This is a genomic window from Cognatiluteimonas weifangensis (genome assembly GCF_003416885.1).
Taxonomy (GTDB): Bacteria; Pseudomonadota; Gammaproteobacteria; order Xanthomonadales; family Xanthomonadaceae; genus Cognatiluteimonas; species Cognatiluteimonas weifangensis.
Window position 1 is genome coordinate 69,402 of record NZ_QVPD01000007.1, and the last position, 56,098, is coordinate 125,499.

53 protein-coding genes, 1 tRNA gene, 1 pseudogene and 1 riboswitch (2 of these 56 only partly in view) are annotated in these 56,098 nt (G+C 70.7%); of the genes and pseudogenes, 25 read left to right on the forward strand and 30 right to left on the reverse strand.

Going from position 1 to position 56,098, the window contains the following annotated elements; genetic code table 11:
- On the reverse strand, nt 1-465 hold the 5' portion of the coding sequence (locus D0Y53_RS08175) for a copper chaperone PCu(A)C (protein ID WP_233511713.1). The gene continues 3 nt to the left of window position 1, outside the view; only the first 465 of its 468 coding nucleotides appear in the window; it begins with the start codon at nt 463-465; its stop codon lies beyond the left edge, outside the window.
- Nucleotides 466-503: 38 nt separating this feature from the next.
- On the opposite strand from D0Y53_RS08175, the gene D0Y53_RS08180 reads away from it, so the two are divergent.
- A complete protein-coding gene (locus tag D0Y53_RS08180; RefSeq protein ID WP_147319043.1) occupies nt 504-2,069 on the forward strand; it encodes a DUF4139 domain-containing protein in 1,566 nt (521 codons plus the stop codon).
- A complete protein-coding gene (locus tag D0Y53_RS08185; RefSeq protein ID WP_117202736.1) occupies nt 2,066-2,827 on the forward strand; it encodes an enoyl-CoA hydratase/isomerase family protein in 762 nt (253 codons plus the stop codon). The genes D0Y53_RS08180 and D0Y53_RS08185 overlap by 4 nt, the downstream gene beginning before the upstream one ends.
- A 186-nt stretch (nt 2,828-3,013) precedes the next feature.
- Here D0Y53_RS08185 and D0Y53_RS08190 read toward each other — a convergent pair whose 3' ends face one another.
- The 3 genes and pseudogenes from D0Y53_RS08190 to D0Y53_RS08205 all read right to left on the reverse strand — a co-directional run bounded on the left by D0Y53_RS08190 (nt 3,014) and on the right by D0Y53_RS08205 (nt 5,446).
- Nucleotides 3,014-3,865 carry a sulfurtransferase gene (locus D0Y53_RS08190; protein WP_117202737.1) on the reverse strand — a complete coding sequence of 284 codons (852 nt, stop codon included), beginning with the start codon at nt 3,863-3,865 and terminating at the stop codon, nt 3,014-3,016.
- Nucleotides 3,862-4,679, reverse strand: a pseudogene (locus D0Y53_RS08195) (NUDIX hydrolase). Before D0Y53_RS08195 ends, D0Y53_RS08190 begins: the two are co-directional and overlap by 4 nt.
- Nucleotides 4,680-4,759: 80 nt before the next feature.
- Nucleotides 4,760-5,446 carry an FKBP-type peptidyl-prolyl cis-trans isomerase N-terminal domain-containing protein gene (locus D0Y53_RS08205; protein ID WP_117202740.1) on the reverse strand — a complete coding sequence of 229 codons (687 nt, stop codon included), beginning with the start codon at nt 5,444-5,446 and terminating at the stop codon, nt 4,760-4,762.
- 209 nt (nt 5,447-5,655) lie between these two features.
- On the opposite strand from D0Y53_RS08205, the gene D0Y53_RS08210 reads away from it, so the two are divergent.
- The 4 genes from D0Y53_RS08210 to D0Y53_RS08225 all read left to right on the forward strand — a co-directional run bounded on the left by D0Y53_RS08210 (nt 5,656) and on the right by D0Y53_RS08225 (nt 8,780).
- Nucleotides 5,656-6,438 carry an enoyl-CoA hydratase-related protein gene (locus D0Y53_RS08210; RefSeq protein WP_117202741.1) on the forward strand — a complete coding sequence of 261 codons (783 nt, stop codon included), beginning with the start codon at nt 5,656-5,658 and terminating at the stop codon, nt 6,436-6,438.
- Nucleotides 6,439-6,514: 76 nt separating this feature from the next.
- Nucleotides 6,515-6,850 carry a hypothetical protein gene (locus tag D0Y53_RS08215; protein ID WP_117202742.1) on the forward strand — a complete coding sequence of 112 codons (336 nt, stop codon included), beginning with the start codon at nt 6,515-6,517 and terminating at the stop codon, nt 6,848-6,850.
- Entirely contained in the window at nt 6,847-7,524 is a 678-nt protein-coding gene (gene nth / locus D0Y53_RS08220; RefSeq protein WP_386724231.1) for an endonuclease III, read from the forward strand. The genes D0Y53_RS08215 and nth overlap by 4 nt, the downstream gene beginning before the upstream one ends.
- Before the next feature lie 104 nt (nt 7,525-7,628).
- Nucleotides 7,629-8,780: an OprO/OprP family phosphate-selective porin gene (locus D0Y53_RS08225; protein ID WP_117202743.1), complete on the forward strand. Its 1,152-nt coding sequence runs from the start codon at nt 7,629-7,631 to the stop codon at nt 8,778-8,780.
- Between the two features lie 70 nt (nt 8,781-8,850).
- Here the strand turns inward: D0Y53_RS08225 and D0Y53_RS08230 are convergent, their stop codons facing one another.
- The gene (locus D0Y53_RS08230; protein ID WP_117202744.1) at nt 8,851-9,423 is read right to left on the reverse strand and encodes an NADPH-dependent FMN reductase; all 573 of its coding nucleotides are present in this window, start codon (nt 9,421-9,423) and stop codon (nt 8,851-8,853) included.
- A gap of 234 nt (nt 9,424-9,657) precedes the next feature.
- Between D0Y53_RS08230 and pstS (D0Y53_RS08235) the strand changes: the two genes are divergently transcribed.
- From pstS (D0Y53_RS08235) to rnt, 8 genes are all read left to right on the forward strand, one after another.
- Entirely contained in the window at nt 9,658-10,626 is a 969-nt protein-coding gene (pstS, locus tag D0Y53_RS08235; protein ID WP_233511718.1) for a phosphate ABC transporter substrate-binding protein PstS, read from the forward strand.
- Nucleotides 10,627-11,058: 432 nt separating this feature from the next.
- On the forward strand, nt 11,059-13,206 hold the full coding sequence (locus tag D0Y53_RS08240) for a M36 family metallopeptidase (protein WP_158550622.1): 2,148 nt from the start codon (nt 11,059-11,061) through the stop codon (nt 13,204-13,206).
- A 243-nt stretch (nt 13,207-13,449) separates the two neighbouring features.
- Nucleotides 13,450-14,544, forward strand: a complete 1,095-nt coding sequence (gene pstS, locus D0Y53_RS08245; RefSeq protein ID WP_117202808.1) for a phosphate ABC transporter substrate-binding protein PstS — start codon at nt 13,450-13,452, stop codon at nt 14,542-14,544.
- Between the two features lie 148 nt (nt 14,545-14,692).
- Nucleotides 14,693-15,664 (forward strand): phosphate ABC transporter permease subunit PstC, encoded by a 972-nt coding sequence (pstC, locus tag D0Y53_RS08250; protein WP_117202747.1) that lies wholly within the window; start codon nt 14,693-14,695, stop codon nt 15,662-15,664.
- 1 nt (nt 15,665) lies between these two features.
- Nucleotides 15,666-16,517, forward strand: coding sequence for a phosphate ABC transporter permease PstA (gene pstA, locus D0Y53_RS08255; RefSeq protein WP_117202748.1), 852 nt, complete (start codon nt 15,666-15,668; stop codon nt 16,515-16,517).
- A 49-nt stretch (nt 16,518-16,566) separates the two neighbouring features.
- Nucleotides 16,567-17,379, forward strand: coding sequence for a phosphate ABC transporter ATP-binding protein PstB (pstB, locus tag D0Y53_RS08260; protein WP_117202749.1), 813 nt, complete (start codon nt 16,567-16,569; stop codon nt 17,377-17,379).
- Between the two features lie 55 nt (nt 17,380-17,434).
- Nucleotides 17,435-18,139, forward strand: a complete 705-nt coding sequence (gene phoU, locus D0Y53_RS08265; RefSeq protein ID WP_117202750.1) for a phosphate signaling complex protein PhoU — start codon at nt 17,435-17,437, stop codon at nt 18,137-18,139.
- A gap of 185 nt (nt 18,140-18,324) precedes the next feature.
- Nucleotides 18,325-19,029 carry a ribonuclease T gene (rnt, locus tag D0Y53_RS08270; protein ID WP_117202751.1) on the forward strand — a complete coding sequence of 235 codons (705 nt, stop codon included), beginning with the start codon at nt 18,325-18,327 and terminating at the stop codon, nt 19,027-19,029.
- Between the two features lie 39 nt (nt 19,030-19,068).
- Here rnt and D0Y53_RS08275 read toward each other — a convergent pair whose 3' ends face one another.
- The 11 genes from D0Y53_RS08275 to D0Y53_RS08325 all read right to left on the reverse strand — a co-directional run bounded on the left by D0Y53_RS08275 (nt 19,069) and on the right by D0Y53_RS08325 (nt 28,617).
- Nucleotides 19,069-19,329 carry a CBU_0592 family membrane protein gene (locus D0Y53_RS08275; protein WP_117202752.1) on the reverse strand — a complete coding sequence of 87 codons (261 nt, stop codon included), beginning with the start codon at nt 19,327-19,329 and terminating at the stop codon, nt 19,069-19,071.
- A gap of 40 nt (nt 19,330-19,369) precedes the next feature.
- A complete protein-coding gene (rlmB, locus tag D0Y53_RS08280; protein WP_117202753.1) occupies nt 19,370-20,128 on the reverse strand; it encodes a 23S rRNA (guanosine(2251)-2'-O)-methyltransferase RlmB in 759 nt (252 codons plus the stop codon).
- 200 nt (nt 20,129-20,328) lie between these two features.
- A complete protein-coding gene (rnr, locus tag D0Y53_RS08285; protein ID WP_117202754.1) occupies nt 20,329-22,758 on the reverse strand; it encodes a ribonuclease R in 2,430 nt (809 codons plus the stop codon).
- A 407-nt stretch (nt 22,759-23,165) separates the two neighbouring features.
- On the reverse strand, nt 23,166-23,372 hold the full coding sequence (locus D0Y53_RS12695; RefSeq protein ID WP_147319044.1) for a hypothetical protein: 207 nt from the start codon (nt 23,370-23,372) through the stop codon (nt 23,166-23,168).
- 311 nt (nt 23,373-23,683) lie between these two features.
- A tRNA-Leu gene (locus D0Y53_RS08295) sits at nt 23,684-23,770 on the reverse strand.
- Nucleotides 23,771-23,889: 119 nt separating this feature from the next.
- Complete coding sequence (locus tag D0Y53_RS08300) at nt 23,890-24,564, reverse strand: DNA-3-methyladenine glycosylase family protein (RefSeq protein ID WP_117202756.1); 675 nt, start codon at nt 24,562-24,564, stop codon at nt 23,890-23,892.
- A gap of 7 nt (nt 24,565-24,571) precedes the next feature.
- Nucleotides 24,572-24,937 carry a DUF423 domain-containing protein gene (locus tag D0Y53_RS08305; RefSeq protein ID WP_117202757.1) on the reverse strand — a complete coding sequence of 122 codons (366 nt, stop codon included), beginning with the start codon at nt 24,935-24,937 and terminating at the stop codon, nt 24,572-24,574.
- A gap of 97 nt (nt 24,938-25,034) precedes the next feature.
- Entirely contained in the window at nt 25,035-26,150 is a 1,116-nt protein-coding gene (locus D0Y53_RS08310; protein WP_117202758.1) for a polyketide cyclase, read from the reverse strand.
- 391 nt (nt 26,151-26,541) lie between these two features.
- Complete coding sequence (locus tag D0Y53_RS13265; RefSeq protein ID WP_117202759.1) at nt 26,542-26,685, reverse strand: transcriptional regulator; 144 nt, start codon at nt 26,683-26,685, stop codon at nt 26,542-26,544.
- An 8-nt stretch (nt 26,686-26,693) separates the two neighbouring features.
- Nucleotides 26,694-27,335 (reverse strand): response regulator, encoded by a 642-nt coding sequence (locus D0Y53_RS08320; protein WP_117202760.1) that lies wholly within the window; start codon nt 27,333-27,335, stop codon nt 26,694-26,696.
- A 46-nt stretch (nt 27,336-27,381) separates the two neighbouring features.
- Nucleotides 27,382-28,617, reverse strand: coding sequence for a sensor histidine kinase (locus D0Y53_RS08325; protein WP_117202761.1), 1,236 nt, complete (start codon nt 28,615-28,617; stop codon nt 27,382-27,384).
- Between the two features lie 172 nt (nt 28,618-28,789).
- Between D0Y53_RS08325 and D0Y53_RS08330 the strand changes: the two genes are divergently transcribed.
- The 10 genes from D0Y53_RS08330 (at nt 28,790) to D0Y53_RS08375 (ending at nt 37,358) form a co-directional block, all read left to right on the forward strand.
- Nucleotides 28,790-29,398, forward strand: a complete 609-nt coding sequence (locus D0Y53_RS08330; RefSeq protein ID WP_117202762.1) for a GNAT family N-acetyltransferase — start codon at nt 28,790-28,792, stop codon at nt 29,396-29,398.
- A gap of 1 nt (nt 29,399) precedes the next feature.
- On the forward strand, nt 29,400-30,185 hold the full coding sequence (minC, locus tag D0Y53_RS08335; protein WP_117202763.1) for a septum site-determining protein MinC: 786 nt from the start codon (nt 29,400-29,402) through the stop codon (nt 30,183-30,185).
- Between the two features lie 46 nt (nt 30,186-30,231).
- Nucleotides 30,232-31,041: a septum site-determining protein MinD gene (gene minD, locus D0Y53_RS08340; protein ID WP_117202764.1), complete on the forward strand. Its 810-nt coding sequence runs from the start codon at nt 30,232-30,234 to the stop codon at nt 31,039-31,041.
- Between the two features lie 3 nt (nt 31,042-31,044).
- Complete coding sequence (gene minE, locus D0Y53_RS08345) at nt 31,045-31,308, forward strand: cell division topological specificity factor MinE (RefSeq protein WP_117202765.1); 264 nt, start codon at nt 31,045-31,047, stop codon at nt 31,306-31,308.
- A gap of 88 nt (nt 31,309-31,396) precedes the next feature.
- On the forward strand, nt 31,397-31,930 hold the full coding sequence (locus D0Y53_RS08350; protein WP_117202766.1) for a hypothetical protein: 534 nt from the start codon (nt 31,397-31,399) through the stop codon (nt 31,928-31,930).
- A gap of 88 nt (nt 31,931-32,018) precedes the next feature.
- The gene (locus tag D0Y53_RS08355) at nt 32,019-34,049 is read left to right on the forward strand and encodes a M2 family metallopeptidase (RefSeq protein ID WP_117202767.1); all 2,031 of its coding nucleotides are present in this window, start codon (nt 32,019-32,021) and stop codon (nt 34,047-34,049) included.
- A 144-nt stretch (nt 34,050-34,193) separates the two neighbouring features.
- Nucleotides 34,194-34,496 carry a carboxypeptidase-like regulatory domain-containing protein gene (locus tag D0Y53_RS08360; protein WP_117202768.1) on the forward strand — a complete coding sequence of 101 codons (303 nt, stop codon included), beginning with the start codon at nt 34,194-34,196 and terminating at the stop codon, nt 34,494-34,496.
- Between the two features lie 125 nt (nt 34,497-34,621).
- Nucleotides 34,622-34,927, forward strand: coding sequence for a carboxypeptidase-like regulatory domain-containing protein (locus D0Y53_RS08365; RefSeq protein ID WP_158550623.1), 306 nt, complete (start codon nt 34,622-34,624; stop codon nt 34,925-34,927).
- A gap of 83 nt (nt 34,928-35,010) precedes the next feature.
- Complete coding sequence (locus D0Y53_RS08370; protein WP_117202770.1) at nt 35,011-36,078, forward strand: aromatic ring-hydroxylating oxygenase subunit alpha; 1,068 nt, start codon at nt 35,011-35,013, stop codon at nt 36,076-36,078.
- A gap of 8 nt (nt 36,079-36,086) precedes the next feature.
- A complete protein-coding gene (locus D0Y53_RS08375) occupies nt 36,087-37,358 on the forward strand; it encodes an amino acid permease (RefSeq protein ID WP_117202771.1) in 1,272 nt (423 codons plus the stop codon).
- A gap of 90 nt (nt 37,359-37,448) precedes the next feature.
- Here D0Y53_RS08375 and D0Y53_RS08380 read toward each other — a convergent pair whose 3' ends face one another.
- Nucleotides 37,449-38,702: a multidrug effflux MFS transporter gene (locus D0Y53_RS08380; RefSeq protein WP_117202772.1), complete on the reverse strand. Its 1,254-nt coding sequence runs from the start codon at nt 38,700-38,702 to the stop codon at nt 37,449-37,451.
- Nucleotides 38,702-39,154, reverse strand: a complete 453-nt coding sequence (locus D0Y53_RS08385; protein ID WP_117202773.1) for a VOC family protein — start codon at nt 39,152-39,154, stop codon at nt 38,702-38,704. Before D0Y53_RS08385 ends, D0Y53_RS08380 begins: the two co-directional genes overlap by 1 nt.
- A gap of 299 nt (nt 39,155-39,453) precedes the next feature.
- A riboswitch (glycine riboswitch) is annotated at nt 39,454-39,588 on the forward strand.
- Between the two features lie 57 nt (nt 39,589-39,645).
- Between D0Y53_RS08385 and gcvP the strand changes: the two genes are divergently transcribed.
- Entirely contained in the window at nt 39,646-42,573 is a 2,928-nt protein-coding gene (gene gcvP, locus D0Y53_RS08390; RefSeq protein ID WP_117202774.1) for an aminomethyl-transferring glycine dehydrogenase, read from the forward strand.
- Nucleotides 42,574-42,792: 219 nt separating this feature from the next.
- Here the strand turns inward: gcvP and D0Y53_RS08395 are convergent, their stop codons facing one another.
- The 12 genes from D0Y53_RS08395 to D0Y53_RS08450 form a co-directional block, all read right to left on the reverse strand.
- Entirely contained in the window at nt 42,793-43,254 is a 462-nt protein-coding gene (locus D0Y53_RS08395) for a glycine zipper domain-containing protein (protein WP_117202775.1), read from the reverse strand.
- 624 nt (nt 43,255-43,878) lie between these two features.
- Nucleotides 43,879-44,424 (reverse strand): DUF4136 domain-containing protein, encoded by a 546-nt coding sequence (locus D0Y53_RS08400; protein ID WP_117202776.1) that lies wholly within the window; start codon nt 44,422-44,424, stop codon nt 43,879-43,881.
- An 83-nt stretch (nt 44,425-44,507) separates the two neighbouring features.
- A complete protein-coding gene (locus tag D0Y53_RS08405) occupies nt 44,508-45,041 on the reverse strand; it encodes a lipocalin family protein (RefSeq protein WP_117202777.1) in 534 nt (177 codons plus the stop codon).
- A gap of 298 nt (nt 45,042-45,339) precedes the next feature.
- Nucleotides 45,340-46,632: an adenylosuccinate synthase gene (locus tag D0Y53_RS08410; RefSeq protein ID WP_117202778.1), complete on the reverse strand. Its 1,293-nt coding sequence runs from the start codon at nt 46,630-46,632 to the stop codon at nt 45,340-45,342.
- Between the two features lie 309 nt (nt 46,633-46,941).
- Nucleotides 46,942-47,130: a DUF2065 domain-containing protein gene (locus D0Y53_RS08415; protein ID WP_117202779.1), complete on the reverse strand. Its 189-nt coding sequence runs from the start codon at nt 47,128-47,130 to the stop codon at nt 46,942-46,944.
- A gap of 16 nt (nt 47,131-47,146) precedes the next feature.
- On the reverse strand, nt 47,147-48,010 hold the full coding sequence (gene hflC, locus D0Y53_RS08420; RefSeq protein WP_117202780.1) for a protease modulator HflC: 864 nt from the start codon (nt 48,008-48,010) through the stop codon (nt 47,147-47,149).
- Entirely contained in the window at nt 48,007-49,101 is a 1,095-nt protein-coding gene (hflK, locus tag D0Y53_RS08425; RefSeq protein WP_117202781.1) for an FtsH protease activity modulator HflK, read from the reverse strand. Before hflK ends, hflC begins: the two co-directional genes overlap by 4 nt.
- A gap of 54 nt (nt 49,102-49,155) precedes the next feature.
- Nucleotides 49,156-50,502 (reverse strand): ribosome rescue GTPase HflX, encoded by a 1,347-nt coding sequence (gene hflX, locus D0Y53_RS08430; protein ID WP_117202782.1) that lies wholly within the window; start codon nt 50,500-50,502, stop codon nt 49,156-49,158.
- A gap of 278 nt (nt 50,503-50,780) precedes the next feature.
- Nucleotides 50,781-51,068: an RNA chaperone Hfq gene (gene hfq, locus D0Y53_RS08435; protein ID WP_117202783.1), complete on the reverse strand. Its 288-nt coding sequence runs from the start codon at nt 51,066-51,068 to the stop codon at nt 50,781-50,783.
- A 282-nt stretch (nt 51,069-51,350) separates the two neighbouring features.
- Complete coding sequence (gene miaA / locus D0Y53_RS08440; RefSeq protein ID WP_117202784.1) at nt 51,351-52,319, reverse strand: tRNA (adenosine(37)-N6)-dimethylallyltransferase MiaA; 969 nt, start codon at nt 52,317-52,319, stop codon at nt 51,351-51,353.
- Nucleotides 52,319-53,809, reverse strand: a complete 1,491-nt coding sequence (gene putP, locus D0Y53_RS08445; protein ID WP_117202785.1) for a sodium/proline symporter PutP — start codon at nt 53,807-53,809, stop codon at nt 52,319-52,321. Before putP ends, miaA begins: the two co-directional genes overlap by 1 nt.
- A 64-nt stretch (nt 53,810-53,873) precedes the next feature.
- Nucleotides 53,874-56,098, reverse strand: the 3' portion of a protein-coding gene (locus D0Y53_RS08450; protein WP_117202786.1) for a TonB-dependent receptor. 247 nt of this gene lie beyond the right edge of the window; 2,225 of the gene's 2,472 nt are visible here — the last part of the coding sequence; its start codon lies off the right edge, out of view; it ends in the stop codon at nt 53,874-53,876.

The following is a 56,098-nucleotide window of genomic DNA, read 5'->3' on the forward strand; positions in this document are numbered from 1 at the left end:
CTCTGCCGCCGTTTCCCCGCGCAGCTCGAATTCGCCCCGCAGCGTCCGCCCGTCCTGCAGCCTGAACTCGACCGCGACCTTGCTGCCCGACCGCAGCGGTGCGCGCGGCTGCATCAGCATCAGGTGCAGGCCGCCGCGCTCGAGCACGGCCGCGCTGCGGGGGGCGATGCGCAGCGCCGGCACCGCGCGCATGCGGCTGATCCCGTCCACGAGCCGGGTCTCGTGCAGCGAGGCGTCGGCGAACGCGGGACTGGTCACCGACACGATCGTCGCCGGCGTCGCGCAGGCGTTGTCGATGCGGCCGTAGCCGGCCAGCATCGGCATCGTCGCCGACGCCATCGGGCCCGGCGGCATCCGCACCCAGCCCTCGCGCACCTGCGGCGTGCACTCGCCGGCACAGGCCGCCAGCGACGCCAGGGCCAGGCCCAGGGCCAACCACGGCAGCGCGGCGCGAGTCATGTTCATCGGCCTATGATAGCGACAAGCCATTGCCGGAGCTGTCGATGCCATCGCCCCTGACAACGCGCCCCTTGCCGCTGGCGCTGCTGGCGTGCGCACTCGCCGCCTGTTCGCCCTCGCCTGCGCCCGACGCCGCGGCACCGGCCGCCGCGCCCGCCAGGCCCGCGCCGGCGGCGGGCAATCAGGCCGACAGTACCGACGCCAACGCCACCCGCCTGACCGTCTACAGCGGCGACTACGAGACCCTCGCCGCGCGCGGCGGCGCGCCGGCGGCCGACATGCCCGGCTACGCCCTGGTCGACAGCACCCTGCACTACGGCCTCAAGGCCGGCGCCAACACCATCACCCTCGGCCACCTGCCGCGCGCGCTCGACATCGCCGCGGTATCGCTGCGCGCGGCCGATGCCGGCGTCGCGATCCAGGGCCAGCGCTATCTGGCCGCGCCCGCCAACGCCGCCGCGGTGATCGCGGTCGCGCTCGGGCAGCGGGTCGCGGTCGAGCACACCTCCGGCGGCGCCAAACAGAGCGACAGCGGCGTCCTGGTCGCGGCCGGCAACGGCCTCACCCTCGCCCTGGCCGACGGCCGCACCAAGGTCATCCGCGAGTACGACAGCTTCAGCCTGCTCGATGCCGAGCGGCAGCCGGCGGCCGAACCGACGCTGCGCTGGCAGGTGCAGGCGCAGCGCGCCGGCGACGCCCGCTTTACCCTGTCCTACCCCACCGGCGGCCTGGCCTGGCGCGCCGAATACCTCGCGGTGTTGGCACCCGGCAGCGAATGCCGGCTGTCGCTGGATGGCGCCGCGCTGGTCGCCAACCGCTCCGGCATCGGCTTCCCGGATGCGGCGCTGACGCTGGTGGCGGGCGTGCCCAACCGCGTGCGCGGGGAATCGCCGGTGATGTTCGAGACCGCCGCGGATGCCCGCACGATGGCAGCCCCGCCGCTACCGCAACCGCGCACTTCCGGCGAATACCACGCCTACCCGATCCCGGCCCGCACCACCCTGGCCGATGGCGCCATCGAGCGCGTGCCGCTGTTCGCGCGGCTGCCGGCGGTGGCCTGCGCACGCGCCTACGAGACCGCGCCGCGCACGAACGTTTGGCAACCGCCGCAGCCGCTGCTGGATCCCGGCTACAACGACGAGACCGGCCCGCAACCGGTGCAGGCGACCGTTTCCTTCGCCAACACCAAGGCCGCCGGCCTCGGCCGCCCGCTGCCGGCCGGGCGCGTGCGCGTGTTCGACGGCGCCGATTTCCTCGGAGAATCGCAACTGGCGCACACGCCCGAGGGCGCCGACATCCACCTGGAAGTCGGCAGCGCCTTCGACCTGACCGCCACGCGCGCGCGCCGGGCCTTCAATGTCGATCGCGCCGGCCGCAGCATGACCGAAGCCTTCGCCGTCACCGTGGGCAACGCCAGGCAAACCGACGCCACCGTCACCGTGGTCGAACCGCTGCCGCGCTGGAGCGACTGGGACATCGTCGCCAGCAGCGTGCCGGCGAAACGGCGCGACGCGCAGCGCGTCGAGTTCGCGCTGCCGGTCGCGGCCGGCGGCAAAACCGTGCTGACCTACACCGTGCGCTACCGCTGGCCGCAAGGAGTGACGCCATGACCGGGCTGGTGCAGACCATCGATCACGGCGCGGTGCGCGAACTGCGGCTGGCGCGACCGCCGGTCAATGCCCTGGACCCGCAGCTGTGCGCCGACCTGGTCGCGGCGGTCGCCGCGGCGGTGGACGCCGGCGCCCAGGGCCTGGTGCTGGCGGGCGGGCCGAAGGTGTTCTCGGCCGGGCTCGATGTCCCCTATCTGGTGGCGCTGGGCGACGACCGCGCGGCGTTGCGCGCGGCCTGGGAAGGCTTTTTCGAGGCGGCGCGCGCGCTCGCGCAGGCGCCGGTACCGGTGGTGGCCGCGATCGACGGCCACGCACCGGCCGGCGGTTGCGTGCTGGCGCTGTGCTGCGATTACCGGGTGATGGCGAGTGGGCCGTTCGCCATCGGCCTCAACGAGACCCGGGTCGGGCTGGTGGCGCCCGAGGGCATCCAGCACCTGCTGCGGCGCGTGGTCGGCCCGTACCGCGCCGAACGCCTGCTGGTCGCGGGCGAGCTGGTCGAGGCCGAGCGTGCGCTGGCGCTGGGCCTGGTCGACGAACTGGTCGAGGTCGAACACGTCGCCACCCGCGCCCGCATCTGGCTGGAGCAACTGCTGGCGCTGCCGCGGCAACCGATGCTGGTGACGCGGCAGATCGCGCGCACCGACCTGGTCGCGGCGCTGACGCCCGAGCGCATCCAGCTCGACCGCTTCGTCGACGCCTGGTTCGGGCCCGACGCGCAAGCCGCGCTGCGCGCGCTGGTGGCGAAACTCGGCAAGTGAGGCCCGCCGCCCGGCGGCGGGTCGCATCCCGGAACCGACGACCGCAGGGCCGGCCTCGGCCGCGAGCTTTTGGGGGCGCAGGCGCCGATGCCACCGCGGCTGACGCCGCTCCTGCAAACCACCGGCCGCGCCGACAAGTTATCGGCGGCCGCCCCTGACCACCGGCCGCTCCCGCGGGCAATGCACTCAGGCCGCGCCGGTCGCGACCGGGCGCGTGGGGTCGGCGATCCAGCCGCTCCACGATCCGGTGAACAGCTTCGCGCCCTTGAACCCGGCGCGCTCCATCGCCAGCAGGTGATGGCAGGCGGTGACGCCGCTGCCACACATCACCATCGTCTGCGTCGGCGCGTGCGCGCCGAGCAGGGCACGGAATTCCTCCGCCAGCTGGATCGGCGTCTTGAAACGGCCGTCGACCAGGTTGTCGGCGTAGGGCCGGTTGCGCGCACCGGGCACGTGCCCGGCGATGCGGTCCAGATGCTCGTTCTCGCCGCGGAAGCGGTCGGCCGCGCGCGCGTCGATCAGCAGCTCGCCCGCAGCCAGCCGTGCCTGCACCTGGCCGGCATCGAGCAGGCGACCGGCATCGAATTGCGCGACGTAGCGCGCCGCCGGCGGCGCAGGCATGCGGCTGTCCACCGGCAGCCCGCGGCCGGTCCAGCGCGCCCAGCCGCCGTCGAGCACCGCCACTTTCTCGTGGCCCAGGGCGCGCAGCATGAACCACGCACGCGCAGCGAGGGCGCCGTCGCCGTCGTCGTAGACGATGACCTGGTGCTGCGGGGTGATCCCCCAGACGCCGAGCCGGGCGGTGAAGTCGGCCGCCTCCGGCCACGGATGCCGGCCCTGGTCGCGCTTGCGATGGTCGGACAGGTCGCGGTCCAGGTGCGCGTAGACGGCGCCGGGCAGATGCGACTGTTGGTAGGCCAGCTCGCCGGCTCCGGGGTTGGCCAGCGAGAAGCGGCAATCGATGATCGCCAGGTCCGCGCGCCCGAGCGCGATCGACAGGGTCTCGGCCTGCACCAGCGTGGTCCATCCGGCCATCATGCGTTCTCCAGTCGTTGTCGCAGGTTGTACAGGATCGAAGCGGTCGCGCCCCAGATCCGCCGCTGCGGATTGTCCCTGTTGACGAATTCCAGCACCGTGCGCGGCCGTCCGTGCCAGTCCAGGCGCACGCTGCGCAGGTTGTCCGCTGCCATCAGGTAATCCAGCGGCACCTCGAATACCTCGGCCACCTCCCGCGCATCCGGGTGCGCGACGTAGTCCGGGGCGACGACCGCGACCAGCGGCAGCACCCGGAAACCGGTGATGGTGGCCAGCGGATCCAGCCAGCCCAGCGGCGCCAGTTGCGACTGCGCCAGGCCGACCTCCTCGCCGGTCTCGCGGATCGCAGCGGCGCCGGCGTCGGCATCGCAAGGCTCGATCCGCCCGCCGGGAAAGCTGACCTGCCCGGCATGATGGCGCAACGCGTCGGTGCGCCGGGTCAGCAGGACCTGCGTGCCCTGCCCGCGCGGCACCAGGCCGACCAGCACCGCGGCCGCGACCGGTGCGGTCGCAGGCAGCAGGTCGGCTACCTCGTCCAGGTTCCAGGCCGTCCGCTGCGGAATGGCGGCCAGCGGATGCAGGGCCGCCTGTATCTGTCGCAACCCCGGCGGCAGGATGATCACGAGCCCTCGAGGGAAGTCGCGGCGGCCGCGCGTGCCGGCAGCTCCTGCAGCAGGCGCAGCCGCTGTTCGTCGCCCATCCGCGACCAGGCCGCGATCTCGGCGGCGCTGCGGCGGCAACCCTCGCACAGGCCGTCCGCACCCAGGCGGCAGAGGCCGATGCAGGGGCTGAGGACGGCGCTGAAGCTGGAAGTCATCCCGGGCACGGCAAGACAATAAAAAACCCGGCCATTGTAGCGGCCGGGTTCTGGACGTGCCGGAAGGCGGCTGCCGCGGCTTACTTCACGCCGAGCAGCTTGACCTCGAACACCACCGCCACGTTCGGCGGGAACGGGCTGCGCGGATCGGCGCCGAAAGCCTTGTCCGGCGGCAATGCCACTTCCCACTTGGAACCGGCCGGCATCTGCATCAGCACCTCGCGGATCGCTGGCATCTCGATCTCGCTGAGCTTGGTCGACTCCATCTTCTGCGCCGGTTGCGCCGGAGTCGGGTGCTGGCCCCAGGGATACGGGCCGCCGACTTCCAGTTCGACGCTGCTGCCCAGAGTGGGCTTGGCGCCGTTGCCGACCTCGATGACGCGGTACTGCACGCCATTGGCCAGGGTCTTGACCCCGGCCTTGGCCTTGTTCTGGGCCAGGAAGCTGTCGCTGCGGGTCTTGTTCTCGGCCGCGGCCTTGTCGTAGGCGGCCTTGGCCTTGGCCTGCATGCGCTTTTGCATGTCCTGGTAGGCGCTGCGCATCTGATCCACCGGCACCGCCGGGTCCTTCTTCGCGTAGCCGTCGGCCAGCGCCTTGGTCATGGTGTTGAGATCCAGCGCCTCGCCGCTCTCGATCGCCTCGCGGCCGAGCTGGTACCCCAGGGCGTAGCTGAGCTTGCCCTTGGCGGAGGTCGTGTCCTGCGCAATGGCCAGGCCAGAGCTCAGGGTCAGGGCCGCCAGGGTGGCGGTGAGCAAACGCAACTTCATTCGGTGGGGCCTCCGGTTGGAGCTTGAGGATCTGGGATGGCGCCAGGGCCGGCCGCGGACGATGGAAGAACCGCCCGCCGAACCGGACACGGTGACGCGTTAGGATAACGGCCGCCGGCCTTAACCGCCACTGACGACTCCCGTCCGACCCGCGCCGAGCCGCAGAGTTCCGCGCGCTCGGCCACTCCACGGACCCTTGCGAGCCCCCCATGACCGAACCCCTCCTGCTGAGCAACGACCACGGCGCGGTGCGCGTGCTGACCGTCAACCGTCCCGACAAGCTGAACGCATTGAACGCCGCCACGCTGGATGCGCTGCATGCCGCCTTCGCCGCCGCCGCGGCCGAACCGGCGGTGCGCGTGCTGGTGCTCACCGGTGCCGGTCCCAAGGCCTTCGTCGCCGGCGCCGACATCGCCGAGATGAACCCCCTGACCCCGGTGCAGGGCCGCGACTTCGCGCTGCGCGGGCAACGCATGATGCGCACGGTCGAGACCCTGCCCAAGCCGGTGATCGCGATGGTCAACGGCTATGCCCTGGGCGGCGGTCTGGAGCTGGCCCTGTGCTGCCACCTGCGGATCGCCGCGGACACGGCCAGGGTCGGACAACCGGAAGTCGGACTCGGCCTGATTCCGGGCTTCGGCGGCAGCCAGCGGCTGCTGCGCCTGGCCGGGCGCGCGGCGACCCTGGAGCTGTGCCTGACCGGCGCGCCGGTCGACGCGGCACGCGCGCTGCAGCTGGGCATCGTCAACCGCGTGGTACCGGCCGCCGAACTCGAAGAGCAGACCATGGCGCTGGCGCAGCAACTGGCGAACGCCGCGCCGCTGGCGCTGCGCGGGGTGCTGGATTGCGTCAACTACGGCGGCGAATGCGGGATCGAGGAAGGCCTGGCGTACGAGGCGACGCAGTTCGGGCTGATGTTCGCCACCGACGACATGCGCGAGGGCACCACCGCGTTCCTCGAACGACGCAAACCCACCTTCGTCGGCCGCTGAGTTGGCGGACGCCGATGCCAGCCTGCCTTGCCCGGGTTGCGGCTGCCGTGCCGTAGCCGGCGCGCGTGCGCACGCGTTGCAGGCTGCGCTGCGCCGCGACGACTTCGACGCGGCGATCGAGCTGGGCCTGCTGGATGCCGGCATCGATTGCGCCGGCTGCAACGCCGCGTGCCGCGATGCCTTGCGCGCCGCGCGTCTGGCGCGCACGCGCGCACTGGCTGCGCGCGAACGCTTCCGCGCCCGCGAAGCCCGACTGGCCCGGCGGCAACGCGAGCGCCGCGAACGCCGCAGGCCGGCCGCGGGCGATGCCGGCGAGCGCGCCGCCACCACGCCGACCGCCGCGCTGCCACCAGCCGCGGCCGCGGCGCTGGCCCGCGCCCTGGCCCGGGCCGGTCGGCGCGGCCAGCGGTGAGCGCCACGCCGACGCGCCGGCGCCACGCCAGCAAGCTGCGGCCGAAGGAGATCGAGGAACTGTTCGCGCGCCTCGCCGAACTCGACCCCGCGCCCACCACGGAGCTCGTCTACGCCACGCCGTTCGAACTGCTGGTTGCGGTGATCCTGTCGGCGCAGGCCACCGACGTCGGCGTCAACAAGGCCACGCGGCGGCTGTTCCCGGTGGCCAACACCCCGCAGCGGATCCTCGCCCTCGGCGAGGACGGCCTGAAGCGCTACATCTCCAGCATCGGCCTGTACAACGCCAAGGCCGCGAACGTGATCGCGATGTGCCGGCAACTGCTGGAACTGCACGACGGCGAGGTGCCGCGCACCCGCGAAGCGCTGGAGGCGTTGCCCGGTGTCGGCCGCAAGACCGCCAACGTGGTGCTCAACACCGCCTTCGGCGAACCGACCATCGCCGTGGACACCCACATCTTCCGCGTCGCCAACCGCACCGGACTGGCGCCGGGCAGGACCGTGCGCGCGGTCGAGGATGGCCTGCTCAGGGTCGTGCCGGAGCGCTACCGGCGCGACGCCCATCACTGGCTGATCCTGCACGGTCGCTACACCTGCAAGGCGCGCCGACCCGAGTGCTGGCGCTGCCCGATCCGCGACCTGTGCCGCTGGCCGGACAAGACCGTCGAGCCCTGACTGTCGTCATCGCGAAACTGCGGCGCCACAAGACAGGCTTGTCACAATAACGAAAGATTCACGCTCTACGCTGCCCGCCGTCCTCCAACGCCCCAGGCATTTCCATGAAACCCTCCCCGAATCTCCTTTCCCTCGCGCTGCTGGCCGCCCTCGCCGCCCCGGCCGCCCACGCCGAAATCGCGATCGACAACATCGCCGGCTCCGACGTCAGCTTCGAAGGCCTGTTGCAGACCGACGCCTACTGGTACGACAGCGACTTCGCCAACCTCGACGGCGATGCCGGCGACGGCCTGGATGCCGACTTCGGCCTGCGTCGCGCCGAGCTCGGGCTCAAGGGCAAGGGCCCGGGCAACTTCGAATGGGCGCTGGCTTACGACGCCTCCGGCGACGGCAAGTTCCTCGACGTCTTCGCCAAGTACAAGCTCGGCGGCAACAGCAGCCGCTTCATCCAGGTCGGCCAGTTCAAGCAGCCCAACAGCCTGGAGGAACTGTCCTCGACCAAGAACAACGACTTCATCTCCAAGGCGATGGCGACCAACACCTTCGCCGTGTCGCGGCGGCTGGGCGTCGGCGCCGGTTACGGCGACGGCAACTGGGGCGTCACCGGCAGCGTGTTCGGCCGCGAACTGACCCGCAACCGCGCCCACGGCAGCGGCTACGGCGTGCGCGGGTTCTGGGCGCCGATCAACGCCAAGGGCAACGTCCTGCACCTGGGTCTGTCGTACGCGGATTACGACACCGACGCCGACACCCTGCGCTATCGCGCGCGTCCGGACGCGGACATGGCGGCCCGTCTGATCGACACCGGCAGCCTGCTCGATACCGACCGCGTCGGCACGCTGGGCGTGGAAGGCCTGTGGATCCACGGCCCGGTCAAGCTGCAGGCCGAATACATGTCGTCCAAGGTGTCCCGCTACGGCACCGGGTCGCAGGACTTCACCGGCACCAGCGGCTACGTCAGCGGCGTGTGGAACGTGACCGGGGAGACCTGGGGCTACAAGGCCGGCACCCCGAGCACCTCGCTGCCGGCCAACCCCGCGGCGGGCATGTGGCAGCTGGGCCTGCGCTACGACACCATGGACCTGGACGATGCCGGCGTGTCCGGCGGCAAGATGGACACCCTTACCGCCGGCGTGAACTGGTACTGGCGCTCCAACTTCAAGTTCATGCTGAACTACGTGAAGGTCGACAGCGATCGCCGCGGCGTCAGCGACGATCCGGGGATCCTCGAAGCGCGCGCGCAGTTCTTCTGGTAAGCCCGCTCGCGCGAAGCGGACACGACGGGCGCGGCGAGAGTCGCGCCCGTCGCATTTTGCCGGAGCCTATTCAATCCTCCCGCGGCAGCACGGTCAACACCCGCTGCACGAACAGGTGCAGCTCGTCCATGTACTTGCGCAGGAACTCCTCGGTCGACGGGTTGGTCACGGTGCCGTCCTCCTCGATCAGTCCCGGCGTGAACTGGATGTAGGCCTCCACGGTATTCATCAGCGGCGAGTTGCAGAAGCACAGCACGCTGCGCAGATCCTGCTGCGCGACCGCCGTCCCGATCGCGCCCGGCGAGGTGCCGATCACCCCCGACGGCTTGCGCGCGAAGGAATTCTGCCCCCACGGCCGGCTGGCCCAGTCGATGGCGTTTTTCAGGCCGCCGGGGATGGAGCGGTTGTATTCCGGGGTGACGAACAGGATCCCGTCGACCGCGGCGATCGCCTGCTTGAAGTCGCGCGCCACCGGCGGATAGTCCGCGTCGTAGTCGTAGCTGTAGAGCGGCAGGTCGCGGATCGGGATCTCGACCATCTCCAGTTGCTTCGGCGCCAGGCGCACCAGCGCCTTGGCCAGCAGGCGGTTGATCGAGCCCTTGGCAAGACTGCCGACGAAATATCCGATCTTGTAGGTGGTCATGGGGGTTCCTGCACCTTGGGAGCGGGCGGCAGCATGGGCCGCGGGGAGTGATCGGGCGATGAAGCGCGGCCGCCGCGGACCGGTGTGCGGCGGCACCGTCATCGTCCTGCCATCGGGCCGACATGCCGCGGTCATCGCCGCACGTTGCAATGCCCGCATCCCACCCCGGAGTCCACCGTGTCCAAGCGCTTTTCGTTCCGCACCGCAACCCTCGCCTTCGCCCTCGCGTTCGGCCTGGCCGCCAATGCCCAGGCCGCCGACGTCACCGGCGCCGGGGCCTCTTTCATCTATCCGGTCATGTCGAAGTGGTCGGCCGACTACGCCAAGGCCACCGGCAAGCAGGTCAACTACCAGTCGATCGGCTCCGGCGGCGGCATCGCGCAGATCAAGGCCGGCACCGTGGACTTCGGCTCCTCCGATGCGCCGCTGAAGCCGGAAGAGCTGGCGCAGGCCGGGCTGGCGCAATTCCCCTCGGTGATCGGCGGCGTGGTGCCGGTGCTCAACGTCCCCGGCGTGCCCTCCGGCGCGCTCAAGCTCGACGGCCCGCTGCTGGCCGACATCTTCCTCGGCAAGATCAAGCTGTGGAACGACCCGCGCATCGTCGCCCTGAACGGCGGGGTCCAGCTGCCGGCGAAGAAGATCACCGTGGTCCACCGCTCCGACGGTTCCGGCACCACGTTCAATTTCGTCAACTACCTGTCCAAGGTCAGCAGCGACTGGAAGGCCAAGGTCGGCGAAGGCACCTCGGTCAAGTGGCCCACCGGCATCGGCGGCAAGGGCAACGAGGGCGTGGCTGCCTACGTCAAGCAGATCAACGGCGGCATCGGCTACGTCGAGTTGTCCTACGCGCTGCAGAACAAGATGACCTACGCGCGCCTGAAGAACGCCGCCGGCAACTACGTGCTGCCGTCCGACGCGACCTTCTCCGCGGCTGCCGCCAGTGCCGACTGGACCAGCACCCGGGACTTCCATCTGGTGATGACCAATGCGCCGGGCGCGGACGCCTGGCCGATCACCGCCACCAACTTCATCCTGATGTACAAGCAGCCGAAGAACGCGGCCAGCGCCAGGCAGGCCCGGGAGTTCTTCCAGTGGGTGTACGCCAACGGCGACGCCCAGGCCAGGACCCTGGACTACGTGCCGCTGCCCGACGCGCTGGTGCAGCAGATCGAAGCGTACTGGGCGCAGAACATGCCGTACTGAGCCAGCCAGTTCCCCCGTGATGGAAGCCATTGCGCGGGCCTTCGGGTCCGCGCTTTTTTTGCGTCCGCAGCACGACCGGCCGAGCCTGCCGGGCATCCGCAAGATGAATGCGCGGCGAACCCATGCTTGCCCCGCGGAGCCCGGCCAGGACGCACGCGGCCATCACATCGCCTTACGGCAGGTGAACACACCTTCTCCGACGCCCGACCCGGAGCTGCAGTCCGGCACGCCTTCCATGGGGAAGGCTGAGCGCGGCGCGAACCGCTAGCCCGACCCGTTCCGGAGCCTCTCCAGCGGGGAAGATTCCAGTCGTGAGAAGGGATGACAGGCGATGGCCAGAAACCCGCGACCGGCGTCCGCGGATGCTGCGGCAAGCGCACCCCCTGTGCCCAGGGCATCCCGCGAACCCATCCGCCTGAGGAAACCGAAGTCATGATGAATCGAACCCGGACCCTGACCGTGGGCGTCTTGGCCGCAAGCCTGGCGTTGGCGATGTCCGCCGCCAGCGCCGCCAACGCGCTTTCCCCGAACCAGCTGGCTACCCATGTCGCGCGCGCCCAGGCGGGACGCCCGCTGACCTCGCCGTCCCAGGCAGCCCCCGGCACGGTGATCGCCGGCTACCTGCGTGTCCGCGGCAAGAGTGATCGCACCCTGCGTTCCCTGCTGTTGGTCTCGCGGCAAACCGACTGGCGCAGGGATCGTGCGCATGTGCGCATGACCCAGCAGGTCGCCGGGTTGCCGGTGTACGACACCTATGTCAAGGCCACGTTCGATCGCAGGGGCGCACTGGTCAGCCTGATCGAGAACCTCGCGCCGGTACCCGCCACGGGCGTGGCGCGCGCCGCGATCGACGAGCGCAGGGCGCTTGCCGCCGCCTTCCGCAGCTTGAAGCTCGCGGGCACCGTGCCGGAAGTCGCCGGGCGCCACGGCAATCTCACCACGTTCGCCAAGGGCCAGCGCTTCCTCGAAGAGCCGCGGGTGACCCGGGTCGCGGTGCCGATGAGCGATGGCACGATGTCGACCGGCTTCCTGGTGCAGACCTGGCAGCGCGCCGGCAATCTGCTGCATGAAACGCTGGTCGACGGCGGCGGGCGCGTGGTCGAAGTCGTGCGCCGCACCAACAGCGACTCCTACAACGTGTTCGCCGTCGATCCCGACAAGACCCCGCAGGCCGTCGTTTCCGGCGTGCCGGACTGGCTGTTCCCCGGCAACCACCGTTCGATCGACATCGCCGGCAACAGCGTCCATGCCTACCTCGATGCCGTCAACGACAGCGTGCCCGACTCCGGCGGCACCACCGTCGGCGACGGCAACTTCCTCGCGGTGTTCGACGCCGGCATCCAGCCATCGGAGCCGGTCAACCGCGCGGTGGCGGTGCAGAACCTGTTCTTCCTCAACAACGTCATCCACGACACCCTTTACGCCTACGGCTTCGACGAGGCCGCCGGCAACTTCCAGGAGGACAACTTCGGCCTCGGCGCCCGCGGCAGCGATTCGGTCAACGCCGAGGCGCAGGACGGCGGCGGCACCGACAACGCCAACTTCGCCACTCCGCGCGACGGCCAGAACCCGCGCATGCAGATGTACCTGTGGTCGTCGCCGTCCCCCGACCATGAAGTCGTGGTCAACGCTCCGGAGGGCATCGCCCCGATGCCCGCGCGCCGTGCCCAGTTCGGTGCCGCGCTCGACGCCACGGGCCTGACCGGCGACGCGGTGCTGGTCGACGACGCCGTAGCCGGCGGTACCGCCAGCGACGGCTGCGAACCGATCGTCAACGACGTCTCCGGCAAGATCGCGATCATCGACCGCGGCTTTTGCACATTCGCGATCAAGGTCAAGAACGCGCAAAACGCGGGCGCGGTGGGCGTGATCGTCGCCAACAACGCCGGCGCCCCGATCGTGATGGGCGGCGACGATGCCACCATCACCATCCCGGCGCTGATGGTCGGGCAGTCCGATGGCGCTACCCTGAAGGGGCTGGCCGGCGTCAACGCGACCATGCGCCTGCTCGATCCGCCGCCAATCATGCGCGACGGCGACGTTGATTCGGACATCGTCTGGCACGAATACGGCCACGGCCTGACCTGGCGGATGATCGGCCGGATGGATGGGCCGATGTCCGGCGCCATCGGCGAAGGCATGAGCGACGTGCTGTCGGTCGTCGTCAACAACGACGATGTCGTGGGCGAATACTCCTTCGGCATTCCGGCAGGCATCCGTTCGGAACCCTACGCCAACTACTCGCGCACCTATGCCGACGTCACCGGCACCGAAGTGCATTTCGACGGCGAACTGTATGGCGCGATCGGCTGGCGCCTGTGGCAGAACTTCCAGAACGCGGGCCAGGATCGCAACACCATGCTGGGATACGTGGTGGACGGCATGAACTACACCCGCGCACATCCGACTTTCGAAGACATGCGCGACGGCATCCTCGCCGCCACCGCAGGCAGCGGTTTCGAATGCCAGGTCTGGGATGCGTTCGCCCACTACGGCGTCGGCGTCGGTGCCAAAGGGGCGGTGCGCGGCTCCAAGATCGTCATCACCGAGTCGTTCGTGAAGCCGGCCGGGTGCCAATGAGACCCGGCTTTCCGGCAGCAACGAGGGGGCGCATCGGCGCCCCCTTTTTTTCGCGCGCGGCGATCGCGTGGATTCCCGGGGACGGCACGGCATTACCCGCGCCAGGGAAGCGCGCTCTCTGCACCGCAGGGCGCCTGAACGGGATCGCCCAACCGGCACGGATGTCATCTGGATGTAACAAAAACATCATTTCATGGCGGGGTCCGCCGACCTGACCGGCCTACGCCCGCCATGGAGTTGTGCATGAAATCGCCGATCCGCCTTGCCGTCCTCTCGCTCGCCGTTGTCCTGGCCGTCGCCGCCTGCAAGCCGGCCGCCGACGGCAACACGACCCCCGCCGCCACCGACGCCACGCCGGCGCCCGCCGCCAGCCAGACCGGCGATCGGGTCGCCGCGGAGATCACGGGAGCCGGCGCCACCTTCATCTATCCGCTGCTGTCGAAGTGGTCGGACGACTATCACAAGGCCACCGGCCACAAGATCAACTACCAGTCGATCGGCTCGGGCGGCGGCATCGCCCAGATCAAGGCCGGCACCGTCGATTTCGGCTCCAGCGACAAGCCCCTGCCCAGCGACGAGCTCGCCGCGGCCGGGCTCGGCCAGTTCCCCTCGGCGATCGGCGGCGTGGTGCCGGTGGTCAACGTGGCGGGTGTCGCGCCCGGCGCGCTCCGCCTGACCGGCCCCCTGATCGCCGACATCTTCCTCGGCAAGGTCGCCACCTGGAACGATCCCGCCATCGCCGCGCTCAACCCCGGTGTTGCGCTGCCGTCCTCGAAGATCAACGTCGTGCACCGCTCCGACGGCTCCGGCACCACCTTCAACTTCGTCAACTACCTGTCCAAGGTCAGCCCGGCATGGAAGTCCACGGTCGGCGAAGGCACCTCGGTGCAGTGGCCGGGCGGCATCGGCGGCAAGGGCAACGAGGGCGTGGCCGCGTACGTGAAGCAGATCAAGGGGTCGATCGGCTACGTCGAGCTGGCCTACGCCTCGCAGAACGGCATGGCGCACGTGCAGATGCGCAACGCCGCCGGCCACTGGGTGCAGCCGGGCGCGGCGAGTTTCCAGGCCGCGGCCGCGACCGCCGACTGGGCCAACGCGCGCGACTTCAGCCTGGTGATCACCGATGCGCCCGGCGCCGACGCCTGGCCGATCGCCGCCACCAACTTCATCCTGATGTACAAGCAGCCCAAGGACGCCAGGCGTTCGGCCGACGCGCTCGCCTTCTTCAAGTGGGCGCTGGAGAACGGCCAGCCGCAGGCGCAGGCACTCGATTACGTGCCGCTGCCGCCGGCACTGGTGCAGCAGGTCGAGGCCTACTGGGCGGCCGAGTTCAAGTGACGCATCGGCCCGCTCGCGCGCAGCGCGGGCGGCTTTGTCGATGCGGCATCCCCGCGCAAGCGGGGATCCAGCGACCTCCTGTCGAATCGGCACCACAAAAGACACTCGATTCCCGCCCGCGCAGGCATGACAAGCGCAACCGGACCCGATGAACACCACCACCCTTCCCGCCGCAGCCGCCGACATCCGCAACCGGCGCGACGCCATCGCCGACCGCAGTTTCCGCTGGCTGGTCACCGGCGCCGGCGTGCTCGTGCTGGTTTCGCTGGCTGCCGCGGCGCTGTCGATGCTGTGGGGCGGGCGCGAGGCGTTCGCCAGGTTCGGGCTCGGCTTCCTCTGGTCGGACGCGTGGGATCCGGTCAACCAGGTCTTCGGCGCGCTGGTGCCGATCTACGGCACCGTCGTCACCGCCGTCATCGCCATGGCGATCGCGGTGCCGGTGAGCTTCGGCATCGCCATGTTCCTGACCGAGATCGCACCGAAGTGGCTGCGCGGCGCGGTCGGCGCGGCGATCGAGCTGCTGGCCGGCATCCCCTCGATCATCTACGGCATGTGGGGCCTGTTCGTGCTGGTGCCGGTGCTGGCCGAGCACGTGTATCCGTGGGTGGACGCGCACCTGGGCCAGTGGCCGCTGATCGGCGCGTTGTTCTCCGGCCCGCCGCTGGGCCTGGGCATGGGCACCGCCGGGCTGGTGCTGGCGATCATGGTGATTCCGTTCATCGCCTCGGTGATGCGCGAGGTGTTCCTGACCGTGCCCGGCCGGCTGAAGGAATCGGCCTATGCGCTGGGCTCCACCCGCTGGGAGGTGGTCTGGGACGTGGTGCTGCCGTACACGCGCTCGGCGGTGATCGGCGGCATCTTCCTCGGCCTGGGCCGCGCGCTCGGCGAGACCATGGCGGTGACCTTCGTGCTCGGCAATGCGCACGAGCTGACCGCCTCGCTGCTGATGCCGGGCAACTCGATCGCCGCGACCATCGCCAACGAGTTCGCCGAGGCCGATTCGGAGATGTACCGCTCTTCGCTGATCGCGCTCGGCTTCGTGCTGTTCCTGGTGACGTTCGTGGTGCTGTCGCTGGCGCGGCTGATGCTGCGGCGCCTGGCCAGGCGGGAGGGCCGCTGAGATGCGCATCCCGCTGTACGCGCTCCGCCGGACCCGCAACCTGGTGGCGCAGGCGCTGGCGATCCTGGCCACGGTGTTCGGGCTGTTCTGGCTGGTGTGGATCCTGTGGACCACCTTCAGCAACGGGCTGGCCGCGATCACCCCGGCGCTGTTCACGCAGATGACGCCGCCGCCGGGCGAGAGCGGCGGCCTGCTCAACGCGTTCTTCGGCAGCGCGCTGATGAGCCTGCTCGGCATCGCCATCGGCGCGCCGATCGGGGTGCTGGCCGGCACCTTCCTGGCCGAGTACGCCCGCGGCAGCCGCCTCGGCGAGACCGTGCGCTTCGTCAACGACATCCTGCTGTCTGCCCCCTCGATCGTGCTCGGCCTGTTCGTCTACACCCTGGTGGTGGCGCAGATGGGCCACTTCTCGGCGCTGGCCGGCGCGATCGCGCTGGCCTTCATCGTACTGCCGGTGGTGGTGCGCACCACCGACGAAATGCTGCAACTGGTGCCCGTGCAGATGCGCGAGGCGGCGCTGTCGCTGGGCGTGCCGCAGTGGAAGGTGACGGCGCAGGTGCTGTACCGCTCGGCGCTGCCGGGCATCGTCACCGGCATCCTGCTCGCCCTGGCCCGCATCTCCGGCGAGACCGCGCCGCTGCTGTTCACCGCGCTCAACAACCAGTACTGGACCACCGACGTGCTGGCGCCGATGGCCAACGTGCCGGTGGTGATCTTCCAGTACGCGATGAGCCCGTACGCAAGCTGGCACGCGCTGGCCTGGGCCGGCGCCTTCATCCTGACCCTGTTCGTGCTGCTGATCAGCCTGGCCGCGCGCGCGATCGTGTCCCGCAACCGGATCGACCATGACTGACGTCCTCGCCCGCACTCATCCCATCCACACTCCGTCCCGGACACCGGCCATGCAGGACGCCCGCCTCGATCCCGTCGCCTCGCCCGCCCGCGGACCGGCCCCGGCCGCTGCGCCGAAGCTGGCCGCGCGCGGCCTGGACTTCTGGTACGGCGACTTCCGCGCGGTCAAGGGCGTCGACCTCGACATCCCGGAGCGGCGCGTCACCGCGTTGATCGGGCCTTCCGGCTGCGGCAAGTCCACCCTGCTGCGGGTGTTCAACCGCATCTACGCGCTGTATCCGAAACAGCGCGCCAGCGGTACGGTCCTGCTCGACGGCGAGGACATCCTCGGCCCGAAGTACCCGATCAACCGCCTGCGCAGCAAGGTCGGGATGGTGTTCCAGAAGCCGGTGCCGTTCCCGATGACGATTTTCGAGAACGTCGCCTACGGCATCCGCCACCACGAGCGCCTGTCGAAGGCGGAGATGGCGATGCGGGTGGAGGCCGCCTTGCGCCAGGCCGCGCTGTGGGACGAGGTCAAGGACAAGCTCAGGCACAACGCGCTGGGGCTGTCCGGCGGCCAGCAGCAGCGCCTGTGCATCGCCCGCGCGGTGGCGCTGCGCCCGGAAGTGCTGCTGCTCGACGAGCCGACCTCGGCGCTGGATCCGATCTCCACCAGCCGCATCGAGCAACTGGTGGAGGAGCTCAAGCGCGACTACACCATCCTGATCGTGACCCACAACATGCAGCAGGCCGCACGCGTGTCCGACTACACCGCCTTCATGTACCTGGGCGATCTGATCGAGCACGACACCACCGAGACCATCTTCTCCAACCCCTCGAAGCGGCAGACCGAGGATTACATCACCGGGCGATTCGGATGACGAATCGCGGACTTCCGCGACCGCTCCGGAGCGCAAGCATCCACGGGACATCGGCATGAACACCCAACCCCACGGACACATCGTCAGAAGCCTCGACGAAGAGCAGCGCCGGCTGACCGCCGAACTGCTGCGCATGGGCGAGATGGCCGCCGCGCAGCTGGAGGCCGCGCTGGACGTGGTCGAACGCCGCGACGACAAGGCCGCCGAACGCGTGATCGGCAACGACGAGGCGCTGGACGCGCTCGAGCGCGAAATCAGCCAGGACGTGATGAAGCTGGCGCTGCGCGGCCCGCTGGCGCGCGACCTGCGCGAAATCCTCGCCGCGCTGCGGATCGCCGCCGACATCGAGCGCATCGGCGACTACGCCGCCAACGTCGCCAAGCGCTCGCTGGCGCTGAACCTGTCGCCGCCGCTGCCGCTCACCCGCGGCCTGTCCGCGCTGGGCGCGCTGGCGGTGCGGCAGTTGCGCGACGTGTTCGCCGCCTACCGCGACAGCGACGCCGCCGCCGCGCAGCGCGTGCGCGCCGGCGACGCCGAACTGGATGCGCAGTACACCGGCCTGTTCCGCGAGCTGCTGACCTACATGATGGAGGACGCGCGCAGCATCACCCCTTGCACGCACCTGCTGTTCATGGCCAAGAACATCGAGCGCATCGGCGACCACGCCACCAACATCGCCGAGAACGTCTGGTTCCTGGTGCACGGCGAGGACGACCTGCCGCCGCGCGACAAGCGCGACGAGACCAATACCGCGACCTGACCCCGCGCCTGCGGGGCGCCCCCGCGGCCACGGCGCCGACCGCAACTCGCGCCCCTCCCGGCACGGCCGCAGGCGCCGGTCGCGGCCGACGGCACGCTGCCCGCAGGCAGATGGTTGCGCGCGCATCGCGTCGCGGGAACGACACGACGCCTGGCGTCCGGGCGCCCCTCTGCTACGCTTGCGCGATGACCGAGCAGGACAGTCCCGCCGCCGCGGCACCGGCGCCCTTCAAGCGCATGGCCGAGCGCTTCCGCGGCTATCTGCCGGTGGTGGTGGACGTGGAGACCGGCGGCTTCGACTGCGCCAGGCACGCGCTGCTGGAGCTGGCCGCCATCCCGATCGAGCTCGACGCGCAGGGCCGCTTCGTCCCCGGCGAGGTCGCCTGCGCGCACCTGCAGCCGGCGCCCGGGCTGGAGATCGATCCGAAATCGCTGGAAGTCACCGGCATCATCCTCGACCACCCGTTCCGCATGGCCAAGCCGGAAAAGGAGGCGCTGGACCACGTGTTCGCGGCGGTGCGCGCGGCGGTGCGCCGGCACGCCTGCCAGCGCGCGATCCTGGTCGGGCACAACGCCCACTTCGACCTCGGCTTCCTCAACGCCGCGGTGGCGCGGGTGCAGCACAAGCGCAACCCGTTCCACCCCTTCAGCGTGTTCGACACGGTCACCCTGGGCGGCGTCGCCTACGGGCAGACGGTGCTGGCGCGCGCGGTGCAGGCCGCGGGCTTTGGCTGGAACAGCGACGAGGCGCACTCGGCGGTGTACGACGCCGAACGCACCGCGGAGCTGTTCTGCAGGATCGCCAACACCTGGGGCGGATGGACGCGCGCGGCCGACGCGGCGACGCCGGCCGCAACCGCCGGGACCGGTCCGTCGCCGCCGCCGACGTGATGCCGTGCCGGCAGCGGCGCCCGCAGCGCCTTGCCGCCGCTAGCCCGATGTCGCGCGCCGCGTCCTGAACGAGCGCACGATGCCGTAGCCGCTGATCAGCATCCACGCCAGCTCCAGCAGGAACACCGCCACGTTGAAGCTGCCCAGCAGCGACAGCAGCACGCCGCCGGCGCCGAACAGGTTGAGCAACTGATAGACGATGCCGGTGCCGGACAGGCGCCCGGCCTGCAGCAGCAGAAACGCCCCGAGCACCATCAGCGTGCCGGCAATGCCGATCCAGTCGTACCACTCCAGGCCCATCGCATTCCCCTCGTCAAGGAAGGTCCGAACAACTCGACGCTTATCCGGCTGCGGCCGCTCGACGCTGGCGCACGGCCTCGAACAGGGCGACGCCGGCGGCGACCGACACGTTGAGGCTTTCGGTGTCGCCCGGCATCGGGATCTTCGCCAGCCGGTCGCAATGCTCGCGGGTCAGGCGGCGCAGGCCGTCGGCCTCGCCGCCCAGCACCAGCGCCACGTTGCCAGTCAGGTCGAGCGCGTACAGCGAAGCCTCGGCGTCGCCGGCCAGGCCGTAGATCCACATCCCGAGCTGCTGCAGCTCGCGCAGGCAGCGCGCCAGGTTGGTGGCGCGGATCACCGGGATGCGGTCGGCGGCGCCGGCCGACGTCTTGCGCACGGTGGCGTTGACCGTCGCCGCCTTGTCCCGGGGGATGACCACCGCAGTGACCCCGGCCGCGGCCGCGCTGCGCAGGCAGGCGCCGAGGTTGTGCGGGTCCTGCACGCCGTCGAGCACCAGCACCAGGGCGCGGCCTTGCGCGGCCTCGATCAAGGCCGGCAGCTCGTGCTCGTCCCAGGTCTTGGCCGCGGCGTAACGCGCCACCGCGCCCTGATGCCGCAGGCCGCCGGCGACGCCGTCCAGTGCCTGCTGCGCGACCCGGCGCACGTCGATGCCCAGGCGCCGCGCATGGCCCTCGATCTCGACGATCCGCGGGTTTTTCGCCCCGGCCTCCAGCAGCACCTCGCGCACGTTGTCGGCGTCGTGCTCGATCGCCGAGGCGACTGCGTTGATGCCGGCGATCCACTGGCTGTCCTTGCTCATGCGGGTATTTTGCCCTAGTCGCCTGCCGCGGCCGTGGCGGGACACCGCGCCGTCGTCCTGTCCCCGGCAAGGGGACCGCTTTGCGCAGCGAGGCAGGGCGATGGGTGCGTGCCCGCTCGCCGCAGCAACGCTCCTCATCCGCCCTGCGGTACCCCTCGACAAGCCCGGGCCGGCGTCGCTCCCGGCAGCAGAAGGAAACCTCAGGATCCGGCCCTGGCCCGCTTCGCCGGCTTGCCGCGCGACGGCGGCACGGGCTCGCGCGCCGCGGGACCGTCGCCCTCCACCAGCCGGAAATCGATCTTGCGCTCCTCCAGGCTGGCCTTGAGCACCACGATCCGGGCGCGGTCGCCAAGCCGGTACTCGCGGCCGCGGCGTTCGCCGGTGAGGGTCTTGCGGATCGGATCGAAGTGGTAGTAGTCGTGCGGCAGCTGGGTGACGTGCACCAGGCCGTTGACCTTGGAATCGTCCAGTTCCACGAACAGGCCGAAACTGGTGACGCCGCTGATGATGCCGTCGAATTCGCCGCCCACGTGCTGTTCCATCCAGGCCGCGCGGTAGCGCTCGTCGACCTCGCGCTGGGCCTCGTCGGCGCGGCGCGAGCGCTCGGAGCACTGCAGCGAGAGGGCCGCCATCTGGTGCGGCGTGTAGGCGTACTGCTCGGGCCTGCGGCCGGTGAGCGCGTGCTTGATCGCGCGGTGCACCAGCAGGTCCGGATAGCGGCGGATCGGCGAGGTAAAGTGCGCGTAGGCCTCCAGCGCCAGGCCGAAATGGCCGATATTGTCCGGCGCGTACACCGCCAGCGACTGGCTGCGCAGGATCACCGACTCCAGCAGCGCCGCGTCCGGGCGTTCGCGGATCCGCTCCAGCAGCGCGCGGAAATCGCGCGGCCGCACCTTGCCCCACGGCGGCAGCCGCAGCTTGAACTCCTTGAGGAACTCCTCCAGGTCTGCGTACTTGGCTTCCGGTGGCTTGTCGTGGTCGCGGTACGGCGCCGGCACGTCCGCCGCCAGCAGGAACTCGGCGGCCTGCACGTTGGCCGCGATCATGCATTCCTCGATCAGCTTGTGCGCATCGTTGCGCTGGAGCATGCCGGCCTGGGTGACCTCGCCTTTCAGGTCGAGCGCGAAGCGCACCTCGACGCTCTCGAACTCGATCGCGCCACGCCGCGCCCGCGCCTTGTCGAGGATCCGGTACAGCTGGTGCAGGCGCTGCACCTGCGGCAGCAGCGGCCCGATCTTCGCCAGCGCGGCGGCGCGCTCGTCCTCGGGGATGCCGTCGCCGACCGCGTTCCAGACCTCGGTGTAGGTCAGGCGCGCGTGCGAGTTCATCACCGCCTCGTAGAATTTCGCCTCGCCCACGCTGCCGTCGCGGCGCACCTGCATGTCGCAGACGAAGCACAGCCGGTCGACCTGCGGATTGAGCGAGCAGATGCCGTTGGACAGCGTCTCCGGCAGCATCGGCACCACGAAGCCCGGGAAGTACACCGAGGTCGCGCGCAGCTGCGCCTCCTCGTCCAGCGGCGAACCGGGGCGGACGTAGTGGGAGACGTCGGCGATGGCGACGATCAGGCGGAACCCGTCGCGATTGGGTTCGCACCAGACCGCGTCGTCGAAATCCCTGGCGTCCTCGCCGTCGATGGTGAGCAGCGGCGTCGTGCGCAGGTCCACGCGTGCGGCGGCGCTGGCGGCATCGACCTGCAGCGGCACCGCGGTGGCCTGCGCCATGGCTTCGGGGGAGAACCGGTGCGGGATGTCGTGGCCGTGGATCGCGGCCTCCACCGCCAGCGATGCGGTCAGCCGGTCGCCGAGCACCGCCAGCACGCGGCCGATCGGCGGGCGCCGCGCGTCCGGCGCCTGCACGATCTCGGCCACCACCAGTTGCCCCGGCTGCGCGTCCAGGCGTGCATCCGGCGGCACCAGCAGGTTGCGCTGGATGCGGCGGTCGTCGGGCTCGACGTAGCTGATCCCGGCCTCGAGGATGAAGCGCCCGATCAGGCGCGTGAGCCGGTGCTCCAGCACCTCGACGATCACGCCTTCGCGGCGGCCGCGGCGGTCCATCCCGGTGACGCTGGCCAGCACGCGGTCGCCGTGCAGCACCTTGCGCATCTCGTAGGGCGGCAGGAACAGGTCGTCGCCCTCGCCGCTCTCCGGGCGCAGGAAGCCGAAGCCGTCGGGATTGGCGATCACGGTGCCGGCGATCAGGTCGGCGCGTTCGGCCGGGACGAAGCCGCCGCGGCGGTTCTGCAGCAACTGGCCGTCGCGCAGCATCGCCCCCAGGCGCTTGTTGAGGGCGTCGAAGCGCTCGGGCGCGGTCAGCGCCAGCCGCGAGGCCAGCGCCTGCGCATCCATCGGACCGTCGTGCGCCGCCAGCACCTGCAGGATCATTTCGCGGCTGGCGATGGGCTGCTCGTAGCGCTGCGCCTCGCGCGCGGCGTGGGGATCGTGCGTCGGTGCGCCCGCGTCGCGGCCGCGTGCCGGCGGGGGTTCGGGCATCCAGCCCGGACGCGTCGGCTTGCCCTGCTTGCCGGGGCGCCCGCGCGGGCCTGTGCGCTCCGCGCTGCCGTGGTCCTTGCCGCCGCTGCGTCCGGATGCCTTGCCGCGACCGCTGCCGCGCCTGGGGGGTTTGTCCATGGCCGCGATGGTACACCGCGCCTGTCGACGGGCCGTGGCGCAAAGCTGTCCACCTGCGCGAGACGACCTGCGCGCAGTCGGCAGCGACGGCGGCTGTCGAGACACCCGCGTCGTGCGCTGCACCGACCGCTGTGCGCAGGCAACGCGCCCCGGCACCGTCCACCACAGTGGCAGCGCATCTTCCGGGTGCCGCGGGACACCGGCTCGGGTGCGTGGCGGTCACCCCGCGGCCACAAAAAACCCCGCCGGAGCGGGGGTCTGTCATCCGTGGAATCCAGCGAAAACTCTGGAGCCCTGTGATGGTGCCGGGAGAGGACTCGAACTGAATCCTATGGACCGCATCGCCCCTAGATTTTCGATCATCGGATATCAGCGATACCCCCCGATATACCCCCGACTAGGCCCGCCTAGTGCAGGATGAGCTTCACCAGTATTCCTGCAGGGAACTCGCGCTCTGCCAGCAGAAAGCCATCAAGCCCCGCAGGCCGTCCACCACGGACGATGCCGGAATGCGGAAGGTACTGTTCCCCGCCGGCTTCAAGCGGAGCGGAAAGACTCGCGACCTGGACGAGCGTCCCGTCGAGCGTCCCGCCGACAAGCATTGCGCGTTGCATAGCGTTCTCCAGTGATAGGGCACCCCGATCATGGACCGCTGTGTGGACGCTTCAAGCGCATTTGTCGCGAGGGGGTCGACGGGGGCTGAAGACTCAGCCCCTGCCGTTCCGCCGCGCCACCTAGCGAGCTGTGCAAGACCCGTCGCGGTCGGAACACACCGAGCCCATTCGCGATCGCTAGGCCCCACGTCCGGCCGAATGCAAGCGAACGGATGCGGACGGTAGCGCACTGAAAACAACAAAAAACCCCGCGCTAGGCGGGGTTTCGTGTCCATCATCCGGACGTTTGCGAACGTCAGCGGATACTCAGATGGTGCCCGGGAGAGGACTCGAACCTCCACGGAGTTGCCCCCGCTAGCACCTGAAGCTAGTGCGTCTACCAATTCCGCCACCCGGGCGGGTGGGCGCGTATGGTGCGTTGCGGCGTGGACGTTGTCAACGGCACGTCGCGTCGCCGTCGCCACCATGCACCGCCGAGACCGTCGCCCGGCACCGAACCGCCGCGGTCGCGCGCGACTCAGTCCTGGGAACGCCGGGTCGGCGCCCGGGCGGCATTGCCGGCGTCCGCGATCCGCCACAGGTACAGGCTGGCGTAGGTGCGGTACGGGCCCCAGCACTCGCCGCGCACCGCCAGCGCCTTCGGTGCCGGCAGCGTCTCGGTCCGGTCCACCACCTGCGCGCCCTTGCGGATGCCCAGGTCGTCGGCGGGCAGCACGTCGGGACGTCCGAGGCGGAACATCAGCATCATCTCCACGGTCCAGCGGCCGATGCCGCGGATCGGCACCAGCGCCGCGACGATGGCGTCGTTGTCCATGGTCGCCATCCGCCGCAGGTCGGGAATCTCGCCGCGCGCCTCGCGCAACGCCAGGTCGCGCAGCGCCAGCAGCTTGTTGCCGGAGACGCCGCAGGCGCGGATGGTGGCGTCGTCGCAGCGCGCGAGCGTGTCGCAATGGAAGCGGTCGCTGCCGATCGCGGCCTCCACCCGGCCGACGATCGTGGCCGCGGCCTTGCCGCTGAGCTGCTGGTAGAGGATCGCGCGCGCCAGCGCATCGACCGGGTCGAACGACTTGCGCCAGCGCGGATCGGCCGGGATCGGGCCGAGCTTCCGCATCCACGCGCCGAGCTTGCGGTCGCGCCGCGCCAGGTGCGCGAACGCCGCATCGGTGTCGAATCCGCGCGCGTGCCGGGGCATGGCCGCCTCAGCGCCGGAACTGCTGGAACGCGTGCAGCAGCCAGCCGGCGATCATCAGGCCGCCGCCGTAGGGCACCAGGGTGGTCGGGGCGCCGATCGCGTGCGCCGCCAGCAGTCCGCCGGAGAACAGCAGCACGCCCAGCAGCAACAGGCCCAGCGCCACCTGCGCCAGCCAGCGCACCGCCAGCGGCGCCAGGGCGGCCAGGGCCACGCCGTGGGCGAAGGCGAACAGCGCGGCCTGCTGCAGCGGCGCCTGCGCCGCGCCGGTGGCCGCATGGCTGGCGTAGGCCGCCAACGCCACGCCGGCCGCGGCCAGGATCGCGCCGACGGCAGCGATCAGCTTGCGTCGCCGGGCCTGCAGTTCTGCATCCATCGGTCGGTCTCCTCGGAAGATCGTCCCGCACAAACACGAACGCCGCGCAGGGCGCGGCGTCGGTGCGCAAGCGGGCCGGCGGGGCGGCCCGCGGCGCTTACTTCAGCATCCAGTAGACCTGGTACTGGCCATCGGCGGTGAACGCCTGGTCGATGCCGTTCTTGTAGACCTCGTGCGGCAGGCCGACGGACTCCTCGCCCTGGGTCAGGGCCCAGGCGCGCAGCGCGTTGCGCACGGTCTCCAGCTCGGCCATGTAGCCGGTGTAGGACGCGGTCGCGGCGCGGCCGGCCTCGGTGCGCACGTACTTCACCGGGCCCTGCAGCTTGAGGCCGGTGAGCGGAGCGCCGGCGGCGGGCGCCGGTGCGGCGGCCGTGCCCGACTCCTCGCCCGCGGCGGCGGCGCCGGCGCGGCGTACCGGCTGGGCGACGTCGAAGGTGTAGTTCTCGCGGCCCAGTTCGGTGGAGATGATGCGCATCGGGCCGGCGGCGACCAGGCCACTGGCGTCCATGGTGCGCCTGATCCACTCCATGTCGGCCTTCATCGCGTCCTTGATCTTCTGGTTGTTGCGCTCGATCGAGCCGGCGCTGACCACCAGCAGGTCCTCGGCCGGGACTTCGACCACCTTCAGGTCCGCAAGCTTGCTGCCCTGCACGCGGTAATCGGTGTTGGGCACCTGCGCCAGCATGTTGGTCAGGCGCTGCAGGCCCATTTCCATGTCGTCGCCGACGTGGCGGCTGACGTACAGGCCGGCGTAGCGGCCGAGCAGATCCCAGCCGTAGTCGACGTCGTAGCTCTGGGTGATCTCGACGTTGCGGCCGCTGCGCCCGGTCGGCTTCAGGCTGAAGGTGCTGCGCTTGTTGTGGCCGCGCTGCGGGTTGACGATCGCGTAGGTCACGCTGGCGTTGGGCTCGGTGGCGACGATCTCCCAGCTGCCCTGGCCCAGCTGCGGGTTGCTGGAGTCGTAATCCAGGCGCGCGCCGACGCCGGACGCGGGGCCCGACAGCTGCAGCTGCATGCGCGGGTCGCGCAGCACCAGCGGATTCCAGTCTTCGAAGCGACGCAGGCTGTTGAGCGTGTCGTACACGATCGTCATCTTGCGGTTGGTCTCGACCTTCTCGTCGATATGGCGGCTGGACGGCAGCACCAGCCCCACGACCAGGAACAGCGCGGTGACGATCGCCAGGGAAATCAGGATCTCGATCAAACGGGTCATTACAGGGTTCTCCAGAGCCGGCCCGGCCCGGCCCGGTAGCCGGGGGCACAGACCGGCAATCGTAGCAAGAAGCCGCACCCCGGGAATACTTGCCGGTGACGGACGGCCCGCGCACCGCGGCTGCGATGGCGTCGCCAGCGCGCGATTCCTTGACCCGGTTCACAGCCCTCGCCCGGTGCCGGCGGCGAGGATCGCGCGCGGCGGCATGGTCGCGGCTGCCGGGGACCGGGCGGCCCCATGCCCGGTGCGCCGGACCTTGCGTCAGCGGCGAAAATCCCCGCGACGCCGCGCACGCGGTCAGCCGCCAACCCGCCCGGGCCGGCCGCCCCACGACCGGCGCGTGCGGCCGCCAACGCCCGCCGCGCTGCGGCGGGCGGGGGCATCGTGTCGGTCAGACCAGTTGCAGTTCGAAGGCCTTGAGCACCGCGCGGGTGCGGTCGCGCACCCCGAGCTTGGACAGGGTGAGCGGCCGCTGCTTGCGCGCCACCGGCGCGCGCGGCCGCGAACGCCCGCCGCGCTGCGGCGGGCGGGGCATCCTGTCGGTCAGACCAGTTGCAGTTCGAAGGCCTTGAGCACCGCGCGGGTGCGGTCGCGCACCCCGAGCTTGGACAGGATGTTGGAGACGTGATTCTTGATCGTGCCCTCGGCCACGCCCAGCGAATTGGCGATCTCCTTGTTGGAGAACCCGGACGCCATCAGTCGCAGGATTTCGGTCTCGCGATCGGTCAACGGATCGGGCCGGTCGAGGCTGACGAACTCGTTGCGCATGTGCTCCAGCCCCGACAGCAGCCGTTGGGTCACCGCCGGCTGCACCAGCGAGCCGCCGGCGGCCACGGTCTGGATCGCGCCGACCAGCTGTTCCAGCGAGACGTCCTTGAGCAGGTAGCCCTTGGCCCCGGCCTTGAGCCCGGCCAGCACCAGCTGGTCGTCGTCGAAGGTGGTCAGGATGATGGTCGGCGGCAGCGCGTCGATCCGCGCCAACGCCTGCAGCGCCTCCAGCCCGGACATCGCCGGCATGCGCATGTCCATCAGCACCACGTCCGGCTTGACCTGCGGGATCAGCTCGACCGCCTGCTTGCCGTCGGCGGCCTCGGCCACCACCTCCATGCCCTCGGCCAGCGCCAGCAGCGAGCGGATGCCCTGGCGCACCAGGGTTTGATCGTCGACCAGACAGATGCGGATCATGGCGGATTCTCCAGCAAGGGCGTTGTGCGGGGATTTGCCGACGGGGTCATGGCGCGGTCGCGGCGGTTTCCGGCGGATCGACGGCGTCGCACCCGGGAAGCAGGCCGCCACCGGCCAGCGGCAGGCGGACGTCGAGCCCGAAGCCGTGCCCGGGCCGGGTCTGGATGTCGACCCGGCCGCCGAACGCGGCCAGCCGTTCGCGCATCCCGCGCAGGCCGTTGCCGGCGACCGGCGCCGCGGCGCCGCGGCCGTCGTCGCGCGCCTGCAGCCGCACCTGGCCGCCATCGTAGCGGTAATGCAGGCGCAGTTCGCCCGCCTGCGCGTGGCGCACGGCGTTGGTGATGATCTCCTGGGTGCAGCGCAGCAGCACGTGCGCACGCTCCGGGTCCTCCAGCCGGAACGGCTGCGGCATCCGCATGTCGATCCGCAGCCCGGCGACGTTGTCGGCCAGCGGCAGCAGGGTCGCCGCCATGTCGATGGCGTCGTTGCTGCGCAGGCGGCTGACCGCCTCGCGCACGTCGCTGAGCAGCAGCCGCGCCAGGGTATGGGCCTGGTTGACGTGTTCCTGCGCCTTGCCCTGGACCAGGTGGCCGGCGACTTCCAGGTTCAGGCTGAGCGCGGTGAGGTGGTGGCCGAGCAGGTCGTGCAGCTCGCGGGAGATGCGCGTGCGTTCGTTGATCCGTGCGCTCTCGGCCAGCAGCGCGCGGGTGGCGCGCAGTTCGGCGTTGAGCCGGCGCTGGTCCTCGCGCGCCTGCGCCTGCTGCCGCGCCACCAGGCTGGTGACGAAGACGAAGCCGGAGAAGCCGGCGTACAGCAGCGACTGCATCAGCGCCTCGACCCAGGACATGTCGAGCCAGCGCACGTACACCGGCACCACCAGGAACTCGCTGAGCACCAGCCAGGCCACGCCCAGCGGCAGCGGCAGCAGCCACGGCAGCACGCAGGCGGCGACCATCAGCAGGATGCTGCCCAAGCCGCTGGCGCTGTAGTAGCTGATCGCCACCGCACTGGCGGTCAGCACCAGCAGCAGCAGGTAGTCGAAGGCGCCGACCCGGCGGCCGCCCAGCGCCCGGGTTAGCCAGCCGTAGCACAGGCCGAAGGCGGCATACGCGGCCCACGCATGCCAGCCGATGCGGGCGACCGCGACCGCCTCCCCGTCCAGGCCGGCGGCCGCCTGGTCGGCCGGCAGCAGCGCCAGCAGCAGCAACGGCATGCCGATCACCGCCCAGGTGAACAGGCCGGCGTAGCGCAGCAGACGGCTATGGTTCAGGTGCGCGAACATGCGGCATCTTAGGCGCAATATGGCACCTGCGCAGTCCCACGAAAGTCATGCCGCGCAGCCCGCGCGGCCACCCCGGCACGCCCGGCCATGCGATAATCCGCGCTGGCGCAGCCTTGGGGCGTCGCTGCCGCCGGGGCCTCCTTTGCAGACCGTTTCCACGCCGGAGTCAGGAATGTCGATCGTCATCCGCGACGTGCGCGAGCACGAGCTGGATTCCGTCCTTGCCCTCAACAACGCCGCCGGCCCCGCCATCCTGCCGCTCGACGCGGCCCGTCTCCGCCGTTTCCACGCCGATGCCGAGTATTTCCGCATCGCCGAGCGCGACGGCACGCTCGCCGGGTTCCTGGTCGGCTTCGGCTCGCGCGCCCGGCACGACAGCGTCAACTTCCGCTGGTTCGCCGAGCGCTACCCGGATTTCTTCTACATCGACCGCATCGTGGTCGCCAGCCGTCGCCGCGGCGGCGGCGTGGGCCGGGCGTTCTACGCCGACGTGCAGAGCTACGCCGAGTTGCGTTACCCGCAGCTGGCCTGCGAGGTGTTCCTGGACGACGGCAACGACCCGGCGCTGCTATTCCACGGCAGCTTCGGCTTCCGCGAAGTCGGCCAGCACGTGATGCCGGGCGTCGACGGCGGCCCCGGGCACCGCGCCGCAATGCTGATGAAGGAACTCTGCAGCTACCCCTGGGTGCGCGATACCTACCGCGGACACCTGCCCGAGGTCCCGTGGATCGTCGCGCCGCGCACCGCCGCCGCGCCCGTCCAGCGCGCCACGGGTACCTGACGTGGCGGCCGCTCGGACCGACTACGAACCCGCCGGCGAGCTCAAGATCGGCCAGGTCGGCATCGCCAACCTGCGCGTGCGCACGCTCGACGTCGACCGGCTCGCCGCGGAAATGCGCGAGCGCGTGGCGCGCGCGCCGAAGCTGTTCGCGCGCGCCGCGGTGGTGGTGGATTTCGGCGGCCTGGCGGCCACACCCGACCGTGGCGCCGCGCAGGCCCTGATCGACGCCCTGCGCGCGGCCGGCGTGCTGCCGGTGGCGCTGGCTTACGGCACCAGCGACAACGACGCGCTGGCGCAGCAGCTCGGCCTGCCGCTGCTGGCCAAGTTCCGCGCCCAGTACGAGCGCGCCGACACCGGCGCCGCCGCGGCTGCACCTGCGCCCGCGCCCGCGCCGGCGCCCGCCAAGGCCAGCGCGCCCAAGCCGGCCGCCGTCCCGCCCCCGGCGCGCCCCGCCGGCGAGCCCGGGCTGGTGCAGACCGCACCGGTGCGCTCCGGGCAGCAGGTGTACGCCGAAAACCGCGACCTCACCGTGCTGACCGCGGTCGGCGCCGGTGCCGAGGTCATCGCCGACGGCTCGATCCACATCTACGGCGCGCTGCGCGGCCGCGCCCTGGCCGGCGCGCAGGGCCACGAAAAGGCACGTATCTTCTGCCGGGAGTTCCACGCCGAGCTGGTCGCCGTCGCCGGCCACTACAAGGTGCTGGACGACATCCCGAAAGAGCTGCGCGGCAAGCCCGTGCAGATCTGGCTGGAGCAGCAGGAACTCAAGCTCGCCGCGCTCGACTGAGCCGGCGGCACCCCCTCAAGGCTGGGTCACCCCAAGGAGAAGTGTTTTGGCCGAGATCATCGTAGTCACGTCCGGCAAGGGCGGCGTCGGCAAGACCACCACCAGCGCGTCGCTCGCCTGCGGCCTCGCGCGCCACGGCAAGCGCGTGGCCGTGATCGACTTCGACGTCGGCTTGCGCAACCTCGACCTGATCATGGGCTGCGAGCGCCGCGTGGTGTACGACTTCGTCAACGTGATCCAGGGCGATGCCTCGCTGAAGCAGGCGCTGATCAAGGACAAGCGCTTCGACAACCTGTTCGTGCTGGCCGCCTCGCAGACCCGCGACAAGGACGCGCTGACCACCGAGGGCGTGCAGAAGGTGCTCGACGACCTCGCCGCCGACGGCTTCGACTACATCGTCTGCGATTCTCCGGCCGGGATCGAGAAAGGCGCGTTCCTGGCGATGTACTTCGCCGACCAGGCGGTGGTGGTGGTGAATCCGGAAGTCTCCTCGGTGCGCGACTCCGACCGCATCCTCGGCCTGCTGGCGTCCAAGACCCGCCGCGCCGAAGCCGGCGAGCGAGTGCAGGAGCACCTGCTGCTGACCCGCTACAGCCCCGCGCGCGTGGAAACCGGCGAGATGCTCTCGATCGGCGACGTCGAGGAGGTGCTCGGCCTGAAGACGATCGGCGTGATCCCCGAATCCGGCGACGTGCTCAACGCCTCCAACAAGGGCGAGCCGGTGATCCTGGACATGGAGTCTCTGGCCGGCCAGGCCTACGACGACGCGGTCGCGCGGCTGATGGGCGAACAGCGCCCGATGCGCTTCACCCAGGCGGAGAAGAAGGGCTTCTTCAGCAAGCTCTTCGGAGGTTGAGGCATGGGCATGTTCGATTTCCTGAAGGCCAAGAAGAACACCGCCTCGATCGCCAAGGACCGCCTGCGCATCATCATCGCGCAGGAACGCAGCACCCACGGCGGCCGCGACTACCTGCCGCTGCTGCGGCGCGAGCTGCTCGAGGTGATCCGCAAGTACGTCAACGTCGACGTCGAGGCGGTGAAGGTGGACGTGGTCAAGGACGGCGACCAGGACGTGCTCGACATCTCGGTGTCGCTGCCCGACGATCGCGCCGCGACCGCGTGACGCGCGCCGCCCCGCGGTTGCGCCGTCCGCAGCGCCGACGTCGCGGGAGCGACGCCGGCGCGGCGCGAGTCGCGATTTCCCGCCCCGCATGAGCGCCGGACAGGCCGCCACCCGCGAGGCCGCCGCACCGGTCCTGCTCCTGCGCGACATTGCCGGCGCCGATGCCGCCGCGCTGCTCGCCGCTTACGGACTGCGTCTGGTGCGCGTCGCCGACGGCGCGCCGATCCCCGGCAGCTACTGGGGGGAGCCCGAGGCCGGCCTGATCGGCTGCGAGGTGTACGCGCGCGGCGACACCCCGCTGCACTCGCTGCTGCACGAAGCCGCGCACCTGATCGTGCTGCCGCCCGAGCGCCGCGCCGCGGTGCACACCGACGCCACCGACTCGGTCGCCGAGGAAGACGCGGTGTGCGTGCTGCAGGCGCTGCTGGGCGACGCGCTGCCGGGGGTCGGCGCCGCGCGCGTGCTCGCCGACATGGACGCCTGGGGCTATACCTTCCGCCTGGGCAGCGCGCAGGCCTACGTCGCACACGACGCCGCGGCCGCCTGGGCCTGGCTGGCCGCGCGCGGCCTGATCGACGCGCAGCGGCGCCTGCGCTTGCCGGCGGCCGCGGCCCCCGCATAAGCGGCCCGCGCTTGCGCCGCCCACGGCCGCGCACTAGCCTGCCGGTTCCGCCGCCGCCGCGCCGCTGCGGCCATTGCAAGGATCGTCCATGAAGCACCGGCCCGTGACCTCCCGCCGCGCCCCGCTGTCCACGGCCGTGGCCGCGCTCGCCATCGCCGCCCTCGCGCTGTCCTTCAGCGCCTGCAAGCGCACCCCCTCCCCGGGCAGCGAGGCGCCGCCCGCGACCAGCGCGGCGCCCGCGGACGAGACCGCCGACCAGTTCGTCGCCCGCGTCAACCAGGAAATGCGCGACAGCTATACCGAGCTCAGCGCCGCGCAATGGATCTCCTCGACCTACATCAACGACGACAGCGAGCTGCTCGCGGCCAAGGCCAACGAGCGCTGGCTGACCCGGCTCAACGGCTGGATCGAGCAGGCGCGCCGGTTCGAAGGCCAGCCGATGTCGCCGCAAACCGCGCGCGCGATCATGCTGTTGAAGCTGATGACGGCGATGCCGGCGCCGCGCGATCCGGCCAAGCTCGCCGAGCTCACCCGCATCGCCACGAAGATGGAAGGCATGTACGGCTCCGGCGCCTACTGCACCGGCGAGGGCGAGGCGCGCAAATGCCGCCAGCTCGGCGAACTGGAGAACGTGCTGCGCGGCAACCGCGACTACGCCGCCCAGCTCGACGCCTGGCGCGGCTGGCACACCATCGCCCAGCCGATGCGCAAGGACTACACGCGCTTCGTCGAGCTGGTGAACGAGGGCGCCAAGGACATGGGCTTCGCCGACGCCGGCGAGGTCTGGCGCTCCGGCTACGACATGCCGCCGGCGCAGATCGCCGCCGAGACCGACCGCCTCTGGGGCCAGGTCAAGCCGCTGTACGAGCAGCTGCACTGCTACGCGCGCACCCGCCTGGACGCCAAGTACGGCAAGGACAAGGGCGAGGTCGCCGGCGGCATGCTGCCCGCGCACCTCATGGGCAACATGTGGCAGCAGGACTGGAGCAACCTGTGGGACCTGCTGCAGCCCTACCGGGACGCCGGCAGCCTCGACATCACCGGCGCGCTGCAGCGCCAGTACCGCCAGGACTACAGCGCCCGGCTGGCCCGGCATGCCGGCACGCCCGACAGCGACGCGCTGGCCGAGATCGAGCGCGCCGCGCAGCTCGACAGCGCCCGGCAGATGACCACGCGCGCGCAGGACTTCTACGTCTCGCTGGGCATGCCCAAGCTGCCGGAGAGCTACTGGGAGAACACCCAGTTCATCAAGCCGCGCGACCGCGACGTGGTCTGCCACGCCAGCGCCTGGGACATGAACATGGCCGGCGACGTGCGCACCAAGATGTGCATGCAGCCCAACGAGGAAGACTTCACCACCATCTACCACGAGCTCGGCCACGTCTATTACTACCTGGCCTACAACAAGCTGCCGCCGATCTTCCAGTCCGGCGCGCACGACGGCTTCCACGAGGCGATCGGCGACACCATCGTGCTGGCGATGACGCCGCAGTACCTGCAGTCGATCGGCCTGGTCGACGCGCAGCAGCAGTCGCACGAGGCGCTGATCAACGCGCAGATGCGGATGGCGCTGGCCAAGGTCGCGTTCCTGCCGTTCGGGCTGATGATCGACCGCTGGCGCTGGGGCGTGTTCGACGGCTCGATCAAGCCGGACCGGTACAACCAGGCGTGGTGGGAATTGAAGGCGAAATACCAGGGCGTGGCCCCGGTGCAGGCGCGCGGCGAGGAGTTCTTCGATCCGGGCGCCAAGTACCACGTCCCGGGCAATACGCCGTACACGCGCTACTTCCTCTCGCACGTGCTGCAGTTCCAGTTCTACAAGGCGCTGTGCGACGCGTCCGGGTTCAAGGGCCCGCTGTACGAATGCAGCTTCTACGGCAACAAGGCCGCCGGCGAGAAATACCTGGCGATGCTGGGCAAGGGCGCCAGCCAGCCGTGGCAGCAGACGCTGAAGGAGCTCACCGGCGGCGAGCGGATGGACGCCTCGGCGGTGCTGGAATACTTCGCCCCGCTGCAGGCCTGGCTGCAGCAGCAGAACGAGGGCCAGAGCTGCGGCTGGACCGGGACCGCGGTGGCCACCGGCCCCGCTGCGGCGTCGTCCGCGCCCGGCAAGCGCTGAGGCCCGCGTCGGCCGTCACGGGTTCCCGCCGGCGCATGCCGGCGGGCTGCATGACTGCCCGATGAAGGCCGCCGGCATCCCGGGCCGGGACCGCGACGCCGACGATATAGTGGCCGCATCCGTCCATTCCCCCGGTTGCATGCCATGACTCCGAAATTCCGTTCCATCGCCATCGCTGCGAGCCTGCTGCTCGGCGCCTCCGCCGTTGCGCAGGCCCAGTCCACTTCCGGCAACATCGCCGGCGAAGCCGTCACCGGCGAAACCATCGTCGTGGAAGGCGTCGACAACGGCTTCCGCCGCGAAGTCAGGGTCGACCAGGACGGCAAGTACGCGATCCGCCGCATCCCCACCGGGGTCTATGTGGTCACCCGCACCCGCGCCGACGGCAGTACGGGACAACCGCAGCGCATCGAGGTCCACGCGGGCGTCACCGTGCGGCTCAAGTAAGCGCCGCGATCGCGGTTACCGAAGGCCGGCGCATGCCGGCCTTTTCATTGCCAGTACCAAAGTCACTTGCGGGCGGGAACCATCGCCCGCCACCCTCGAAACCCCGTTGTTCGGATCGACATGACATGTTTCCTGGAAAGCCGAAGTCCCTGCTGCTCGCCCTCGCCCTCGGCGTCGGCCTGCTGTCCGCTGCCCAGGCGCAATCGAGCTCCGGCAACATCGTCGGCGCCGCGGTTGCCGGCGAAACGATCGTCGTCCGCGGCGACGACACCGGGTTCCACCGCGAAGTGGAAATCAGGGAAGACGGAAAATTCACCATCCGTCGCATCCCGACCGGAACCTACACCGTGGTCAGGGTCCGCGCGGATGGTACGGCCGGCACGGCGCAAACCGTGGTCGTGCAGATCGGCAGCACGGCACGCGTGCAATAGCATCGCCGCCTTCTCGCGCACCCCGATGCGCGCCGCCGGCAACCACGGGTTCCCTCCAGCACCAAGGAGTCCATACTCCGCCCATGGACGACCTCGCAACGCAGCTGCCCGAAACCGCCACCGCCCTGCCCGCACGGTTCTACGTCGAACCCGCGATGGCCGGCATCGACCGGCATGCGATCTTCGACCGCGGCTGGCACCTGCTCGCGCACGTCAGCCGGCTGCGCGCGCCCGGCGACCACGTCGTCGCCGACTGCGCCGGGCTGCCGGTGCTGGCGGTGCGCGGCAGCGACGGCGAGATCCGCGCCTTCCATAACGTCTGCCGGCACCGTGCCGGGCCGATCGCGCAATGCGACGGCCTCGGCGCCAAGGCGCTGCGCTGCCGCTACCACGGCTGGACCTACGGCCTGGACGGGCAGCTGCGCTCGGCGCCGGAAATGAAGGGCGCCGTGGACTTCGACGTTGCCCAGGTGCGCCTGCCGCAGCTGGCGGTACGCGAATGGCAGGGGCTGGTGTTCGCGGCGGTGGACGTCGCCGCGGCGCAGGACTTCGAGGCGCTGGTGGCGGGCATCGACGCGCGCCTCGGCGCCGGACGCGGCCTGGAACGCTACGCCCACCACCAGCACGTCGCCTACGAGATCGCCTGCAACTGGAAGGCGTACGTCGACAACTACCTGGAGGGCTACCACGTCCCGCACGTGCACCCGGGGCTCAACCGCCTGCTCGACTACCGCAGCTACCGCACCGAACTGGCGGACTGGCACTCGCTGCAATGGAGCCCGCTGGAGAGCGATGCTTCGTTGTACGGCACGGGTGATGCGCTGTACTACTGGCTGTGGCCCAACACCATGCTCAACATCCTGCCGGACCGGCTGCAGACCAACCGGGTGCTGCCGCTGGGCGTGGACCGCTGCCGCGTCGAGTTCGACTTCTACTATCCACCCGACGACAGCGGCCAGGCGCGTGCCCGGCGCGAGGCGGACCGCGCCTTCAGCGACGAGGTGCAGTTGGAGGATCTGCGCATCTGCGAGGACGTGCAGCGCGGGCTGGCCTCGGGCTCGTACGTGGCCGGGCGCCTGAACCCGCTGCGCGAAAGCGGCGTGCACCACTTCCACGAACTGCTGCGCGCGGCCTACCGCGCCGCCACCTAGGCCGGGGCATGGCCGCAGAACCGACGCCGGCGCGACCGCTCGGCCTGTGGTCGGCGACCGCGCTGGTGGTCGGCAGCATGATCGGCAGCGGCGTGTTCCTGCTGCCGGCGTCGCTGGCGCCCTACGGCGCCACCAGTCTCGTCGGCTGGGCCATCACCCTGTGCGGCGCGCTGCTGCTGGCGCTGACCTTCGCGCGTCTGGCGATGCACTGGCCGCAGACCGGCGGCCCCTACGCCTACGCGCGCAACGCCTTCGGCGACTTGCCCGGGTTCGTGGTGGCGTGGAGCTACTGGGTGTCGATCTGGTGCGCCAACGCCGCGATCGCGGTCGGCTTCGCCGGCAGCATCGGCGCGGTGTTCCCGGCGCTCACCGCCACTCCGCTGCGCGCCGCCGGCTGCGCGCTGGGCGCGCTGTGGCTCTGCATCGGCGTCAACCTCGCCGGCGTGCGCGAGGCCGGGCGCATGCAGCTGCTGACCACGGCGCTGAAGCTGCTGCCGCTGCTGCTGTTCGGGTTCGTCGCGCTGTGGTTCCTCGACACCAGCCACTACCTGCCCGAATCCGGCAGCCAGCCGCTGTCGGACGCGGTGCAGGCCACGGTGGCGCTGACGCTGTGGGCGTTCCTCGGCCTGGAGGCGGCGACCGTGCCGGCCGGCGCGATCGCCGCACCCGAACGCACGATCCCGCGCGCGACCCTGCTCGGCACCCTGCTCGCCGGCATCGCCACCATCCTCGCCTGCACCGTGGTGCTGGGGGTGCTGCCGATGGCGCAGGCGCAGGCTTCCGCCGCGCCGATGGCCGATGCGGCGCGCGCACTGTGGGGGCCGGCGGCGGGCATCGCGGTGGCGCTGGTCGCGGCGGTGTCGTGCTTCGGCGCCCTGAACGGCTGGGTGCTGATCTCCGCGCAGGTGCCGCTGGCGGCGGCGAACGACGGCCTGCTGCCGCGCCGCTTCGCGCAACTGGACCGGGACGGCACGCCGGTGTTCGGGCTGCTCGGCAGCGGCGCGCTCGCCTCGCTGCTGGTGCTGGCCAACTACAGCCACAGCCTGGTGCAGTTGTTCACCTTCTCGATCCTGCTGTCGACCGCGGCCACCCTGCTGCCCTACGTGATCAGCAGTGCGGCCTGGCTGCGCAGCGGTTCCGGCCAGGGCCGCATGGTCGCGGCACTGGCGCTGGCGTACAGCCTGTATGCCCTGGTCGGCACCGGCGCCGAGGCGCTGCTGTGGGGCGCCGTCCTGGTCCTGGCCGGCCTGCCGCTCTACTGGTGGCAGCGCCGGCACTGACGCCCCGCGGCGGTGCATCGTCGTTGCCCCCCGGATGCACCGCGCTCGCCCGCGCCATGCCCCCGCGGGGCGGCATGCGCCAGCGCGCGGTTACGGGCGCTCGACCGGTTCGACCGATTCCACCGGCCCCTGCGCCAGCAGCAGCGCGTGCCCGGCCTGCATCTCCCAGCGCCAGAACGCCCAGCCCAGCAGCGTGAACCCGGCCGCGCCCAGCGCCAGGTACAGGCCATGGTGGCTGAGCAGCGGCGACAGCACCCCGGCGATCACCGCGTTGGACACCAGCCCGGTGAAGGCCTGCAGCGACGAGGCGCTGCCGCGCTGGCGCGGATACATGTCGAGGATGGCGAGGGTCAGGATCGGGAACACCAGCGCGATGCCGAAGGCGTTGAGCATCATCGGCAGCACCGCCCACGGCACCGCCGGCGCGGCCACGGCCAGGTTGTAGACAAGGTTGGCGGCCGCGGCCACGCCGCAGCACAGAAAACCGAACCGGGTCTGCGCCATGCCGCTGACGCGGCCGGCGATGCGCCCGGACACATATGCGCCCAGCATCATGCCGCCGATCATCGGCACGAAGAACCAGGCGAAGCTGCGCTCGTCCAGCCGCAGCAGCCCGAGCACGAACGCCGGCGCGGAGGCGATGTACAGGAACAACGCGCCGAAGTTGAAGGTGCCGGCCGCGGCCAGGCGCTGGAAGCGCGGATTGAGGAAGATCGCCACGTAGTCGCGCAGCAACCGCCGCGGCTTCGGCGCCAGCCGCGCCGCGGGCGGATGCGTTTCCGGCAGGCCCAGCCAGGTCGCCAGCAGCAGCGCCAGCGAGAACGCCACCAGGAACCAGAAGATCATCGGCCAGCGGCTCCAGCCCAGCAGCCAGCCGCCCAGCACCGGCGCGATCGCCGGGGCGATGCCGAAGATCACCGACACCTGGCTCATCAACCGCTGCGCGTCGTCGCCGTGCAGCACGTCGCGGATCACCGCGCGGCCGACGATCAGGCCAACCCCGGCCGACAGCCCCTGCAGCGCGCGGAACGCCAGCAGCGTGGCGAACTCGGTCGCCAGCGCGCAACCGACCGAGGCCAGGGTGAAGACCGCCAGCCCGCCCAGGATCACCCGCCGCCGCCCGATCGCGTCCGACAGCGGCCCGTGCACCACGCTCATCAGCGCATAGGCGATCAGGTACACGCTGATCGTCTGCTGCATCGCCAGCTTGTCGGCGCCCAGCTGCGCGCCGATCTGCGGAAACGCCGGGAAGATCGTGTCGATCGAGAACGGCCCGAACATCGCCAGTCCGCCGAGCAGGATCGCCAGGCGGCGGATCGAAATCGGCGCGGCGGCGGCCGGCATCAGGCGCCCGGGCCCGCGGCCGCCGCGGGCGGCCCCTTCAACTCGACCAGGTTGCCTTCCGGATCAAACAGGTATTGCGAGGGGCCCTCGCCCTCGGCGCCGTAGCGCATGCCGAAGCTGCCCACGCGCACCCCGTGCGCCTGCAGGTGCGCCAGGATCGCGCCGCGGTCGAACGGCGCCACCCGCAGGCACAGGTGGTCCAGGTTGCGCCCCGCCGCGTCCGCACCCGCCCCGCCGGCCGGCGGGGCGGCAGGGCCGGCGTCGTCCGGCGCGGCCGGGACCAGGTCGATCAGCGCGGCCCCGGCGCGCAGTTGCAGCAAGCCGATCGCGTCCACCCGGCGTTCGACCCGGCAGCCGAGCACGTCGCAGTAGAACGCCTGCATCGCGGCGGCGTCGCGGACCCGCAGGACCACATGGTCGATCCACTGCAGCTGGAAGGGAGGTGGGTTCACGGCACGCCCAGCCTGGGGGCGGCCATGTTAAGGCCGAATCGTGCCGGCTTCCTCGCCGCGGGGAGCGGAACTGCGCCGGACCCCGCCCGGACCCGAATCGGGGCGAAAGCGCAGCGCTCCTTGCCCCGGGGCGTAGCCTTCCATGCCGGGCTGCGCCCCGCCGCTCTCCGCCCTGGTGCGGGGCGAGGCCGGCGCGCAGCGGCTATAATCGGCCGGCAGCATGCGGTGGGAGAAGCGGGGCGCATCCCCGCTGCCGACGGCGTAACGCCCGTAATCGCTCAGGCCCCACGACCGCCGCGTGCACACACTCTGGAGAGACCGGCCTGCCCGCACGGCAGGGGCCGGCGCCGAAGGGGCAAGAAGCGCGCACCTCCCCCGCTGCCGCCACGGAGCATCGCTTCCAAACTCTCAGGCAAAAGGACAGAGGGGCGCCCACGCATCCGCCTGCTCCCGCCCCCTGCGCCGCGCCCGCGGCCCGCCGAGACGCCCACATGACCCAGCAGCCCGCCTCGCTCCGCGACCTGGAGCACCACGACGCCTTCATCGCGCGCCACATCGGCCCCAACGACGCCGAGATCGCGCACATGCTGCGGGCCATCGGCCAGCCCTCGCTCGAGGCCATGACCGACGCCATCGTCCCGGCGTCGATCAAGTCGCAGGCACCGCTGGCGCTGCCGGCGCCGATGACCGAGGTCGAGGCGCTGGCGAAGATCCGCGCCATCGCCGAGCGCAACCAGGTATTCCGCAGCTTCATCGGCCAGGGCTACTACGGCACCCACCTGCCCGCCGTCATCCTGCGCAACATCCTCGAAAACCCGGCCTGGTACACCGCCTACACGCCCTACCAGGCGGAAATCTCGCAGGGCCGGATGGAGGCGCTGATCAATTTCCAGACGATGTGCGCCGAGCTCACCGGCATGGAGATCGCCAACGCCTCGCTGCTGGACGAGGCCACCGCCTGCGCCGAGGCGATGACCCTGGCGCGGCGCTCGTGCAAGGCCAGGTCGAACGTGTTCGCGGTCTCCAGCGGGCTGCACCCGCAGTCGCTGGCGGTGGTCCGCACCCGTGCCGAGCCGCTCGGGATCGAGGTGGTGGTGGCGCCGGACGCCGAACTCGCCGCGATCGACGCCTTCGGCGTGCTGCTGCAGTATCCCGACACCTTCGGTGCCGCCCACGACTACGCCGCGCTGGCCGAAGCGGTGCACGCGCGCGGCGCGCTGGTGGCGGTGGCCACCGACCTGCTGGCGCTGACCCTGCTCAAGCCGCCGGGCGAATGGGGCGCCGACATCGTGGTCGGCAACAGCCAGCGCTTCGGCGTGCCGTTCGGCTTCGGCGGCCCGCACGCCGCGTTCATGGCCTGCCGCGACGCCTACAAGCGCTCCATGCCCGGGCGCCTGATCGGCGTCTCCATCGACGCCGAGGGCAAGCCCGCCTACCGGCTCACGCTGCAGACCCGCGAGCAGCACATCCGCCGCGAGAAGGCCACCAGCAACATCTGCACCGCGCAGGTGCTGCTGGCGGTGATGGCGGCGATGTACGCGGTCTACCACGGCCCGGCGGGGCTGACCCGCATCGCCCGCCGCACCCATCGCCTGGCCGCGATCCTGGCCGCGGCGCTGCGCCAGGCCGGAGTCGCGGTCGGCGACGGTTTCTTCGACACCCTGCACGTCACCGGTATCGACGCCGCCGCGATCCACGCCAAGGCGCACGCGGCCAGCATCAACCTGCGCCCCATCGACGCCGGCAGCCTCGGCATCAGCCTCGACGAGACCAGCGCCCGCGAGGATCTGCTCGCGCTGGCGCAGCTGTTCGGCGCGCGCATCGACGACATCGATGCGCTCGACGCCGCCACCGCCGACGCCCTGCCGGCCGCGCTGCGGCGGCAGTCGCCGTTCCTGCAGCATCCGGTGTTCAACACCTACCACAGCGAGCACGAACTGCTGCGCTACATGCGCGCGCTGGCCGACAAGGACCTGGCGATGGATCGCACCATGATCCCGCTGGGCTCGTGCACGATGAAGCTCAACGCCACCGCCGAGATGATCCCGATCACCTGGCCGGAGTTCGCGAACATCCACCCGCTGGCGCCGGCCGCGCAGGCGCAGGGCTACCAGGAGCTGATCGACGACCTGGAAGCGATGCTGGTGGAATGCACCGGCTACGACGCGGTCAGCCTGCAGCCCAACTCCGGCGCCCAGGGCGAATACACCGGCCTGCTGGCGATCCGCGCCTGGCATCGCGCCAACGGCCAGCCGCAGCGCACCGTGTGCCTGATCCCGGAATCCGCGCACGGCACCAATCCCGCCTCGGCGCAGCTGTGCGGCATGAGCGTGGTGGTGACCAAGTGCGACGCCAACGGCAACGTCGACGTCGCCGACATCCGCGCCAAGGCGGAAAAGTATTCCGATCGCCTGGCCGCGATCATGATCACCTACCCGTCCACGCACGGCGTGTTCGAGGAGGACATCGTCGAGATCTGCGAGATCGTGCACCGGCACGGCGGCCAGGTGTACACCGACGGCGCCAACATGAACGCCTTGGTCGGCGTCGCCAAGCCCGGCAAGTGGGGCTCGGACGTCTCGCACCTGAACCTGCACAAGACCTTCTGCATCCCGCATGGCGGCGGCGGCCCGGGCGTGGGTCCGTGCGCGGTCAAGGCGCACCTGGCGCCGTTCCTGCCCTCCACCACCCTGCTGCTCCCGGGCGAAGGCGCCCGCACGGATGCGGGGCAGCCCGGTCGCGGCGGCGGCATGGTCAGCGCCGCGGCTTTCGGCAGCGCCAGCATCCTGCCGATCAGCTGGATGTACATCGCGATGATGGGCGCCAGCGGCCTGCGCCGCGCCACCCAGGTCGCACTGCTCAATGCCAACTACATCGCCAGCAAACTGGCGCCGCATTACCCGACCCTGTACACCGGCCGCAACGGCCTGGTCGCGCACGAATGCATTCTCGACCTGCGCCCGCTCAAGGACGCCACCGGCATCAGCGCCGAGGACGTGGCCAAGCGCCTGATCGACTTCGGCTTCCACGCGCCCACGCTGAGCTTCCCGGTGGCGGGCACGCTGATGGTGGAGCCGACCGAGTCCGAGTCGCTCAACGAGCTCGATCGTTTCATCGATGCCATGATCCAGATCCGCGAGGAGATCCGTGCGATCGAGGACGGCCGCCTGGACCGCGAGGACAACCCGCTCAAGCACGCGCCGCACACCGCGACCCAGGTGTCCGCGTCGGAATGGACCCACGCCTATCCGCGCGAGCTGGCCGCCTTCCCGCTGCCCACGCTGAAGCTGCAGAAATACTGGCCGCCAGTGGCGCGCGTGGACAACGTCTACGGCGACAAGAACGTGTTCTGCAGCTGCGTGCCGATCAACGCCTTCTTCGACGAGATCGAGGCCTTCAGCGAACCCAACGTGTCCTGACTCCGTCCGCGCGTTGCGGTCCGCCGGACGCGACAAGGCCCCGCAGTGCGGGGCCTTGCCGTTTCCACGAGTTGCGCATAGCGGCGCATTTCCTTTTTCCGGGGGCGACAGCCTGCAGCGTCTCCCGGACACCCAGCGGCCTTCGCCAGCCTGGCCATGGGGGAGCGACCAAAGGGAATCCGCCGCGATCGTTCGCGCAGCCGCAGGCAACGCCTGCGCTCAGCGAGCGTCCTTGTCGAAATCGCCCGGCAGCGCGCGCTCGATGAAGTGCCAGCCATCGCGGACCGCGCCGCGGGCCTCGTTCCAGGCCAGCCTGGACTTGCCGCGGGTGGCGTCCCAGTCGCTCTCCAGCTGCGATTCGACATCGTCGAACCGCTGGCCGCGATATGCGCCGTAGGTGTCGTAGCCGTATTTGTAGGCCGGCTCGTAATCGTTCCAGGTGCGATTGGCGCTGTAGTACGGCGTGGTCTGGTAATTGCTGCGGAAATGCTCGACGTACTCGGTCGGATTCACCGCTTCGGCGAGCGCGCCGCCGGCCTTGGCGCCGGCCACGGCGCCGACCAGCGCGCCCACTGCCGTCCCCACCGGGCCGGCCACCGATCCCACTGCCGCACCCGTGATCGCGCCTGCGCCGGCACCCGTACCCTCGCCGATGCTGTGGTCTTTCTTGATGTCTTTCATCGTTGGTTCCCGTTAGTCCTGCTGGCTTATTGCCGCGACCGACGATGCAGCATCGCGCATGCCTGTCGCGTGAAGCGCGCAGGAAAATTTCCTCGACGATTCAGCATGCAACACACCGACGAATGCATCCCCCATCTGCAGCGCATCCCGCACGCATTCAGACGTGCCGGCGCAATGCGCCGGACCCATGCCGCCGACGGTCCCGCACAGGCCGGGCCACCGGCTTCTGCGCTGAGTCGGCGCTTGAAAAGAAAGCCGCCCGAAGCGATGAACTCCAAGCTCGCAAAGTCGCTGCCCGGCGGGCTGGGGGTGCGGAGAGCAGGCCATGGATGGCCTGCGCCCCGACTTAAAGACAGGAGGTCGTCAGGAGGGCGCAGCACCCCCAGCCCGCCGGGCGGCGACTCCTTCCGAAGCCGATCTCACGAAAGCAGGCCATGACTCGAAGTCAGGCCAGGCCCGGCCTGCGCCCCAACTTGCACGCAGGGCATCGTCAGGAGGATGCAGCACCCAGCCCGCCAGTCGGCGGCTCCGTCCGAAGCCGATCACCGCAGCCGGAAGAGAAACAAACCCCCGCGCGGATTTGCTGGACTCGGTTCTCGCGGCCGACCCAGCGGCTCGCGCGCCTTAGCGCACCGGCACGCTCCCCGGCGGGAAGCCGGCGAACATCTTGCCGATGGCCAGGTCGATGTGCTCGTTGACCTTCTGTGGCGAGCTGGGGATGGTGCCTTCGGCACTGCCGCTCCAGATCGCCTGCTTGCTGCGGGTGTCGAACATGTCCAGCACCAGGGTGCCGACGGTGTAGCTGCGCACGCGCGCGTGCCGGTAACCGGCGCTCATGCCCCAGTAGCGATCCCAGCCCCAGCCGCCCCACATCGGACCGTCGTAGAAACTGTCGATGGTGTACTCGCGGTGGCTGGCGACGTTTGCGGCCAGGGCAACGTCGGCCGTCTCGGCGGACGCCAGGCGCCAACCCTTGGCCTGCAGCTGCGCGTCGATGCCGGCGACGATGCGCTGGTTGATCAGCGGCGGCGCGTTTTCGGGTTTCTGCCGCCAGTAGTAGGTCTGGTACTGGCTGAAATTCACGCCCGGGTCGTGGTCGGTGTAGACGGCCGGAGTGGCGCAGGCGGCGACGGTCAGCGCGAGCGCGGCGAGGAAGGCGAGGCGGGCCATGATGGGCTCCGGAGCGGTGACGGACGGGCATAAGGTCCACCGGCCGGAGTTGCGGGCCCGTGAACGGGCGCCGGCCGGATGCGTCAGCGCAGCGGTGCGGCCAGCACCAGGCGGTCGACCGGGTAGCCGCGGGCGCGGGCGTCGGCCTCGAGCCGCTCGAACAGCGCCCGGTCCATGGCCGGCGCGCGCGACAGCACCCACAACGACTTGCGGCTGGGGCCGCCGACCACGGCCCACTGGTAGCCGGGGTCCAGGTCCAGCACCCAGTAGTCGCCCCACACCGCCGGCAGCCACGTCAGCCAACGCGGGGCGAAGCGCACCTGCAACGCTCCGGGCTGGCCCGCCACCGTGCGGGCGACGCCGGTGACGGCGCTGATGCGGCCGTCGTTGCGGCGGCAGGCGTTGCGCACCTGCAAGGTGCCGTCGGGCTGCGGGGTGTAGGTGGCGGTGATGGTGTCCACGCACTGGCGCTGGAAATACTGCGGCAGGTGCGCGATCTCGTACCAGTGGCCGCTGTAGCGCTGCAGGTCGAGACGGGCGACCGGCCGGTTGGGCAGGTGCGGCGCGGCGGCGCCGTTGCCGGCAGCGATGGCGAGGCTGAGCAGGGCGACAAGCATGACAGCGATCCCTCCGCGGGCGGGAGGCCGGCCATGCTACGGCAAGCCGGATCGGGGCCGGATGAGGGCCGTCGCCGGTAGCGACGCCGGCCACGGTGCGCCGCCGATGCCGTTGGCCGCCCTCTTCCGCCCTCCCGGTGGCGGCGACGCCGGCAAGGGTACGCCGAGGCCCTGGGTCACCCCGGACGCCTCGGCATGCTGGCTGCGCAAGCCGGGCATCGACACCGCGCAGGCGGACGTGAGTGGCTGCCGGCGCAACGCGGACTGGGGTTGCAGCCGCAGCCGCCCGAAGGCCGCCTCAGGCCCAGGGATCGCGCAGCACGATGTTGGCGTCGCGGTCGGGGCCGGTGCTGACGATCGCCAGCGGGCTGCCGGCCAATTCCTCCAGCGCGCGCAGGTAGGCGCGTGCGGCGGCGGGCAGCTTGTCCCACTCGGTGATGCCGTGGGTGGACTCCTGCCAGCCCGGGAATTCCAGGTACACCGGCGTGCATTCGTCCCAGCCGGCGGCGTCCAGCGGCGCGTATTCGGTGCGCTTGCCGCGGTATTCGTAGGCGATGCAGATCTTCAGCTTGTCCATGCCGTCGAGCACGTCGAGCTTGGTGATGCACAGGCCGCTGATGCCGTTGATGGCGACCGCGCGCTTGAGTGCGACGATGTCCATCCAGCCGCAGCGGCGCGGACGGCCGGTGGTGGCGCCGTACTCGGCGCCGCGGTCGCGCAGGCCCTGGCCGACGGCGTCGTCGAGCTCGGTCGGGAACGGGCCGCCGCCCACGCGGGTGGCGTAGGCCTTGGCGATGCCGAGCACGTAGTCGATCGCGTCGGCGCCGACGCCGGCGCCGGCCAGGGCGCCGCCGATGGTGGTGTTGCTCGAGGTCACGTAGGGATAGGTGCCGTGGTCGATGTCCAGCAGCGAGCCCTGCGCGCCCTCGAACAGCACCCGCTTGCCCTGCCGGCGCAGCTCGTGCAGGGTGCCGGCGACGTCGGACTTCATCGGGTCGACGTAGGCGCCGAAGGCCAGCGCCTCGTCCAGGGTCTGCTGGAAGTCCACCGGCGCGACCTTGAGGTACCGGGTCAGCACGAAGTTGTGGTAGTCGAGCGTGGCGCGCAGCTTGTCCGCCAGCTCCGCGGGGTAGTTGAGGTCGGCCACGCGGATGCCGCGGCGCGCGACCTTGTCCTCGTAGGCCGGACCGATGCCGCGGCCGGTGGTGCCGATCGCGTCCTTGCCGGCGGCCTGCTCGCGCGCCTGATCCAGGGCGATGTGGTAGGGCATGATGATCGGCGTGGCCGGGCTGATCTTCAGCCGCGAACGCACGTCCACGCCGGTGGCCTCCAGCTCGTCGATCTCCTTGCGCAGGGCGCCCGGGTGCAGCACCACGCCGTTGCCGATCAGGCACAGCGCGCCTTCGCGCAGGATGCCGGAGGGGATCAGGTGCAGCACGGTCTTGTGGCCGTTGATCACCAGGGTGTGGCCGGCGTTGTGGCCGCCCTGGAAGCGCACCACCGCGCCGATGTCCTGGGTCAGCAGGTCGACGATCTTGCCCTTGCCTTCATCGCCCCACTGGGCGCCGAGAACGACGACTGACTGACCCATGACCTGTGACTCCTGCTGCGGCGTGTAGGAGCGGCGTAAGCCGCGAGCGCTTCCGCATTGCCTGCGCCGGGGAGAAAGTTCGCGGCTTGCGCCGCTCCCACGGAGGCAGACACGGAAAAAGCCGGTGGGGACGCCCCCATCGGCTTTGGCGCATTATCCGGGTTTTTGGCAGGCGGGGCCAGTCGCAGCCCCGCTCGCCAGCCGGCATGGGCTGGCCTTCCGTCTCCCCACGCCGCGGGGCGAGGGGTCAAAAGAGCGGATCATGGGGCGCGGGAGGGTGGCGCACGAACCGGGATTTTCCGGTGCGGGCTAGACGCCGCGGACGAAATACAGCGCCAGCAAGCCGGCAATCACGACGAGACCGCCGATGGCGCGGACGTGGCGGTTGGGCAGCGCATGCAGCTGCTCGGCGGCGCGCTTCCAGGCGCCGGGCGCGGCGAACAGGAACAGGCCTTCCAGCACCGCCACCAGGCACAGCGCGGCCCACAGCTCGCTCATCGCCGGCGCCGCGCGGTCAACGGTCGCTGCGCAGGTATTGCAGGAACGGATCGTTGCGCTCCAGCACCAGCACCGCATTGCCGTCGGCGAAGGACTTGCGGTAGGCCTCCAGACTGCGGTGGAAGGCGTAGAACGCCGGATCGCGTTCGTAGGCGTTGGCGTAGATGCGCGCGGCCTCGGCGTCGCCTTCGCCGCGCAGCTTCTGCGCGTCGCGCTCGGCCTCGGCGACGATCACCGCCTGCTGGCGGTCGGCCTCGGAGCGGATCTTCTGCGATTCCTCGTCGCCTTCGGCGCGCAGCTTGCTGGCGACCTGCTGGCGCTGGGCGCTCATGCGCCGGTACACGTCGCGGATCACGTCGCCGCCCTCCGGCAGGTCGATGCGCTTGATCCGCAGGTCCTGGATGGTGATGCCGAGCGTGGCGGCGCCGCGGTTGATCGATGCCAGCTGCGCGTCGACGATCGCCGCACGGTCGCCGGAAACCGCCTGCTTGAGGGTGCGCGAGTTGATCTCGTTGCGCAGCGAGTCCTTGATGATCGGCGCCAGGCGCTGCACCGCGATCGACTCGTCGCCGCCGGTGGCGCGGTAGAACGCGCGCACGTCGCTGATGTAGCCGATGGCGAAGAAGTCGACGCTGACGTCCTTCTTTTCCGAGGTCAGGTAGCGCTCGGGTTCGGCGTCGAGCACCTGCAGGCGGCGGTCGAAGATCCGCGCGCTTTCCACCAGCGGGATCTTGAAGTGCAGGCCGGGGCCGACGTCGGTGCGCGCCACCCGGCCCAGGTTGAGGACGATGGCGGTGTGGCCTTCGTTGACCACGTACACCGAGCCCAGCAGCGCCAGCAACGCGGCGGCGGCGATCGGGATCCAGACGGAGAACTTCATCGCGTGGCCTCCTCGCGGCCGGCAGGTCGCGGGCTGCGGCCCGGGCGCGTGCCGCCGTTGCCGGCGGCGTCCACGGCCGGGGCGACCATGTCCGGGGTCAGCAGCGGCGCGGTGGCGGCGCTGGCGGCGCCGCCGGGGCCGGCCATCGGCACGTAGATCAGCTGGCGGCCGTCGCCGCCGACCACCTTGCGGTTGTCGGCCAGCACCTGCTGCACGGTCTCCAGCCACAGGCGTTTGCGGGTGACTTCCGGCGCCGCCCGGTACTGCTCCAGCAGCAGCGAGAAGCGTTCGCTGTCGCCGGTGGCGCGCGCGATCGTGGCGGCCTTGTAGCCTTCGGCCACGGTGCGCACGCGCGCGGCCTGGCCGCGGGCTTCCGGCACGATCTTGGCGGCGTAGGCCTGCGCCTCGCTGGTCAGGCGGTCCTTGTCCTGCTGCGCGCTGTTGACGTCGTCGAAGGCCGGCTTGACCTCTTCGGGCGGGCGCGCGTTGGGCAGGTTGAGCTCGGTCACCGCCAGCCCGGTGTCGTAGGCCTTGAGCGCCGCTTCCAGCCGCTGCTTGGCCGACACCGACAGCGCCGCGCGCGCGCTGAGCACGGTATCCAGGTCGGAGCGGCCCACCTGCTCGCGCACCGCGCTCAGGGTGGCCTGCTGCAGTACCTGGTCGGCATCGCGGGTGCCGAACAGGTACAGCTGCGGATCGGCGACGCGGTACTGCACGTTGACCTCGACGCTGACGATGTTCTCGTCGCTGGTCAGCACCGGCACGGTGTCGCTGAAGGTCTTGATGGTGGTGGCGTTGACCTTGAACACGCGTTCCACCGGCCACGGCCACTTGAAGTGCGGGCCGGGCTGCATCACCCGCGCCAGCTGGCCGAAGCGCAGCACCACGCCGCGCTGCTGCTCGGCCACCAGCACGAAGCAGTTGAACGCCAGCCACAGCACCGCCAGGATCGCGATCCAGCGGCCGGCGCCGCCGGCACCGCCGCCGGACAGGCCGCGCAACGGCTCGAGCAGCCGGTCGAAGGGCGTGCCGCCGCGCCGACGCGGATTGCGGCCGTCCTTGCCGGACCCGCCGGGGATGTTCCAGGCCATGCCTGCTCCAAAAGGGAATGCGACGTCGGGCCGGGGGCCCGCGTTCGGGGGATTCTAGGGGGGGCTACCGCCGGTCTCAAGCAACAGCGCCTGCAGCGGTGCACCGTAGGCATGCGTGGCGATGCGCACGGCGTCGGCCCGCGCCAGGTCCAGGCGCAGGCGCCAGCCGTGCTCGTCGTGGGATTCGGCGCGCACCGCGCCGAGTTCGTGCAGGTGCGCGCGCAGGCGACCGGCGTCGGGCGGCAGGCGCAGCTCGGCATGGATTCGGCGCAGCCCCAGGCGCTGGCCCAGCGCGGCGCGCAGCAAATCCAGGCCGAGGCCCTCGCGCGCGGAGATCCAGACCCGTTCGCGCGCCTCGCCGGGGCGATCGTGGCGCGGCTGCATGCTGGCCGCCGCCGCGGCATCCGCATCGTCCTGCGCCGCCGCGCGCACCGCGATCCGGTCGATCTTGTTGTAGACCAGCAGCTGCGGGATGTCGCCGACGCCGATCTCCGCCAGCACCGCATCGACCTGGGCGATGCGCTCCTCGCGCGCCGGATCGGCGGCATCGACCACGTGCAGCAGCAGGTCGGCCTCGCGCGCCTCCGACAGGGTCGAGCGGAACGCAGCCACCAGCTCGTGCGGCAGGTCGCGGACGAAGCCGACGGTATCGGCCAGCACCGCGTTGCCGCCGGGCAGCGCGATCCGGCGCACGGTCGGATCGAGGGTGGCGAACAGCTGGTCGGCGGCGTAGGCGTCGGCGCCGCTCAGCGCGTTGAACAGGGTCGACTTGCCGGCGTTGGTATAGCCGACCAGGGCCACCCGCGGCAGTTCGCTGCGCACCCGCGCGCGGCGCATCTGCGCGTGCTGCACCTCGACCTTGTCCAGCCGCTTCTGCAGCTGCTCCACGCGCTTCTGCAGCAGCCGCCGGTCGGTTTCCAGCTGGGTTTCACCGGGGCCGCGCAAGCCAATCGAACCGCCGCGCTGGCGCTCCAGGTGGGTCCAGCCACGGACCAGGCGGGTGGCGATGTGCTTGAGCTGCGCCAGTTCGACCTGCAGCTTGCCCTCGGCGCTGCGCGCGCGCTGCGAAAAGATGTCCAGGATCAGGCCGGTGCGGTCGACCACGCGCCGTTGCAGCGCGCGTTCCAGGTTGCGTTCCTGCACCGGGCTGAGCGGGTGGTTGACCAGCACCAGGTCGGCGCCGGTCGCCTCGCAGGCGGCCTTGACTTCCTCGAGCTTGCCGCTGCCGATCAGGGTCGCGGGATTGGGCCGGTCGATGCGCGCGTTGATCAGCGCGGCGACGCCGGCGCCGGCCGAACGCGCCAGGTCGGCGAATTCCTCCAGCAGGCCCTCGTCCGGCGGACCGCCGGCATGCGGCTGGATCAGCAGCGCGGTTTCGCCCTTGCGGGAACGTTCGAACAAGGGCGGGAGTCTCCGGAGGAAGGGACGGCGAGGGACCCTGTCGAGATGCGGCAGGATCGGACGAAATCAAGGCCCGGAACCGGACACGCCGGGGGGGCGTGGGTCGGACGGCAGCGGGCTCCGGGGCTGGCCGGAGCGTGGCTTGCGCGTGCGGCGCGGCCGCAGGCCCAGCGCTGCGGCGCCCGACGTCGCCGGACTGCGCGGCCGGGCGGCGCCTGCCCTCCCGGGACGCGGCCCGGCTCTGGCGCCCGCGCGCCAGCCAGGGCCGGAAGCGACGGCTATTCGGCGCCGCCGGCTCCAGCGTCGTTGTCGCCCTCGTCGGCATCGCCGCCGGCGGCCGTCGGGCCGGGCGTCCCCACGCGCACGTTGCGCGCCGGCACCACGGTGGAGATCGCGTGCTTGTAGACCATCTGGCTGACGGTATTGCGCAACAGCACCACGAACTGGTCGAAGGATTCGATCGTGCCCTGCAGCTTGATGCCGTTGACCAGGTAGATCGACACCGGCACGCGCTCGCGCCGCAGCGCGTTCAGGAACGGATCCTGCAAGGTTTGCCCCTTGGACATGTGTTTCCCCAGCTTTGCGCTTGCTTCTGATTTGTTGTTGTACCGGACCGGCAGGCCGGCCCGCATCCCCCGACCCACTCCCCGTGGCGGCGACGGCCCGATGGTACCGCAAGCCCGGCAGCGCGGGTGCGAATCGCGTCGCGTTCAGGAAGCGCGGCGCACCGCGCCGGCGGGCGCGACGGAACGCGGCAGCGCCGCACCACGGCCTTTCTTGCAGCCCCCCCGGCCGCACGCGCTCCCCGAGCGATGGCAGGCGTGCAGCCGCCGTGGCGCGCGCCACGCTTACGGCAGCGGCGCACGGTCGCCGAGAAACATCGCCAGCGCCTGCTCGAGCTCCGCGCGCTGGCGGGCCGGATCGAACCAGCGCGCGCCGAGTTCGCCGCGCAGCCAGGTGAGCTGGCGCTTGCCGAGCTGGCGGGTGGCGAAAATCGCGCGGGCACGGAATTCGTCCGCACTGGTGGCACCGTCCAGGTGTTCCCATGCCTGCCGGTAACCGACCGCGCGCAGCGCCGGCAACTGCAGCGGCGCCGGATGCGCCCGCAGTTGCGGCAGCGCGCGCAGCGCGCGGACCTCGTCGAGGAAGCCCTGCACCAGCATCGCGTCGAAGCGCTGCGCGATGCGGGCATGCAATTCGGCGCGCGTGGACGGCGCCAGCACCAGCGGCAGCACGCGCAGCGGCAGGCGCGCAGGCGCGGCCCCGCGTTGCCAATCGCTGATCGGGCGGCCGGACAGGCGATACACCTCCAGGGCGCGCTGGATGCGTTGCGCGTCGGTGGCGTGGATGCGTGTCGCGGCCGCCGGATCGATCCGCGCGAGCTCGGCATGCAGCGCCGCCCAGCCGCGCGCCTCGGCCTCGTGCGCGAGCTGCGCGCGCAGCGCCGGGTCCGCACCCGGCATCGGCGCCAGCCCGTGCAGCAGCGCGCGGAAATACAGCCCGGTGCCGCCGGCCAGGATCGGCAACCGCCCGCGCGCGAGGATCGCGTCGATCGCCGCGCGGGCATCGTGCGCGAATTCGGCCGCCGAGTACGACTGCCACGGATCGCGCAGGTCGATCAGGTGGTGCGGCACGCGCGCGCGTTCGACGCGCGTGGGCTTGGCCGCGCCGATGTCCAGCCCGCGGTACACCAACGCCGAATCCACGCTGACGATCTCGCCGCCCAGCCGCTGCGCCCACTCCAAGGCCAGCGCGCTCTTGCCCGAGGCGGTTGGCCCGAGGAGCGCGATGCCGCGCGGACGGCGGTCGGCCGGCATCAGTAGCCGGTGGTCTCGAGTTCCGCCCGCACCGCGTCGTGGATGGCCACGACCCGGGCCGCGGGCGCCGCACTCAGGCGGCTGGCCAGCACGATCGCGATGCTGGCGGCGATCACGCCCGGCACCATTTCGTACAGTGCGCTGCCGGAGTACTGTTTCCACGCGATCACCGTCGCCGCGCCGACCAGGATGCCGGCCAGCGCGCCCCAGCCGTTCATGCGCCGCCAGAACAGCGAGAACAGCACCACCGGCCCGAACGCCGCGCCGAAGCCGGCCCAGGCATAGGCGACCAGCCCGAGCACGCGGCTGTCCGGGTCGCGCGCGATCCAGATCGCCAGCAGCGCCACCGCCAACACCATCGCGCGGCCGAACCACACCAGTTCGCGTTCGCCGGCGTGCGGGCGGACGAAGCCGTGGTAGAAGTCCTCGGCCAGCGCGCTGGAGCACACCAGCAACTGCGCCGACAAGGTGCTCATCACCGCCGCCAGGATCGCCGACAGCAGGATGCCGGCGATCCACGGATTGAACAGCAGCTCGGCCAGCACGATGAACACCCGCTCCGGATTGGCCTGCACCGGGCCCGCATGCTGCGGATGCGCGGCGAACCAGGCGATGCCGAAGAAGCCGACCAGCATCGCCCCCAGCAGGCAGGCGATCATCCAGGTCATGCCGATGCGACGGGCCAGCGGAATGGTCGCGAGCGACTCGGCGGCCATGAACCGCGCCAGGATATGCGGCTGACCGAAGTAGCCCAGGCCCCAGGCCGCCGCCGAGACCACCGCGATCCCGCCGCCGGCGCCGATCCACTGCAAGCGCGTCGGATCCGTCGCGTGGATCAGCTCCAGGCCGGCGCCGATGCCGCCGACCTGCATCAGCACCAGCACCGGCACCAGCAGCAGGGCGAAGATCATCAGCGTGGCCTGGATGGTGTCGGTCCAGCTCACCGCGAGGAAGCCGCCGAGCATCGTGTACAGGATCGTGACCGCCGCGCCCCACCACATCGCCTGCGCGTACGGCAGACCGAACACGCTTTCGAACAGGCGCGCGCCGGCGACGATGCCGCTGGCGGCGTAGATCGCGAAGAACACCAGGATCACCAGCGCCGACAGCAGCCGCAGCAGCCTGCCTGCCTCGGAAAAGCGCGAGGTGAAGTAGTCCGGCAAGGTCAGTGCGTTGTCGCAGCGCTCGGTGTACACGCGCAACGGCCCGGCGACGAACCTCCAGTTGCACCAGGCGCCGATCACCAGGCCGACGGCGATCCACGCTTCCGAGAGGCCGGTCAGGTACAGCGCGCCCGGCAGTCCCATCAGCAGCCAGCCGCTCATGTCCGAAGCGCCGGCCGCCATCGCGGTGACGTAGCCGTTGAGCGAACGGCCGCCGAGCATGTAATCGTCGAAATCGCGGGTGGAGCGCCACGCGGCGAAGCCGATGCCGACCATCAGCAGCAGATAGGCGGCAAAGGTGACGAGCAGCGGCGTGCTGGCGGTCATGCGTGGTCTCCCCGAGGGAGGCCATTGTAGACGGCCGGGGCCTGGGCCCCGGCCGTCCGCCGGATCAGAACTCCCTGGACACGCGCAACCCGATGGTTCGTGGCGGGGTGCTGACGATATACGGCTGGTAGCCGCAGGTCAGGGTCGCGCACTCGGCGAACTTGGTCAGCTCCGTGCGCTTGTTGAACACGTTCTTGACGAACAGGTCGAACTTCCAGTCCCCGTGCGCGATGCCGCCCGACAGGTCGAACAGGGTGTAGGCATCGAGGTCGCCCAGCAGCGCGTTCTCGGCATCGCGCAGGTCGGCCCGGCGGCTGCCCTGGTGGAACAGCGCACCCTGCACGTACGCCTCGTTGTCACCGATGTCCCAGCTGTAGCGCCCGGTGAGGTTGCCCTTGAACCTGGCGGTGATGGGCAGGCGCGTACCCTTGGCTGCCTCGGGTCCGTCGACCGGCTCGTCGGTGGCCGGATTGATGGTGCCTGGCGGGCAGACACTGACGGGGTTGCCGTCGGTGCCGTTGAACCCGCAGTAGTCCTCCATCAGTTTGGCGTCGTACCAGGCGAAGCCGCCGGACAGCAGGAAGTTGTAGCTGGCCTGCCATTGCAGTTCCAGTTCCGCGCCTTCGATCCGCGCCTTGTTGGCGTTGCGGATCTCGGTGAGGCCGTTGAGGCCAAGGTAGGAGAATTGGAAGTCCTTCCAGTCCTCGCGGAACACCGCGCCGTTGAAGATGATGCGATTGTCCAGCCACGCCGTTTTCCATCCGGCCTCGTAGTTGGTGAGGAAGTCGGAGGTGTACGGCGGCACCGTGCCGCGACGGTTGATGCCACCGGGGCGGTAGCCTTCCGACCAGGTGGCGTACACCATCTTGTTGTCGTCGATCTTCCAGCTCAGGTTGAAGCGGCCGATCGAATCGCTTTCCTTGACCCGTTTGTCCAGATTCACGCACGGCGCGCCGTGGAACTGCTGGTCGATGGTGCACACGACCACACCGGAGGAGCTGCTCCAGCCCCAGTCGCCGTAACCGAAGAAACCGTACAGGCTGTTGTCGGCGCGGAACCAGCGCATGCCCGCGGTGGCGGTCAGGCGCGGAGTGATGTCGAACGACACCTCGCCGAACACCGCCTTGTCGCGGTCGACGCGTTGCTGTGCAGTCAACCAGATGGTATCCGCCCAGCCTGGCACTTCCTGCACCGCCGACAGCCCGTCCACCTGGTAGTTCTGCAGAATGTCGTGCGACTGCCGCTGCCAGAACAGGCCGCCAACCACGCGCAAACGGTTGTCCGCCGGCGATGCGAGACGCAGTTCGTGGCTGTCTGTGCGGTAGCCGTCGGTGGCGAAGATATGCTGCGACGGATTGATGTAGGTGGCCGGATCGCAGGTGAAGGACACCGGGTCGAAGTCCGTGCACATGTAGGCGCCGTACCCGGAGAGAGTGTCGTACCAGAAGCCGTAGTCGGTGTAGTCGGCCGCCGAGTCGACGTCGCGCTTGAGGTGGGCGTAGGTGTAGGTCAGGTCGAAGTTGCCGACCTTGCCCTGCACCGTGAGCGCGGCCTGGTACCACTTGTCTTTGGAGAACTCCGGGTAGCCATGCATGACCTTGAACTCGCCGACGCTCGGATCGTAGCCGGTACTGCCGTGCGCGTCCTGGTGCTGGCCCATGATGGTCGGGGTGATGGTCCAGTTGTCGTCCAGGTCGATCTGCAGCGCGGCACGCGCACCGACGGTGTCGGCTTCGTTGTAATCGTCCTCGACGAAGCGCGTGTTGTCGGCGACGATTCCGGAAGTCGGGAAGGTGATGGTACTGCGCACGTTGTCGACGTAGCCGGCGTCGTGCTTCTGCCAGCCCACCAGCCGCAACGCCGTGCGGTCGTTCACCGGCAGGTTGACCATGCCCTCGAGCACGTGACCGATGCCGCCGCCGTCGACGACGTTGACCTCGCCACTGACGCTCGCGGCAAAACGCGATGCATCGGGTTTATTGGTGATGATGCGCAGGGTACCTGCCTGCGAACTGGCGCCGTACAGGGTGCCCTGCGGGCCGGCCAGCGCCTCCACCCGGGCGATGTCGTACATGTGCACGTCCAGCGCGCCGGTGATGGTGGTGATCGGCTGCTCGTCCAGGTACACGCCGACGCTGGGCCGCGAGCCGGAATGGTTGCCGTCGCCACCGCTGGCCACGCCACGCATGTACACCTGCAGGAAGCCCGGACCGGAGAACACGCCGCCGCCGGCGGTACCGTAGGACAGGCTCGGAATCAGCTTGGCGTAGTCGTCGAAGTCGGCGACAT

Bases quoted from the DNA above. Each gene is read 5' to 3' on its own strand.
- D0Y53_RS08180 (WP_147319043.1), top strand. From the start codon at position 504: ATGCCATCGCCCCTGACAACGCGCCCCTTGCCGCTGGCGCTGCTGGCG.
- D0Y53_RS08185 (WP_117202736.1), top strand. From the start codon at position 2,066: ATGACCGGGCTGGTGCAGACCATCGATCACGGCGCGGTGCGCGAACTG.
- D0Y53_RS08190 (WP_117202737.1), bottom strand. From the start codon at position 3,865: ATGATGGCCGGATGGACCACGCTGGTGCAGGCCGAGACCCTGTCGATC.
- D0Y53_RS08205 (WP_117202740.1), bottom strand. From the start codon at position 5,446: ATGAAGTTGCGTTTGCTCACCGCCACCCTGGCGGCCCTGACCCTGAGC.
- D0Y53_RS08210 (WP_117202741.1), top strand. From the start codon at position 5,656: ATGACCGAACCCCTCCTGCTGAGCAACGACCACGGCGCGGTGCGCGTG.
- D0Y53_RS08225 (WP_117202743.1), top strand. From the start codon at position 7,629: ATGAAACCCTCCCCGAATCTCCTTTCCCTCGCGCTGCTGGCCGCCCTC.
- D0Y53_RS08230 (WP_117202744.1), bottom strand. From the start codon at position 9,423: ATGACCACCTACAAGATCGGATATTTCGTCGGCAGTCTTGCCAAGGGC.
- D0Y53_RS08240 (WP_158550622.1), top strand. From the start codon at position 11,059: ATGATGAATCGAACCCGGACCCTGACCGTGGGCGTCTTGGCCGCAAGC.
- pstS (WP_117202808.1), top strand. From the start codon at position 13,450: ATGAAATCGCCGATCCGCCTTGCCGTCCTCTCGCTCGCCGTTGTCCTG.
- pstC (WP_117202747.1), top strand. From the start codon at position 14,693: ATGAACACCACCACCCTTCCCGCCGCAGCCGCCGACATCCGCAACCGG.
- pstA (WP_117202748.1), top strand. From the start codon at position 15,666: ATGCGCATCCCGCTGTACGCGCTCCGCCGGACCCGCAACCTGGTGGCG.
- pstB (WP_117202749.1), top strand. From the start codon at position 16,567: ATGCAGGACGCCCGCCTCGATCCCGTCGCCTCGCCCGCCCGCGGACCG.
- phoU (WP_117202750.1), top strand. From the start codon at position 17,435: ATGAACACCCAACCCCACGGACACATCGTCAGAAGCCTCGACGAAGAG.
- rnt (WP_117202751.1), top strand. From the start codon at position 18,325: ATGACCGAGCAGGACAGTCCCGCCGCCGCGGCACCGGCGCCCTTCAAG.
- D0Y53_RS08275 (WP_117202752.1), bottom strand. From the start codon at position 19,329: ATGGGCCTGGAGTGGTACGACTGGATCGGCATTGCCGGCACGCTGATG.
- rlmB (WP_117202753.1), bottom strand. From the start codon at position 20,128: ATGAGCAAGGACAGCCAGTGGATCGCCGGCATCAACGCAGTCGCCTCG.
- rnr (WP_117202754.1), bottom strand. From the start codon at position 22,758: ATGGACAAACCCCCCAGGCGCGGCAGCGGTCGCGGCAAGGCATCCGGA.
- D0Y53_RS12695 (WP_147319044.1), bottom strand. From the start codon at position 23,372: ATGCAACGCGCAATGCTTGTCGGCGGGACGCTCGACGGGACGCTCGTC.
- D0Y53_RS08300 (WP_117202756.1), bottom strand. From the start codon at position 24,564: ATGCCCCGGCACGCGCGCGGATTCGACACCGATGCGGCGTTCGCGCAC.
- D0Y53_RS08305 (WP_117202757.1), bottom strand. From the start codon at position 24,937: ATGGATGCAGAACTGCAGGCCCGGCGACGCAAGCTGATCGCTGCCGTC.
- D0Y53_RS08310 (WP_117202758.1), bottom strand. From the start codon at position 26,150: ATGACCCGTTTGATCGAGATCCTGATTTCCCTGGCGATCGTCACCGCG.
- D0Y53_RS13265 (WP_117202759.1), bottom strand. From the start codon at position 26,685: ATGCCCCGCCCGCCGCAGCGCGGCGGGCGTTCGCGGCCGCGCGCGCCG.
- D0Y53_RS08320 (WP_117202760.1), bottom strand. From the start codon at position 27,335: ATGATCCGCATCTGTCTGGTCGACGATCAAACCCTGGTGCGCCAGGGC.
- D0Y53_RS08325 (WP_117202761.1), bottom strand. From the start codon at position 28,617: ATGTTCGCGCACCTGAACCATAGCCGTCTGCTGCGCTACGCCGGCCTG.
- D0Y53_RS08330 (WP_117202762.1), top strand. From the start codon at position 28,790: ATGTCGATCGTCATCCGCGACGTGCGCGAGCACGAGCTGGATTCCGTC.
- minE (WP_117202765.1), top strand. From the start codon at position 31,045: ATGGGCATGTTCGATTTCCTGAAGGCCAAGAAGAACACCGCCTCGATC.
- D0Y53_RS08350 (WP_117202766.1), top strand. From the start codon at position 31,397: ATGAGCGCCGGACAGGCCGCCACCCGCGAGGCCGCCGCACCGGTCCTG.
- D0Y53_RS08355 (WP_117202767.1), top strand. From the start codon at position 32,019: ATGAAGCACCGGCCCGTGACCTCCCGCCGCGCCCCGCTGTCCACGGCC.
- D0Y53_RS08360 (WP_117202768.1), top strand. From the start codon at position 34,194: ATGACTCCGAAATTCCGTTCCATCGCCATCGCTGCGAGCCTGCTGCTC.
- D0Y53_RS08365 (WP_158550623.1), top strand. From the start codon at position 34,622: ATGTTTCCTGGAAAGCCGAAGTCCCTGCTGCTCGCCCTCGCCCTCGGC.
- D0Y53_RS08370 (WP_117202770.1), top strand. From the start codon at position 35,011: ATGGACGACCTCGCAACGCAGCTGCCCGAAACCGCCACCGCCCTGCCC.
- D0Y53_RS08375 (WP_117202771.1), top strand. From the start codon at position 36,087: ATGGCCGCAGAACCGACGCCGGCGCGACCGCTCGGCCTGTGGTCGGCG.
- D0Y53_RS08380 (WP_117202772.1), bottom strand. From the start codon at position 38,702: ATGCCGGCCGCCGCCGCGCCGATTTCGATCCGCCGCCTGGCGATCCTG.
- gcvP (WP_117202774.1), top strand. From the start codon at position 39,646: ATGACCCAGCAGCCCGCCTCGCTCCGCGACCTGGAGCACCACGACGCC.
- D0Y53_RS08395 (WP_117202775.1), bottom strand. From the start codon at position 43,254: ATGAAAGACATCAAGAAAGACCACAGCATCGGCGAGGGTACGGGTGCC.
- D0Y53_RS08400 (WP_117202776.1), bottom strand. From the start codon at position 44,424: ATGGCCCGCCTCGCCTTCCTCGCCGCGCTCGCGCTGACCGTCGCCGCC.
- D0Y53_RS08405 (WP_117202777.1), bottom strand. From the start codon at position 45,041: ATGCTTGTCGCCCTGCTCAGCCTCGCCATCGCTGCCGGCAACGGCGCC.
- D0Y53_RS08410 (WP_117202778.1), bottom strand. From the start codon at position 46,632: ATGGGTCAGTCAGTCGTCGTTCTCGGCGCCCAGTGGGGCGATGAAGGC.
- D0Y53_RS08415 (WP_117202779.1), bottom strand. From the start codon at position 47,130: ATGAGCGAGCTGTGGGCCGCGCTGTGCCTGGTGGCGGTGCTGGAAGGC.
- hflC (WP_117202780.1), bottom strand. From the start codon at position 48,010: ATGAAGTTCTCCGTCTGGATCCCGATCGCCGCCGCCGCGTTGCTGGCG.
- hflK (WP_117202781.1), bottom strand. From the start codon at position 49,101: ATGGCCTGGAACATCCCCGGCGGGTCCGGCAAGGACGGCCGCAATCCG.
- hfq (WP_117202783.1), bottom strand. From the start codon at position 51,068: ATGTCCAAGGGGCAAACCTTGCAGGATCCGTTCCTGAACGCGCTGCGG.
- miaA (WP_117202784.1), bottom strand. From the start codon at position 52,319: ATGCCGGCCGACCGCCGTCCGCGCGGCATCGCGCTCCTCGGGCCAACC.
- putP (WP_117202785.1), bottom strand. From the start codon at position 53,809: ATGACCGCCAGCACGCCGCTGCTCGTCACCTTTGCCGCCTATCTGCTG.